Below are 57,671 nucleotides of genomic sequence, written 5' to 3'. Positions count from 1 at the left end.
TCGTGCTGGCCTGCGCTTTGCTGCTGAATGGGCCGAGCTGAATACGCCATACCGCGCCGTTTTGCGTGACGCGGCCCGGGACGGAAAATTGCTGACTCAGACGCTGCTGGTACTGCTGCGCGCGGGCCTGGTCGCTGACGGCGCCGACCTGTACGACGAAATCGCCGCTGGCGCTGGCCGCTGCGGCAGGCGCTACGGCAGCGGTGGCGGCCACGGCGGGCGCAACGCTGCCTTGTACTGAACCCGGGGCGGTCACCGGCGCGCTCTGAACGACAGGCTCGCTGCCTTCCAGCACGCCATTATTCAGCGGCGTCGGGGCGCCGAGGAAACCGCCGCTGTTGACCGGCGCGCCGGTGGCGTCTTCCGGCTTCAGCGTTGAATTACTGATGGCGTGCACGTCAGTTTGCGCGGGTTGACTCATTGCCGCGCCGCTGTCGCCGTCAAGATTCGGGCGGGCGGGCAGCGCGTAGGTCTGTTTGGCTACGGTGGTACAGGCCATACCCGGACCGGAAAGCGAGCCGTCCGGTGCGACGACGATCGGGTCGATGCGCACTTTGGTATTGTTCGAGGTATTCAGACGATCGGCTGAGGCGCGGGACAGTGAAATCACGCGATCGTTACCGTAAGGCCCGCGATCGTTGATGCGCACGACGATCATGCGGCCGTTCGCCAGGTTGGTGATCCGCGCGTAGCTTGGGATCGGCAGCGTAGGATGGGCCGCGGTAAGCTGCGTGGGATCGAACGCTTCTCCCGATGCGGTCAGATTGCTGTTAGGCTCGGCGTCGTAGATGGCTGCGAAGCCTGCCTGGGTGTAGTTAGACGGATCCTGGACGATTTTGTAGCTTTTGCCGTCGCGTTCATAATCCTGATTCGCCGTGGCGTTAGGCGTTTCGTACTGCGGGTCGGCGCCGCTAATCTCCACCGTTGGGCCATTGCAAACGGCCGGCTGTGGAGTGCTGACCGTTTTCTGTTGAACGTCTTCACTCGAACATGCCGCCAGCAGCCCTGCTGCTATGCAGATCCCCAGCCATTGCTTACGCATCGCGAACCCCTTACACGCTTTTCGACAACATTTTTCTGTGAGTATGGATCGACATGACGATACCAAACCCGGCCATCAATACGATTAGGGCAGAGCCCCCGTAGCTGACCAGCGGCAAAGGTACCCCCACCACCGGTAAAATACCACTTACCATACCAATATTTACGAAGACATAAACGAATAAAATCAACATTAAACCACCGGCCATCACCCGGCCAAAGGTGGTTTGCGCCTGGGCGGCAATCCACAACCCGCGCATAATCAGCAGAATATAGAGCGCCAGCAGAATCAGCACGCCGATCAGCCCCAGCTCTTCCGCCAGGACGGCAAAGATAAAGTCGGTATGGCGCTCAGGCAGAAACTCCAGCTGCGACTGGGTTCCGTGTAGCCAGCCTTTTCCACGCAGTCCGCCGGAGCCGATGGCGATTTTTGACTGAATAATGTGGTAACCCGCGCCGAGCGGATCGGTTTCCGGGTCGAGCAGCATCATTACGCGCTGGCGCTGATAATCATGCATCAGGAAGAACCAGAGGATGGGAATAAAGGCGGCGACCAGCACCACGGCAATACCAATCAGACGCCAGCTCAGGCCAGACAGAAAGAGGACAAACAGACCGGACAGGGCGACCAGAATCGAGGTCCCGAGGTCAGGCTGCGCGGCGACCAGCAGCGTAGGCAGGAAAATCAGCACCAGCGCGATAGCGGTATTTTTCAGCGATGGCGGGCAAACGTCGCGGTTGATAAAGCGCGCCACCATCAGCGGTACGGCTATTTTGGCGATTTCCGACGGCTGGAAACGGACGATGCCGAGATCCAGCCAGCGCTGCGCCCCTTTGGAGATGGCGCCGAAGGCGTCAACCGCCACCAGCAGGATAATACAAAAGATATAGAGATAGGGCGCCCAGCCTTCATAGACCCGCGGCGGGATTTGCGCCATGACGATCATGATAACAATCCCCATGGCGATCTGGCCGATTTTGCGCTCCATCATGCCCATGTCCTGACCGCTGGCGCTCCAGATCACCAGCGCGCTGTAGGTCAGCAGCGCCAGCAGGATAAGCAGCATGGTGGGGTCGAGGTGGATTTTATCCCATAGCGATTTTTTATTCGGATTATCAGTCATTATTGATCCTCCCCAGCCGTTACCGCCGGGTTTTCACTCGGCAGATTGGTGTTATTATCACCCAGCATTATATGATCGAGAATCTGACGCATAATGGTACCGACTGCCGGACCTGCGCCGCCGTTCTCAAGAATAATCGCCACGGCAACCTGGGGGTTGTTGTAAGGGGCAAACGCCGTCATCAGTTTATGGTCACGCAGGCGTTCAGCGATTCTGTGCGCGTTATAGGTTTCATTGGCTTTCAGGCCGAAGACCTGAGCGGTACCCGATTTGGCCGCAATTTTATACGGCGCGCTGGCGAAGTATTTATGCGCGGTACCGTTGCCGCGGTTGGCTACGCCAAACATCCCGTCTTTGGCGATTTCCCAAAAACCGGAGTGAATATCGCCGACCGGCGGTTCATGCGGCTGAACCCACGGCACAGGTTTGCCGTCCTCCACCGTGCTCTGCAGCAGGTGCGGTACTTTAACCACGCCGTCGTTAATCAGGATCATCAGCGCCTTGTTCATCTGGATAGGCGTCGCTGTCCAGTAGCCCTGTCCGATGCCGACCGGGATAGTATCGCCCTGGTACCACGGTTTCTTGAAGCGCTTGAGCTTCCATTCGCGGGTCGGCATATTGCCGGAGCGCTCTTCCGCCAGGTCAACGCCGGTATAGTGGCCATAGCCGAATTTGCCCATCCACTCCGACAGGCGATCGATGCCCATGTCGTAGGCGACCTGGTAGAAGTAGGTGTCGGCCGACTCCTCCAGCGCTTTGGTGACGTTCAGATGGCCGTGGCCCCACTTTTTCCAGTCGCGGTAGCGTTTATCCGAGCCGGGAAGCTGCCACCAGCCGGGGTCAAACAGGCTGGTGTTGCGGGTAATAACCCCGGCGCTGAGCGCCGAGACGGCCACGTATGGCTTAACCGTCGACGCCGGTGGGTAAACGCCCTGAGTCGCGCGGTTAACCAGCGGCGTATTGGGATCGTTGAGGAGTCCGGAGTAGTCTTTGCTGGAAATACCGTCAACGAACAGGTTGGGATCGTAGCTTGGCGTCGAGACCAGCGCGAGGATTGCGCCAGTGCGCGGGTCGGTGACTACGACCGCCGCGCGGCTGCCGGCCAGCAGCGTTTCAATGTACTGCTGTAGCTTCAGGTCGAGCGTTAAATAGATATCGCGCCCGGCCTGCGGCGGGACCTCTTTCAGCTGGCGAATCACGCGGCCACGGTTGTTCACTTCAACCTCTTCATAGCCGGTTTGCCCGTGCAGGACATCTTCGTAATAGCGCTCGATGCCCAGCTTGCCGATATCGTGCGTGGAGGCGTAGTTAGCCAGCTTCCCCTCTTTATCCAGGCGATCGACGTCTTTATCGTTAATTTTAGAGACGTAGCCGATAACGTGGGTCAGGGCGGAGTTATAGGGATAGTAGCGGCGCTTATAGCCTTTGACTTCCACGCCGGGAAAACGGTACTGGTTCACTGCGAAACGGGCGACCTGCACTTCGCTGAGGTTAACTTTCACCGGAATAGAGGTAAAGCGGTGCGAGCGGGCGCGCTCTTTTTTAAAGTTCGCCACATCGTCATCGGTGAGGTCGATAACATCGCGCAGCGCATCCAGCGTTTGCTGAACGTTGTCGACCTTCTCCGGCATCATCTCCAGCTGGTAAATCGTACGGTTGAGCGCCAGCGGCGTGCCGTTGCGATCGTAGATAATGCCGCGGCTCGGCGGAATCGGGACCAGCTTGATGCGGTTTTCGTTTGAACGCGTTTGATAGTCGGTGTAACGCACAATTTGCACGTTATAAAGGTTGGCGATCAGTACGCCGGTAAGCAGCAAAATCCCCAAAAAAGCGACCAGCGCCCGGCGCACGAACAGCGAGGATTCAGCCGTATAGTCGCGGAAAGAATTCTGTAATTTCATTCGCTGCTTAGTCTACCCTGGTCATCATTACTCACGGTGGTAAGGGTGGTTGGTGGTAATGCTCCACGCCCGATACAGACTCTCGGCCACCAGTACGCGGACCAGCGGGTGAGGTAGGGTGAGCGTTGAGAGCGACCAACTTTGTTCCGCCGCCGCTTTGCAGGCGGGTGAAAGGCCTTCCGGGCCGCCGATAAGCAGGCTAACGTCGCGGCCATCCTGTTTCCAGCGTTCCAGTTCGCGCGCCAGCTGCGGCGTATCCCAAGGTTTCCCCGGAATATCCAGGGTGACGATGCGGTTTTTGCCTGCAGCCGCCAGCATCATTTCACCTTCTTTTTCGAGAATGCGCTTGATGTCGGCGTTTTTGCCGCGTTTACCGGCGGGAATTTCCACCAGTTCGAACGGCATATCCTTTGGAAAACGGCGCAGATATTCGCTAAAGCCGGTCTGAACCCAGTCCGGCATTTTGGTGCCAACGGCTACCAGGTGCAGCTTCACGCGCTAACTCCAGAGTTTTTCCAGCTCGTACAGACGACGGCTCTCTTCCTGCATAACGTGAACCATAACGTCGCCGAGATCGACCACGATCCAGTCCGCGGCGGCTTCGCCTTCAACGCCCAGCGGCAGCATCCCGGCGGCGCGAGACTCCTGCACAACGTGGTCGGCAATGGACATAACATGGCGCGTGGAAGTGCCTGTGCAGATAACCATGCAATCTGTAATGCTGGATTTGCCATGAACGTCAATGGCTACGATGTCCTGACCTTTCAGGTCATCAATTTTGTCGATAACAAAATCCTGGAGTGCTTTACCCTGCAAGAGTTCCCCCTGGGTGTGTGAAGAGTGATAACAATAAACAGCCTGACAGTATACCCGAACTGTTGGCAAAGTCGGGATAAATGTCGATAAACGGGCGGTGAAGGCGGCTATCATCCCATCCATCGCCGATGATTGCATCGCCATTTTTGTAAAACAATTTCTGCAAAGTTCAAATGGCGGATGCAGCCTGGCTGCGGAGAATAACAGCCTGCTTTGCACTGTCAATGGTCTGCGCGCAATTCTTCTTCCGCCAGCCAAACGGCCCGGCTATTTAGTACGCGCAGCGTGGTGAAATCAGGCTGGAGATCGACAAGGCTCCACACGCCATGCTCGATGGGGAAGTGCCACATCGCCGAATCCGGCATGTTCAGAAGTTGCGCGACTAAGAGGCTAAGCACGCCCTGATGACCGACGATAAGCAGATGGTCAAGTTCCCGAAACTGAGAGAGGGTGACGGTAAAGCCGCGGACGCGTTCGGCAAACGCCTGGAAGCCCTCCCCGTTGGTGGGCGCCGCGTGCTGCCAGTCGGCGCACCATGCGGCGTAGTTTTCGGCATCTTCCTGCTGTAAATCGCGGTGGTGGCGCATTTCCCAGTCGCCGAAGAACATTTCATTGAGCGCGGCAAAGGACTGGCGGGGGACGTCACGGTCGCCCAGCAGGAGGCTGGCCGTGCGCTGGGTGCGCTCAAGCTCACTGCAAAACGCGCGCTGAAACGGAACGGCCCGCAGCCGCTTTCCCAGCGTTTGCGCTTGTTTGATTCCGCGCTCGGTTAACGCAGTGGGCGCATGCCCGCTATAGAGGCCCGCGACGTTGGCCTCGGTTTCGCCATGACGAACTAACCATAACTTCATGATGACCCTCTCGAAAGGAGTCTATGAGACTCTCCTTGTGGCAAGGCTAGCAGTAGAGCTTCTGCTCATGGATATAGTCGAGTACGGTTTCCGGCAGCATGTCCGCGCAGGATTCGCCGGATTCAAGACGCTGGCGAATCAGGGTGGCTGAGATATCAAACCACGGCGTTTCGGCCAGGTAGATAACCCCCGCCGGGCTGCTATGCATCCGCTCTACGTCATGAGTGAGATGTTTGTCCAGCCACTGCTGCTCCTGCTCGCACGCCATGGTCAGCGGATAGCCCGGGCGCCGGCAAACGATCAGATGCACGTTATCAAGAATGCTTTCATAGTCGTGCCAGGTGGTAAAGGTGAGCAGCGAATCCTGGCCAATAATAAACGCCAGCGACCGTTTTGGCCCTTGCTCCTGGCGCCACTCGCGCAGGGTTTGCGCGGAGTATGACGGCGTGTCGCGCTTGAGTTCGCGATCGTCGAGGATAAACAGCGGCTTATCCGCGATGGCCAGCTCCAGCATATGCCTGCGTTGGTCGCTGGTGGCTTCGGGCTGCGGGCGGTGCGGCGGCACGTTGTTGGGCACGATGGTGACTTGATTAAGGCCAATCTGGTTGGCCAGAATTTCCACCGGTTTAAGGTGACCATAATGCACCGGATCGAAGGTGCCGCCGTACATTGCCAATAACTGAGTCATATCAACCATCAATAAAAACGTCTGCCAGCGCTTTATGGCAGAGCAATAAAGAGAGACTTTCCAGCTCGGGCCATACGGAGTGCCCGTAATCCTGCTTGAAGGTGAGTTCGGCACGGGTCAGCAACGTGACGGCCTGGCGCAGCTGGTCGGCGCTGAGGCGGGCCAGCGCATCGCTAACCAGCTGGCGGCGGTTCTGCCACACGCGATGTTTGTCAAACAGCGAACGCAGCGGCGTATGGGCCGACTGCCGCTTCAGGTTGACCAGCAGCAGCAGCTCGCGCTGTAGGGTGCGCAGCAGGATAGCGGGCTCGCTGCCTTCCAGACGCAGCTGTTGCAGAACGTGGAGTACGCGCTTACTTTTCCCGGCCAGCAGCGCATCAACCCAGTGATAGGGGGTGAAATGCGCGGCATCATTCACCGCCTGCTCAACCCGCGGCAGCGTCAGTTTACCGTCCGGCCACAGCAGCGACAGACGCTCCAGAGCCTGCGCCAGCGCCAGAAGATTACCTTCATAGCAGTAGCACAGCAGCTGACTGGCCTCGTCATCAAGCTGCAGATTATTCTGCTTTGCGCGGGCGGCGAGCCAGCGCGGCAGCTGGGCATATTCCGGCGTCTGGCAGCTTACCTGCACCGCCCGGCTGGTCAGCGCCGTCATCCATGCGGCGTTCTCCTGCGCTTTCGTCAGCTTATTACCGCGAACGATGAGCAATAAATCGTCATGCAGCATGCCGACAAGCGTCGCGAGCTGTTCGTTAATTGCCGCATTAGGGCCATTATCGGGCAGGATGAGCAGCAGCGTCTGGCGGCTGGAAAACAGGCTCATGGCCTGACTTAACGAGAACAGGGCAGGCCAGTCGGTACTGGCATCAACGGTGGCGGTGTGATGTTCGATAAAGCCCTGGGCGGCCGCGGCTTCGCGGATGGCGTCCTGGCTTTCCTGCAACAGCAGCGGATCGTTGCCAAGCAGCAGATAGGCCGCGCGCAGCCCTTCAGTGAGCTGCGCGCGGAGCTGTTCCGGGTACAACCGAATCATCAGTTACCCAGCGTGGTGGAGACGCGATTGCCGGAGGTTGAAGCGGCTGGGGTCGTCGTGACCGGCTTCTCATCCTCTTTGGTGGCTTCGACATCCGCAACGTGTACGCTCGGCAGCTTACGGATCAGCTGCTCCGCGGCTTTGTCGTACATTTCCTGAACGATCATGTCCTGCTCGGCATCTTTCGCTAACGCCGCCTGCGGGTTATCGAAGAACGAGCGGTAGACTTTGGTCGTGATGGGATAGATATCATGGCCTGGGATCAGGACGCTGGCATTTACCGTCATCACCATCTGATATTCCGCAGTACGGCCGTCCTGGAAAATAGATGCTGTATCTTTCTGAATGGACGATGTCTCCAGACGCAGGGAAGGAATATCCTTGCGCAGGGTACTGCTATCGACCAGTTCAACGCCGTTCAGACGCAGCTGATTACGGACAGCACGACTTAATGGTCCATTGGGATCGCCCGACTGGAAGATCATGGTTTTCATTGCGGTCGGAACCTGCGTAGTGCTACGCAGGTGCCAGCCGCAACCGGCGGTGATTAACACCGCCAAAGATAACAACAATGTTGCCAGATATCGCACGCTTCCTCCTGCGCTTAGCCAACGACCAGATTGAGCAGTTTACCCGGAACGTAGATCACTTTACGTACGGTCACACCGTCGAGATATTTCGCGACCAGATGCTCCTGACCCGCGCGCTCACGAACCTGCTCTTCAGTTGCATCCACCGCAACGGTAATTTTACCACGAACTTTACCATTTACCTGGACCACGACCAGAGTCGTGTCTTCAACCATTGCGCTTTCATCAGCGACCGGCCACGGCGTGTTGTCAATATCGCCTTCGCCGCCCAGCTCCTGCCACAGGGTAAAGCTGGCGTGCGGGGTGAACGGATTGAGCATGCGAACCACGGCCAGCAGGGCCTCACGCATCAGCGCGCGATCCTGATCGTTTTCCTGCGGCGCTTTCGCCAGCTTGTTCATCAGCTCCATAATCGCCGCAATCGCGGTGTTGAAGGTCTGACGACGGCCGATGTCATCGGTCACTTTCGCGATGGTTTTGTGCACGTCGCGGCGCAGCGCTTTTTGATCTTCGCTGAGGCTGGCAACGTCCAGCGCAGGGGCTTCACCCAGGGTAGTGTGTTCGTAAACCAGTTTCCAGACGCGTTTCAGGAAGCGGTTCGCACCTTCCACGCCGGATTCCTGCCACTCCAGCGTCATGTCGGCCGGAGAAGCGAACATCATAAACAGACGCACGGTGTCCGCGCCGTAGCGTTCCACCATCTCCTGCGGGTCGATGCCGTTGTTTTTCGACTTGGACATCTTGCTCATGCCGGTATAGACCAGCTCGCGACCCTGCGGATCGAAGGCTTTAACGATACGTCCTTTCTCGTCGCGCTCGGTGGTCGCCTCTTTCGGAGAGACCCAGTTACGCTCGCCGTTTTCGCCAACATAGTAGAAGGCATCTGCCAGCACCATGCCCTGGCAAAGCAGCTGTTTAGCCGGTTCGTCAGAGTTCACCATGCCCGCGTCGCGCATCAGCTTGTGGAAGAAGCGGAAATAGAGCAGGTGCATAATGGCGTGTTCGATACCGCCGATATAGATATCGACCGGCAGCCAGTAGTTGGCCGCTTCGGGGTCGAGCATACCCTGGTCATACTGCGGGCAGGTGTAGCGCGCGTAGTACCAGGAAGACTCCATAAAGGTGTCAAACGTATCGGTTTCGCGCAGTGCCGGCTGGCCGTTAACGGTGGTTTTCGCCCACTCAGGATCGGCTTTGATTGGGCTGGTGATGCCGTCCATCACAACGTCTTCCGGCAGAATAACCGGCAGCTGATCTTCCGGCGTCGGCATCACGGTACCGTCTTCAAGGGTCACCATTGGGATCGGCGCACCCCAGTAGCGCTGACGGGAAACGCCCCAGTCGCGCAGACGGTAGTTCACTTTACGTTCGCCGACGCCAAGAGACGCGAGCTTATCCGCGATGGCATTAAAGCCAGCTTCGTGATCCAGACCGTCGAATTCGCCGGAGTTGAACAGCACGCCTTTTTCGGTCAGCGCCTGTTCGGAGAGATCGGGTTCGGAGCCATCAGCGGCCAGGATGACCGGCTTGATGTTGAGACCGTACTTGCTGGCAAACTCGTAGTCGCGCTGATCGTGACCCGGAACGGCCATCACCGCGCCGGTGCCGTACTCCATCAGCACAAAGTTTGCCGCCCATACCGGGATCGCTTCGCCGGTCAGCGGGTGAATCGCTTTGTAGCCAGTATCGACGCCTTTTTTCTCCATGGTTGCCATTTCGGCTTCGGCAACTTTGGTATTACGGCATTCGTCGATAAACGTCGCCAGCGCGGAGTTATTGGCTGCTGCCTGCTGCGCCAGCGGGTGACCCGCAGCGACGGCCAGGTAGGTACAGCCCATAAAGGTGTCCGGGCGGGTGGTATAAACGGTCAGCTTGTCGGCGTAGTCGTTAACGTCGAAGGAGATTTCGACGCCTTCGGAGCGGCCAATCCAGTTGCGCTGCATGGTTTTAACGGTATCAGGCCAGTGATCCAGGTTATCCAGATCGTTCAGCAGCTCGTCAGCGTAGGCGGTGATTTTGATAAACCACTGCGGGATCTCTTTACGCTCAACTTTTGTGTCGCAGCGCCAGCAGCAGCCGTCGATAACCTGTTCATTCGCCAGAACGGTCTGATCGTTCGGGCACCAGTTTACCGCGGAGGTTTTTTTATAGACCAGCCCCTTTTTATACAGCTCGGTGAAGAACTTCTGCTCCCAGCGGTAGTATTCCGGGGTGCAGGTTGCCACTTCACGGCTCCAGTCATAGCCGAAGCCCAGCTTTTTCAGCTGGTTTTTCATGTAGGCGATATTGTCGTAGGTCCACGGGGCCGGAGCGGTGTTGTTTTTCACCGCGGCGCCTTCCGCAGGCAGACCAAACGCATCCCAGCCGATAGGCTGCAGAACATTTTTGCCCAACATACGCTGGTAACGGGAAATCACGTCGCCGATGGTATAGTTGCGCACGTGGCCCATGTGTAGTCGACCAGAAGGATAGGGAAGCATCGACAGGCAGTAATACTTCTCTTTGCTCTCGTCTTCGGTAACTTCAAAGGTACGCTTCTCGTCCCAGTGTTGCTGGACTTTTGATTCTATCTCTTCCGGGCGGTATTGCTCTTGCATGGCAGCCAGTGGTCCTGTTTTCAATACAGCTACAAAATGTAGCCAATGGATGTGTTATTTCAGATCGGCATAGCATAGCCCAAACGCCAACGTCAAAACAGCCTTTCACACACTTACAGAGATGAAAGCGGTGGAGAATATTTCGCGACTCTGTGGCTTGGCTGGCAGAGCAATCCGCAGATAACGTCTATCATAAGAAGAAGTTAACCACACCGGAGGCGAAAAGATGAACAAGGTTGCTCAATTCTACCGAGAGCTGGTGTCGACGCTCAGCGAGCGGTTACGCAATGGAGAACGCGATATTGATGCGCTGGTGGAGCAGGCCAGGGTCAAGATTAGCCAGTCCGGCGAGTTAACGCAGAGCGAAATCGAGAATGTTATCCGCGCTGTCAGACGCGATCTGGAAGAGTTCGCGCTCAGTTATGAAGAGAGTCAGGATGAGCTGACTGATAGCGTCTTTATGCGGGTGATCAAAGAGAGCCTGTGGCAGGAGCTGGCGGATATTACCGATAAAACTCAGCTTGAGTGGCGCGAGGTGTTCCAGGATCTCAGCCACCACGGCGTCTATCACAGCGGCGAAGTCGTGGGGCTCGGCAATCTGGTGTGTGAGAAGTGCCATTACCATCTGCCGGTTTATACGCCGGATGTGCTACCGCGTTGTCCAAAATGCGGGCACGATCAGTTCCAGCGCCGGCCATTCGAGCCGTAAATACGTGAGAGATATTTGCGGAGCCTTTACACTGGCGTTAAGCCAGCCCGAGGGCCAATATAAAGCGCGTTAATATATTGGCCTTCCTTTTAAAGGGCAGGCTAACCCTTCATCTGTATGCGTAAAAATGCTGGTGCCGAAGCACCAGCATTAACTTTCTTTTAAAAAAAGACGCGCATTTTCAATGATAACTTCATGTTAATTGATGGTGTTAATGGTCGCGCTCTTAAACTGCTGAGTGCCGCCCATTTCACTGGCGTATTTATGTGAGGAATTTAAAACCAGATTAGTCGTGGAAATCGTGCCTTTGCCACAGGTTGCCCACCCCAGGAAACCGCAGCGGTATCCTCCGTTAACTACTTTATTAACTGACATGGTTAAAGTGCCGCCAGCTCCTATGTGAGAACGGTTAGTAATATTACCGTGATTCCGTGTATCCAGCGTCATATTTGATGAGCTTAAAATTTCGCCTTCATTATAAAGCTCATGATAGGTTTTAACGCCAACATTATCCTGACCAACAATAGCCCCATAGTTGTGGGTGACATAGTTATCAATAGCTATCGTATCGGCCCCCATATAACCTTCATTTTTAAGCCAGTAGCTTTTTGTCGTCAGCGTATCAGTCGCTTCCATAAAGCTACCTTTGGTTAACGCCAGAGTACCATCGGTTTTTACGGTCACGTTGCCGCCGGAGGTGGTACCAGAATTGGTAATTTCCCCGGATGTTATCTGGTCATTTATTTTCGCCTGAACCAGCAGAGTATCGTAGCCAAAAATATTGCCAGTGACTTTAAGCGTGTCTCCTCCGAAGGTGACCGTTGTATTTTTACCTCTGGTCGAGCCTCCGTTTTCAATGTTACCGGCGGCGGTGACTGTCAACTGATTATCTGAAAGTAAATTGGAACCATATGTCGTTTTCAGGTTACCGTTAGTCATTACGCTCAATGTGGAGGCCGCTTTGAATTTACCCGTGTTTTCGATATTTCCGGATGCGTTGACTAATAAATTTCCTGTGCTGGAAATGGTTCCACTATTGCTTATCGAACTGAGGCTATTCAGTAAGGCGATATTATTCGAGGATATATTTCCCGTATTTTTAAAATTGCCTGCAGAGAGTACCTGAGTCATCATACCATTACTGGCGATAGAGCCTTCGTTGGTGAGTGAGCCAAAGCTGGTCAAAGAGAGGCTGGTGTTAGCAACAATAGCGCCTTTATTTCGAACGCCAAAACCTAAATTATTGCCAACCATAGTAATACTATTGGCTTTGATGCCGCCAAGATTACTAATGTCGATACTATATTCAGGGTAAACATACTGCCGTGCCGTTGCCGCTTTGCCCGCTGAGGTTATCGCGCCAGAGCCGTTATCAAAGGTGAAGTTTCCTGCGGCCACTATCGCGTTCGTAGCATTAACCGTACCGTTAATGGCTATCGCATCGGCGAGCAGAACCGCATAGCTATTACTGGCATCCATTCCATTCTTGTCGATGGACAGTTTACCGCCGGTAACGTCATAACTGGCGATAGCGCCAGTATCAGAGAATGTTACCTTTCCTGTCGTTAAAATCGCCTTATTAGTGTTGATGAAACTACATCCTGAGCAGGAAATACCATTGGGGTTAGCAATAACCACATCAGCTCGCTGACCCGCAACTTCAATAAATCCATTCAGTGAGCTTGCACGGTTTGAGGTAACTTCGTTAAGAATAACAGAAGCACTACCATTAGTCAGATTGTTATTTTTAGCGATATTCCCCAACGTCGCATGGGAGAGATCGCTGGGGCTATTGTTCAGAACAACACCCTTACTATCAACATTAAACTCACGATACATATTATGTGAGACGCCGGCGGCATTGGGTTTTTCAATATCAATGACTTTGGCGCCTGATAAATGGGTGTAAGTTGTCGGATCGGCATAAACAAAGCTTGAGCTCAATGCTGCTGCTAGCGCAACATAGGTTAAATTGAATTTAAACATTTAATAGAGTCCTTTAGAAATAAATGAGGTTAACTGATGCGTTGAAAAACTAATTTTAATACCTCCATTGTAATGAAAATCCCAGGTTTGCAGGGTCTGTATGAAAACCGTTTGGCTTTATCAGTGGGGTTCCGATGAATAAATCATACTGAGTTGAAATTATGCTTCCGCGTATTCCCACCGTGGCGCCAGACATGACTTTGCCATTTCCGTACTGCTCTGTTCCTGTAATGCGTCCAACGTCTATGCCTAAGTACAGCTGTCGTTCCGGGGCGGGCATATCCCAGATGAAATCATTGCGCCAGTACCAGCCTTGATTTCCTGAAAGGGTTCTTTCACCGTCAAAACCTCGTACCGTCCAACGATTGCCTATATTAAATTGATTGTCTGCGGATAAGATATCGGGGCTAATTTGTATATTAATATGCGGAGCATAGCTGAATTTATCCCCCGTTGATTCAAACTTCATTAAGGCTTGAAGGTCGGCATGAATAATGCGCGAAAGCTTACTGTACAGACCGGCTTTTTCCTCCGGAGTTGGCATTGAACTGAGCCAGGGAAGGCTACGCTGTACGCCCAGGCTGGCATCTACGATTGTATGGGTAAAATATCGCTGATGATGTGCCGTAATATCCCAGGCAGGATTCTGTTTGCGCATAACGCTCAATTCGCTGCCACCAAAATAGTAATGTGAGGTGCTTTTTGATATTCGCGCATCAATAGTTGTTTTTTGCTGACGGGTGTGCGAAATTAGACGCGTTAAGGTTGCGCTGGCGTAATCATTTTTGCTTTTATATTCGATGGTAGAGTATCTGCCATTGAACTGCTGGCGATATTCACTTTGTGAACCGTAAAGACTGAATGACCAAAATCCAAAGGGAATAGAATAATAGAGACTTTTATTCTGGTTGCCATCGTTATGTTGATTAAACTCGACATCCCCCCCCATGGATAAATAGAGAATGTCATTTAGCGTCGTCAGGTCATAAAGATAAAGCGCGCCACCGGCCTGGTAACGCCCGCTGCTACGGCTTCCTGCATCATCCAGCCATGCGCCCACTTGCCAGTTTCGTGCGAGATGCCGGGAGATCTGGATATCGCTTTCCGCATTTTTCTTACCCGGCATGATTTTCATCTGCGCCGATGAGCCGGGTAAACGCTGCAGGTTAGCCATCCCCTGTTCCAGTTCGGTTAGCTTCAGAATATCCCCTGTTTTAGCCGGTATGGCATTCCACAGGCTGGTTGTCGCGCTATTGTCGGAAGCCCAGCTAATATTACCGATATAGCCATAGCTCAACGTGATGCTCAGAATGCCATCATTCAGGGATTGTGAAGGTACATCAATAAGCGAAGTTATATATCCCCGGGCAATAAGTTCATTTTGCAAGGTTGTGGTGAGTAGACGTATGCCTTCAATGCCCAGACACTTTTTTTCTGCCTGGATAGCAATATTACCTAGCAGACTGTGGGTCAGCTTGTGGTCAGCGGAAATAATTTCGACATGGTCGATATATCGGCAGGTTGCTTCAGGGGGAAAGGCGAGTTTATATTTTTGCGATCCTGTACCTGATGGCGAGTATTCCTGCTGTGCTGGCGCCATTGCGCTTTGCCGCGCCTTATCCTGTTCCACCTGATTGGTATTACTAAGCGATACATTCGCCAATGTCGATGCGGTTAACAGAATATAAAGAGAAAGGGAGGTTATGAGACTTTTATTATTCACGAAGCAATATCCATTTGTTTCACTCGTCCGTTATAGCCTTGTCAAGAATGTTTAGCGTTAACTGAGTAGGGTTAACGAAGCCGGGTTCTCAATCTTAAGAATCTTAATTTTCTAAAATCAAAAAAATCCGCTGCCGGCGCTCAGCGTTGTTGTCAAATTCGCGCCATGTTATCTATGACAGATTATGTAATCCACGATGTAAAGAGTGAATTTTTGTTGAATTGAGCGTTTCAGGTCGTGAATTATTTGGCGTGAGGCTGGATATATTTATGACGCGTATTTGAGAGCGGCAAAGCTATTGCCATAACTATGGAGAGAGACAGGAGCGGGAAGAGATAAAAGGCGTGTACGGTACCGTACACGCCGGAAGATTAGTGCAGAATTTTGGCGAGGAAGTCTTTGGCGCGTTCAGATTGCGGGTTAGCAAAAAACGCTTCTTTATCGGCGTCTTCGACAATTTTTCCTTCATCCATAAAGATAACCCGGTTGGCTACCTTACGCGCAAAGCCCATTTCATGGGTGACCACCATCATGGTCATCCCTTCATTTGCCAGTTCAACCATAACGTCCAGCACTTCGTTAATCATCTCCGGATCCAGCGCGGAAGTGGGTTCATCAAACAGCATGGCGATAGGATCCATACACAGCGCGCGGGCGATGGCCACGCGCTGCTGTTGGCCGCCCGAGAGCTGGGCGGGGAATTTTTCGGCATGAGCGGAAAGCCCCACGCGTTCCAGCAGCTTAAGCCCTTTCGCCCGGGAGGCGGCTTTGTCGCGATTGAGCACCTTGACCTGCGCCAGGGTGAGGTTCTCGATAATCGATAAATGCGGGAACAGCTCAAAGTGCTGGAATACCATCCCGACGCGCGAACGCAGTTTGGCCAGGTTGGTCTTTTTATCGTTGACGGTGGTGCCGTCGACGATGATTTGACCTTGCTGAATGGGCTCCAGGCCGTTTACGGTTTTAATCAGCGTTGATTTACCCGAACCCGAAGGCCCGCAGACCACCACCACTTCGCCTTTTTTCACTTCCGTGGAGCAATCGGTCAGCACCTGAAAGTGACCATACCATTTTGAAACATTTTTCAGGGTAATCATTATACAGTCCTTTTCTTCAACCAGCTGACCAACAGCGATGCGCTGAGACTAAACACAAAATATACGGCGCCTGCGAACAGGATCATCTCTACCTGGGTTCCATCACGCTCGCCGATAGTTGAGGCGGTGCGGAAAAAGTCGGCCAGGCTCAGAACATAAACCAGCGAGGTATCCTGGAACAGGACGATGCCCTGCGTCAGCAGCAGCGGTACCATGGCGCGGAAGGCCTGCGGCAGAATCACCAGCTTCATGGATTGCCAGTGGGTCATGCCCAGCGCCAGCGCGGCGCTGGACTGGCCGCGCGAGATACTCTGAATGCCGGCACGGATAATTTCCGAGTAATAGGCCGCTTCAAACATGGAGAAGGCGATCATCGCTGAAATCAGGCGGATATCGGTTTTCGGCGACAGGCCAAGCACGTTCTGCAGGAACCCGGGAACAATCAGATAAAACCACAGCAGTACCATCACCAGCGGAATGGAGCGGAAAACGTTAACGTAGGTTTTGGCGAACCACGCCAGCGGCAGGAAGCTCGACAGGCGCATCACGGCCAGGATCGTCCCCCACACAATTCCGACAACAATCGCGGTCACGGTAATTTTTAAGGTAATCACCAGCCCTGCCAGCAGGTATGGCATGGAAGGAATAATGGAGCTCCAGTCAAAATCGTACATTATTTACCCCCCATATTGCCCGGCAGGCGGACTTTACGTTCGACCACGTACATGATCAGCATAATAACGGCGTTGATAAACACGTAGGCGAGGGTGATAGCGGTAAACGATTCCCAGGCATGGGCCGAGTAGTCCAGCAGCTTACCCGCCTGGGCGGCCATATCGGCAAGACCAATGGTGGAAGCGATGGCCGAGTTTTTCACCAGGTTCATCATTTCAGAGGTCATTGGCGGCACGATAACGCGATAGGCGTTGGGCAGCAGAACGTAACGGTAGGTTTGCGGGAGCGTTAGCCCCATCGCCAGCCCGGCGTTTTTCTGGCCGCGCGGCAGGGATTGAATACCGGAACGAACCTGCTCGCAGACGCGCGCGGCGGTAAACAATCCCAGACACAGCATCGAAGAAACGAAAAACTGAATATTCGGATCCAGCTCGGACTTAAACCACATGCCGATGTTTTCCGGCAGCAGTTCAGGCACCACCAGATACCAGGTGAAAAATTGAACGATAAGCGGAACGTTACGAAAAAGTTCAACGTAGCAGGTACCGATAGTCGACAGCAGACGGTTCGGGACCGTACGGAGAATACCGAAGAGCGAACCTACAAAGAATGCGATAATCCAGGCCGTTACCGACAGGGTGACGGTGATCTGAAAACCACTCCACAGCCAGCCTAAATAGGTGGTGTTGCCGAACGGGGCCTGTTGCAGGAATATTCCCCAGTTCCAGTCTATTGACATAAATGACTCCTGGAAAAAAAAGGGTAGCAGCGCTACCCTCGAAGATTGTTGCTCAGCCTGTTTCGGTATTCGCGGCCGCTGGGGAACGACCAGCCGCCGTATAGTCTGTCCGCGCCGTAGCAACAATCGGGAGGGCAGGATTCCCCGCCCTTTGTTTTTTTAATTAGTTAAGAGCTTTATCGTTAGGTGATTTGAACAGCGCTTTCATCTCGTCAGAGAGTTCAAAGTTCATATTCAGGTTCTTTGGCGGAATAGGATTTTTAAACCACTTATCGAACCATTTTTCGGCTTCACCGGAGGTCTGAACCTGGGCGACCGTCTCATCGACCAGCGTTTTGAACTGCGGGTCATCTTTACGCAGCATGCAGCCGTAGGCTTCCTGAGACTGAGCGGTACCGACAATCTCCCAGTTATCCGGTTTTTTCGCTTTCGCACGTTCGCCCGCCAGCAGCGCGTCATCCATCATAAAGGCCACCGCGCGACCGCTTTCCAGAGTACGGAAAGAGTCACCGTGATCTTTTGCGCTGATAATACGCATATTCATTTTTTTCTCGTCGTTCAGCTTGTGCAGCAGAATTTCGGAGGTGGTGCCGGAGGTGACGACGACGGCTTTATCCTTCAGGTCCGGGAAATCTTTAATCGCGCCGCCTTTTTTCACCAGCAGACGGGTACCGACGACGAAAATCGTATCGGAGAAGGCCGCCTGTTTCTGGCGTTCAAGGTTGTTGGTGGTGGAGCCGCATTCGAAATCATACGTGCCGTTTTGCAGCAGCGGAATACGGTTTTGTGAGGTGACAGGGATCAGTTTGACCTGCAGATCCGGTTTGTTCAGCTTCTTCTTGATGGCATCAACGATCGCATTCGAGTAGTCCTGAGAGTAGCCAACGACCTGCTGCTTGTTGTCATAGTAAGAGAACGGAACGGATGATTCACGGTGACCAACGACGATAACGCCGTTTTTGGCAATTTTATCCAGAGTGCTCTGGCCTGCGGTGGATGCCGCATCTTCTGCATGCGCCACCCCAGCGGTGAGGCCCATGACCAGCATTGCTGCGGCCAGTTTACGTAATTGCATATCCGACTCCTTATCCTCAGCGCCGTCAGACGCTATTGATACCCATTGTGAATGTGTGTGCTTTTTTATCGCTGCCGTCTTTGCGTGCAGTATTTGTATGTGTTTGTTAGCATTTAGTTTGGCTTAATGTAAAGATTTTGCTCTTATATTGTTGATTTTTGCGAAGCGCACCGCACCATTTAAAGGCAAAAATCCCCCATTGCACCAAAATAGCGCCGCCTGACGATCGATGGTGGTGCAACCGGGTTGTACCCCCGAGGATCGCGTTGCTACATGTATTTATTAAGCAATGGTCGTGCCAGAATGGATAAGAAGGGGAGATGACCGCGGCGACGAGTGCCGCCGCGGGAGAAGCAATTATTGACGGCGCTGGCGCAGGCTCATCAGCAGCGCAGCAAAGCCAAACAGGGCGGTTAACGCCCACAGCGGCCAGTTCCCCGTACGCGCGTACGGCGTCAGTCCTGCCGTTGGGGTCACTTTGGTGGTTAATACGGCGCGGGTGAACTGCGGGATCATCTCCTGTATTTCACCGCGTGGGCCGATGACCGCGGTAATGCCGTTATTGGTGCTGCGCAGCAGCGGACGGGCCAGCTCCAGCGCGCGCATTCGCGCCATCTGGAAGTGCTGCCACGGGCCGATAGATTTGCCGAACCATGCGTCATTCGAAATGGTTAACAGAAAATCCGTATCCGGGCGGAAGTTATCCCGCACCTGCTCGCCAAGAATGATCTCGTAGCAGATAGCCGCCGTCAGACGCATATTATGCGCCACCAGCTGCGGCTGCACGTACGGCCCGCGGCTGAAAGAGGACATTGGCAGGTCGAAGAACGGCGCCAGCGGACGCAGAATCGATTCCAGCGGCACAAACTCACCAAACGGCACCAGATGATTCTTGTTGTAGCGATTCTTTGAGTCGTAGCTGTATGGGTTATCTTTGCCCAGCGTAATAATGGTGTTGTACGTATCGTAGCGATTGCGCGCGTTCAGACGCGCATCGACGATGCCGGTGATCAGCGAGCTATTTTTCGACCGCATCAGGTCGTCCATCATGCTGAGGAAGCGCTGCTGGTTAATTTCCAGATCCGGAATCGCGGACTCCGGCCAGACGATCAGCTGCGATTTACCCATATGCGGCTGGGTGAGATCCAGATAGATTTTCAGGGTGTTGAGTAGCTGATTCTGGTCCCATTTCATCGCCTGGGGGATATCGCCCTGTACCAGCGAAACCGTGGTCGCGCGCGCCGGCAGCGGTTGATACCACTGAATGTAGCGAAGCGGGAAGGGCAGGGCGAACAGCACGACGGCGGCAATCAGCGGCTTCCAGTTACGCTGCGCGATAGCCAATACCAGCAGGCCGCTGACGAGCATCAGCAGGAAGTTAATCGCCTCAACGCCCATCACGGGCGCCAGGCCTTTGAGCGGGCCGTCAATCTGACTGTAGCCGAACTGTAGCCACGGGAAGCCGGTGAGCACCCAGCCGCGCAGAAATTCGCTGATTTGCCACACCACCGGTGCGGCGATAGCCACGCGTATCCAGCTGGTTTTCGGCCACAGGCGCGAAAGAATGCCGGCAAATAATCCGGTATAGAGCGACAGATAGGCCGCCAGCAGAACCACCAGGAAAACGTTGACCGGACCGGGCATACCGCCGAACTGCGCGATGCTCACGTAGACCCAGTTAATACCGGAGCCGAACAGCCCTAATCCCCAGAAATAGCCAATCGCGGCGCTTTGCAGGGGACGTCGGTTGAGGGTTAAACCCTGCAGGCCAATTAACGAAATAAGGGCTGCGGGCCAGAAGTCATAAGGTGAAAAAGCCAGCGTTCCGCTGGCTCCGAATAACAGCGCCAGCAGCAAACGTACGCGCTGGCGTTCAATAAGAGAGGCAAATACCATTTAGGTTAATCGTCCCGTTGGATTAGTCTTCCAGCTTCGGCTGCGGGGCATCATCAGGAAGCTTTACATGTACCTGAATAATACGTCGACTGTCAGCCATTGCGACCTTGAATTGGTAACCATCAATGTCGATAGACTCGCCGCGGGCAGGCAGATGACCAAACGCCTGCATGACCAGACCGCCGATGGTGTCGACCTCTTCATCGCTGAAGTGGGTGCCATACGCTTCGTTGAAATCTTCGATTGAGGCCAGCGCGCGCACCGTCCACGTGTGGCGGCTCAGCTGACGGAAATCGATATCTTCTTCTTCGTCGTATTCGTCTTCTATTTCACCGACGATGAGCTCAAGGATGTCTTCAATGGTCACCAGACCTGAGACGCCGCCAAACTCATCGATAACGATAGCCATATGATAACGTTGGGAGCGAAACTCCTTCAGCATGCGGTCAACCCGCTTGCTCTCGGGCACGACAACCGCCGGACGCAACACTTTTTCCATGCTGAAGGCTTCGGCATCGCTGCGCATAAACGGCAGCAGATCTTTGGCCATCAGAATCCCTTCGATGTGATCTTTATCTTCGCTGATCACCGGGAAACGCGAGTGGGCCGATTCGATGATCACATCGAGGCACTCGTCCAGCGTCTGGTTGCGTTTCAGGGTAATCATCTGCGAGCGGGGGATCATGATGTCGCGGACGCGCTGGTCGGCGATATCCATTACCCCTTCGAGCATATCGCGCGTATCTTCGTCGATAAGGTCGTTTTGCCCGGAATCACGGATCAGCGCCAGCAGTTCGTCACGATTCTTGGGTTCACCGTGAAAGAGCTGGCTGAGTAACAGGGAGAAGAATCCCTTTTTGCTGTTTACTGTGTCGCTACTGTGTGAATTGTCGTCGCTCATGGCGTCGTATGGGTTCTCATGTTAGTTAAATAGTCGCTCGTCACGCGTATACTCAGCGCCCGGCATAGCGGCCAGTCGCCGGCAAAGCCGGCAACGGGTTATTCCTTCTCGGCAATGTACGGATCCTCATAGCCCAGAGCAAGCATTATCTCTGTTTCGAGGGATTCCATCTCTTCCGCTTCTTCATCAATGATGTGGTCATAGCCCAAAAGATGCAGGCTACCGTGGACCACCATATGCGCCCAGTGCGCTTCCAGCGGTTTACCTTGCTCTTTCGCTTCCTGTTCAACCACCTGACGGCAGATGACCAGGTCGCCAAGCAGCGGCATTTCGATACCCGGCGGGGCTTCGAACGGGAAAGAGAGCACGTTAGTCGGTTTGTCCTTCCCGCGATAGGTCAGGTTCAGCTCGTGGCTTTCCGCTTCATCAACCAGGCGAATCGTCAGCTCCGACTCTTCCTGAAACTGCGGGATAACGCTATCGACCCAGCGCTGAAACAGGGCTTCATCCGGCATTCCGCTGTTATCTTCGCAAGCCAGCTGTAAATCGAGAATGACCTGACTCATTTATGCTCCTGTTCCTGGGCTTCGCGTTTGCGCTCGGCGGCCAGTTCTGCTTTACGTTTCTGGTCTGCTTCTTCCCAGGCTTCATAGGCGTTAACGATGCGGGCGACCACCGGGTGGCGCACGACGTCTTCGCTATGGAAGAAGTTGAAGCTGATCTCATCGACTTCTGCCAGCACTTCAATCGCGTGGCGCAGGCCCGATTTGGTGCTGCGCGGCAGGTCAATCTGCGTGACGTCGCCGGTAATGACCGCCTTAGAGTTAAAGCCGATACGGGTCAGGAACATTTTCATCTGTTCAATGGTCGTGTTCTGGCTTTCGTCGAGAATGATAAACGCATCGTTCAGCGTACGGCCGCGCATATAGGCCAGCGGCGCGACTTCAATCACGTTGCGCTCAATCAACTTTTCGACTTTCTCGAAGCCGAGCATCTCGAACAGCGCGTCGTAAAGGGGCCGCAGGTACGGGTCAACTTTCTGGCTCAAATCGCCGGGCAGGAAGCCCAGTTTTTCGCCGGCCTCAACCGCCGGACGGGTCAGAAGAATACGGCGGATCTCCTGGCGCTCCAGCGCGTCTACCGCGGCGGCGACCGCCAGGTAGGTTTTCCCGGTCCCGGCAGGGCCGACGCCGAAGGTAATGTCGTGGTCGAGAATATTGGCGATGTACTGCGCCTGATTCGGCGTACGCGGCTTAATCACGCCGCGCTTGGTTTTGATATTGATGGCCTTACCGTAGTCCGGCACGCTTTCGGCGCTCTGCTCCAGCACGCGGGCTTCTTTGATCGCCAGATGAATTTGTTCCGGTTCAATATCCTGAATTTCGCCGCGCATCGGCGCGGTATCGACGTACAGACTGCGCAGGATATCCGCCGCAGCGGTGACGCAAATCGGCCGACCGGTCAGTTTAAAGTGGTTGTCTCGACGGTTAATCTCGATGCCGAGGCGGCGTTCCAGCTGTTTAATGTTGTCATCAAACGGGCCGCACAGGCTCAGCAGACGGGCGTTGTCCGCGGGCTCAAGGGTGATTTCGCGAGTGTCTGTATTCAAGCTGTTCCTCTTATACATAGATAGCCGGAAGGTAGCCGGTCAGGAAATTATTCACGTCATCGGAATATGGCGCAAGCATCGCTATAGATATTGGGTTCAGGAGAGGAAATACAAGGCCTGCCGGAGCCGGCAGGCCTGAACGGATTATGGCTGGTAGATACCGACGCCAAGATCGTTTTCTTTACGGGTGCGGGCAATCACCGACTCCGGGGTTTCCGCGATGCGCAGACCCATTTCGTCCTCGGTGCGCACCACTTTACCGCGCAGGGAGTTTGTCCAGACGTCGGTGATCTCGACATCGACAAACTTGCCGATCATCTCAGGCGAGCCTTCGAAGTTCACCACGCGGTTATTTTCGGTGCGGCCAGACAGCTCCATGATGCTCTTACGTGAGGTGCCTTCCACCAGAATGCGCTGCACGGTGCCGAGCATACGGCGGCTCCAGGCCATCGCCTGCTGGTTGATGCGCTCCTGGAGAATATACAGACGCTGCTTCTTGTCCTCTTCCGGAACGTCGTCAACCATATCGGCCGCCGGCGTTCCCGGACGCGCGGAGAAGATGAAGCTGTAGCTCATATCGAAATTCACATCGGCAATCAGCTTCATGGTCTGCTCGAAATCCTGGGTGGTTTCGCCAGGGAAGCCGACGATGAAGTCGGAGCTGATCTGAATATCCGGACGCGCCGCGCGCAGTTTGCGGATAATCGCTTTATATTCCAGCGCCGTGTGGGTTCGGCCCATCAGGTTCAGCACGCGGTCGGAGCCGCTCTGTACCGGCAGGTGCAGGAAGCTGACCAGCTCCGGCGTATCGCGGTAAACCTCAATGATATCGTCGGTGAACTCGATGGGATGGCTGGTGGTAAAGCGGATCCGGTCGATACCGTCGATCGCCGCAACCAGACGCAGGAGATCGGCAAAGCTACCGGTGGTGCCGTCATAGTTTTCCCCGCGCCAGGCGTTTACGTTCTGCCCGAGCAGGTTGACTTCACGCACGCCCTGAGCCGCAAGCTGGGCGATTTCAAACAGGATATCGTCGCTTGGGCGGCTCACTTCCTCACCGCGGGTGTATGGCACCACGCAGTAGGTGCAGTACTTGTTGCAGCCTTCCATGATGGAAACAAAAGCGCTTGGGCCTTCGGCGCGCGGTTCCGGCAGGCGGTCGAATTTTTCGATTTCCGGGAAGCTGATATCGACGACCGGGCTGCGGTTGCCTCGTACCGAGTTGATCATTTCCGGCAGACGGTGCAGGGTCTGCGGCCCAAAAATAATATCGACGTAGTGGGCGCGCTGGCGAATATGGTCGCCTTCCTGAGAGGCCACGCAGCCGCCAACGCCGATGATCAGGTTGGGATTCTTCTCTTTCAGCAGCTTCCAGCGTCCTAGCTGATGGAATACTTTTTCCTGAGCCTTCTCACGGATTGAGCAGGTATTGAGCAGCAGCACATCCGCTTCTTCCGCCACTTCAGTGAGTTGATACCCGTGGGTGGCATCCAGCAGATCGGCCATCTTTGATGAATCGTATTCGTTCATCTGACAGCCCCAGGTTTTAATATGGAGTTTTTTTGTCATCGACTTGCTCATGCTTAATTAGGTATACCCAAAGTCAGCGTCTTCACCGGATGTTGCTCTGCAATGTGAAGGGTGACGGATATAAAGCCAGGATTGCAGGGCGCGTATTGTAATGCTTTGACCGCGCCCTGACCAGTACGACCGTAATCACCACAAGCCGAATAAAAATCCGGTAAACTGAGGGGATTCGGGTTTAAGGATAATAGCCATGACAATTCATGCAACAGATGTCGTTATCGTCGGCGGCGGGATGGTTGGCGGCGCCCTCGCGCTTGGCCTGGCGCAGCTGGGCTTTACGGTGACGGTCATTGAAAAAAACGCGCCACCGGTTTTTGATGCGTCTTCACCGCCTGACGTGCGTATTTCGGCAATCAGCGCGTCATCGGTAGGGCTGCTGAGAGGCCTCGGCGTCTGGGACAGCGTGCGGTCCATGCGCGCCCATGCGTACCGCCAGCTAGAAACCTGGGAGTGGGAAAGCGCCCATGTTGTCTTCAATGCCGCGGAGCTGAAGCTGCCGGAACTGGGCTATATGGTGGAGAATAACGTCCTGCAGCGAGCCCTGTGGCAGGCGCTGGAAGCCCATGAGCGCATATCGCTGCAGGTGGGGACATCGCTCCAGGAGATGCGTCGGGAAGAAACGTACGCCTCCTTAACGCTGACCGACGGCAGCCAGCTTGATGCGCGGCTGGTGGTGGGCGCGGACGGCGCCAGTTCGCAGGTGCGTCAGCTGGCCGGAATCGGCATCCACGCGTGGCAGTATCAGCAATCCTGTATGTTGATCAGCGTACAGTGTGCGGACGATCCCGGCGACAGCACCTGGCAGCAGTTCACTCCGGCGGGGCCGCGCGCGTTTTTACCGCTGTTCGATCATTGGGCCTCGCTGGTGTGGTACGACGCGCCGGCGCGGATCCGCCAGCTGCAGGGCATGAGCATGGCTCAGCTACAGCAGGAAATTACTCGCCACTTCCCGTCGCGGCTGGGAGAGATTACGCCGCTGAGCGCGGGCGCCTTCTCGCTCACCCGCCGCCACGCATTGCAGTATGTTAAGCCGGGGCTGGCGCTGGTGGGCGATGCTGCGCACACCATTCATCCGCTGGCGGGGCAGGGGGTTAACCTCGGCTATCGCGATGTCGATGTGCTGCTCGATATTCTTGGCAGAGCAAAAGCCCACGGCGAAGAGTGGGCCAGCCTGCCGGTACTTAAGCGCTACCAGACGCGCCGTCAGGCGGACAACTTTATTATGCAGTCTGGGATGGATCTGTTTTACGCCGGGTTTAGCAACGATCTGCCCCCGGTGCGTATGCTGAGAAACATTGGGCTGATGGCGGCCGAGCGCGCCGGCGGACTGAAGCGTCAGGCGTTGAAATACGCGTTGGGGCTATAATCCGCATTCAAAATAATCGCGCAAACAGCGTGTCTTTACCCTCTTTTTTGGGCAAGAATCCCTGATACCAGATACTGCCGCCAGAGGTTGTCAGGGATTCGCACTGCCACTGATTCGTGGCGAGCAAATAGAAGGAATAGGCGCTTTTACCTGACATATAGAGCAGGAACAGCAGCGCCAGCAGCGCAAGGATGGCAGTTACCGCGTCGCCTTCGGAAGACAGAACGTCACAGGCAAGGATGGCGATACATGCTGCCTGAAGAATCATCTTGCTCGCAAAGCAGCGAAGAAAAAATTGCCGCGTTCTTTCTGTTGACCAAAAACAGGGATTCTTAATGACGTCTCTCTGCTCCTTAGCCGGGAAGCCATGAATGTAGGTTATCCAGCGGGTATCCTCGGTGAGCGTTAGCGCGAGGCCCGTTTCGTTGAGCCGATGCAGGCGCATGGATATGCCGACGGGAAAAAACAAACCAACCACGATGCTGTAGGTTAGTAAGGCTGAAATCCCGAACAGGCAGAAAGCGAAGCCGATCAGAAAAAAGAGCAAGGTTATGGTGCGGGTAAAGAGAGGAAAAACCTGATAGTTCATCGTAAATCCTTTTACTCATTGACTCTGTAATTTATCAGAGCTGAGAACGAGGTACACTTCAGGTCAGCTTTTTTCGGAATTCATAAAGCAAAAAGCCCGCCGAAGCGAGCTTTTTGCTTTTTGTTGGCTGGGGTACGAGGATTCGAACCTCGGAATGCCGGAATCAGAATCCGGTGCCTTACCGCTTGGCGATACCCCAATTTTACGTTGACCATTTCGTACCGGGGTCAAACCGGTGGCTTAGCGCCTGGAGATACTCCAACGGGTGAGCGCACAGCGTGGGCGACTTTTAAAATTGGCTGGGGTACGAGGATTCGAACCTCGGAATGCTGGTATCAGAAACCAGAGCCTTACCGCTTGGCGATACCCCAACAATTCTTTTGGATTTATCGAACTGAATCAATAATTCCTTTGTATGGTGGCTACGACGGGATTCGAACCTGTGACCCCATCATTATGAGTGATGTGCTCTAACCAGCTGAGCTACGTAGCCAAAATCTTACTCTATTTTCGATGGCTGGGGTACCTGGATTCGAACCAGGGAATGCCGGTATCAAAAACCGGTGCCTTACCGCTTGGCGATACCCCAATACCGTCGCGGTGAACCGCAAACATCGAAAATATGGCTGGGGTACCTGGATTCGAACCAGGGAATGCCGGTATCAAAAACCGGTGCCTTACCGCTTGGCGATACCCCAACAAAAATATTTTACCGCAACGCGAACGAGTAAATGGTGCGGGAGGCGAGACTTGAACTCGCACACCTTGCGGCGCCAGAACCTAAATCTGGTGCGTCTACCAATTTCGCCACTCCCGCAAAAAAGATGGTGGCTACGACGGGATTTGAACCTGTGACCCCATCATTATGAGTGATGTGCTCTAACCAGCTGAGCTACGTAGCCATCTTTTTGCGCGTTACCTTATCGGCGTTGCGGGGCGCATTATGCGTATTGAGCCTTGAAGCGTCAACCCCTTTTTCATCGAAAATGGACTGAACGTAACTGTTTGGTTAGGTTGCGAACAGCGTGGTGCAATAATCGGCAATTATTGGTTATTTATCGTTTTTAACGGCTTAAATAAGGCACAAAACAAAAACGGACCCCGAAGAGTCCGTTTTGAAAACAGCGTCGGTTAGTAGGCCGACTGGTGTACGCCAACCGCGCGTCCCGACGGATCGTTCATTTTTTTGAAAGATTCGTCCCACTCAATCGCTTTTGCTGAAGAGCATGCGACGGAAGGGCCGCCAGGAACGCATTCGGCCGCGCTCGGTACCGGGAACAGCTCTTCGAAAATCTCACGGTACAGATACGCTTCTTTCGAGGAAGGCGTGTTGTACGGGAAGCGGAAGCTGGCGGTTTCCAGCTGCCGATCGGAAATCTGTTCAGCGGCCACTTCTTTTAAGGTATCGATCCAGCTGTAACCAACGCCATCAGAGAACTGTTCTTTCTGGCGCCAGGCGACGCTCGCCGGCAGGTAAGATTCAAAACATTCACGCAGGACATGTTTTTCCATTTTACCGTTGCCGCACATTTTATCCTGCGGGTTAATACGCATTGCCACGTCGAGGAATTTCTTATCCAGGAACGGGACGCGCGCTTCAACGCCCCAGGCGGACATCGCTTTGTTGGCGCGAGCGCAGTCAAACATATGCAGCGCCTGCAGTTTGCGCACGGTCTCTTCGTGCAGCTCTTTGGCGTTGGGCGCTTTATGGAAATAGAGGTAGCCGCCAAATACTTCGTCAGAACCTTCGCCGGACAGCACCATTTTGATGCCCATGGCTTTGATTTTACGCGACATCAGATACATTGGCGTTGACGCGCGAATCGTCGTCACGTCGTAGGTTTCAATGTGATAGATAACATCGCGAATCGCGTCCAGGCCTTCCTGTACCGTAAAGTGGATCTCGTGGTGTACGGTACCCAGATGGTTAGCCACTTCCTGCGCTGCTTTCAGATCGGGGGCGCCCTCCAGGCCGACGGCGAAGGAGTGCAGCTGCGGCCACCAGGCTTCTGATTTTTCCTGATCTTCGACGCGGCGCGCGGCATATTTTTTGGTGATGGCGGAAATCACCGATGAATCCAGGCCTCCGGAGAGCAGTACGCCGTACGGAACATCGGACATCAGGTGGCTTTTCACCGATTCTTCCAGCGCCTGACGCAGTTCGTTTTTGTCCGTGACGTTGTCTTTGACCGCGTCGTAGTCGAACCAGTCGCGCTGGTAGTACTCGCGGATTTCGCCATCTTTGCTCCACAGGTAGCTGCCTGCCGGGAACTCTTTAATCGTGCGGCAAACCGGAACCAGCGCTTTCATTTCAGAGGCAACGTAGAAGTTGCCGTGTTCGTCGTGACCCATATACAGCGGGATGATGCCGATGTGGTCGCGACCAATCAGATACGCGTCTTTTTCGCTGTCGTAGAGAGCGAAAGCAAACATCCCCTGCAAATCGTCGAGGAAGTCCGGGCCTTTTTCCTGATATAGCGCGAGGATAACTTCGCAGTCGGAACCGGTCTGGAACGCATAGCGGTCGCCGTATTCCGCGCGCAGCGCCTGGTGGTTGTAGATTTCACCGTTGACGGCGAGAGCGTGAGTTTTAGCGGCGTTATACAGCGGCTGCGCGCCGGCGTTGACGTCGACGATTGACAGGCGTTCATGCGCCAGGATGGCTTTATCACAGGCATAGACGCCGGACCAGTCCGGACCACGGTGGCGCATCAGTCGGGAAAGCTCCAGTGCCTTTTTACGCAGCTCACCCGCGTCAGTTTTAATATCCAGTACGCCAAAAATCGAACACATAGCCTTCTCCGTTACCCTGTCTTGTTTGATGTTGTGCAGACTTCGTCTTATTGCGAAGCCTCAGTGCATGCTTTAGAAAATGCCGCAAAGGCGCGGAGGGCGCAAGGGGTTTACGGCAGTAAAAGGAAATAATGCAATTGTGATTGTCGAATAGTGAAAAAAGAGTACGTTTTGAGCGCTTTTGTTGCTGAATATTTAGTGATGGCGCTTTTTTTTTAGATAAAAGCGTTCAGGAGAGGCTTAGAAATAAGAAACCACGTCGCAGGACGTGGTTTTATTTAGAAGATATCGATTTCCGCAACGGAGGGATAAATCCAGGAAGGGCGGAACGGCATGCTGTCGATATCATCGAGCGTGGCAACCCCGGAAAGTACCAGAATGGTTTCCAGACCGGCCTGGAAGCCTGCCAGAATATCCGTTCGCAGGTTATCGCCGACGATCACCGTCTGTTCCGAATGCGCCTGCATTTTATTGAGCGCGGAGCGGATAATCCACGGGCTCGGTTTCCCCACGTAGAACGGCTTACGACCGGAGATTTTTTCTATACCGGCGCACAGCGCCCCGCAGGCCGGGTAGTAGCCGCGACCGTGGGTATCCGGGTTAGTGGCGATAAAGCGCGCGCCGTTGGCGACAAAAAAAGCGGCCTTATGCATCATCTCCCAGTTAAAGGAGCGCGTCTCACCGACGATAACAAAATCCGGATTGACGTCGGTGATGGTAAAGCCGGCTTTGTACAGTTCGTGAATCAGCGCGCCTTCCCCGACCACATAGGCTTTTTTGCCTTCCTGGCGACGCAGAAAATCCGCCGTGGCCATTGCTGAGGTATAAAAGGCGGTATCAGGAACATCGATTCCCGCCGTCGCAAAGCGGTTTGCCAGATCCTGACCGGTTTGAGAAGGGTAGTTGGTCAGCATCACCAGCGGCATCTCTTTCTCGAGTATGCGTTTGATGAATTCAGCGGCGCCCGGCACGGCCACATTGTCGTGCATCAGCACGCCGTCAATATCACAAATTACGTTTTGAATGGTCATGAACTGTCCGACATCGTTGGAGAAAGGCGAAACTATAAAGCGGCTTTAGCTTTCCAGCAAACGCTGGAGCAGAGTCCCGTTGAGCATCGCACGCTTTACCAGGGCAAAAGCGCCAATGGCTGAGCGATGATCGAGCGTGGATCGCACTACCGGCAGGTTTTTGCGAAACGCCTTCAGCGCCTGGGTATTAATACAGCCTTCGATTGCCGGCAGAAGGACTTTTTCCGCTTCCACGATCTCCCCGGCAATCACCACTTTTTGCGGATTAAACAGGTTAATGGCGATAGCGATGGTTTTACCCAGATGGCGGCCAACGTGCTCGATCACCTCACAGGCCAGCGCATCGCCTTTATTCGCGGCTTTGCAGATCGTTTTGATCGAACAGTCATCGAGGGAGATTTTGCTCTGATAACCCTGTTCCAGCAGATGACGAACTCGATGTTCAATAGCGGCATTGGCGGCGACGGTTTCCAGACAGCCGAAGTTACCGCAGTGGCAACGCTCGCCTAACGGGTCGACCTGGATATGGCCGATTTCCCCGACGTTACCGTTACGGCCAATAAAAATCCGCCCGTTGGAGATGATCCCTGCGCCGGTTCCGCGGTGTACGCGCACCAGAATGGAGTCTTCACAGTCGTGGCTCGCACCAAAATAGTGCTCCGCCAGCGCGAGGCTACGAATATCGTGGCCGACGTAGCAGGTAACTTTAAAGCGTTTTTCCAGCGCTTCAACCAGCCCCCAGTTTTCCACCTGAATGTGCGGCATATAGCGAATGACGCCGCTTTCCGGATCGACCAGCCCCGGCAGGATCACCGAAATGGCGATCAGCTCGCGGATTTTACGCTGACAGCTTTCCATAAAGGTGGCGATGATGTTAAGCAGGGCGTGTTCCAGCGTTTCCTGAGTTCTTTCCGGCAGCGGGTAGTGCTCTTCTTCAAGAGTCTTGCTGCTTAAATCATAGAGGGTCAGGGTGGCGTCGTAGCGGCCAAGGCGTACGCCGATGGCGTGGAAGCCGCGGGTTTCGGCAACAATGGAGATGGCGCGGCGGCCCCCGGTGGAGGCCTGCTGATCGACTTCTTTGATCAGTCCGCGTTCAATAAGCTGACGCGTAATTTTGGTTACGCTGGCAGGGGCAAGCTGGCTTTGTTCCGCAATCTGGATACGCGAGATGGGGCCGTGCTGATCGATGAGCCGATAGACGGCCGCGCTGTTCAGCTGTTTTACGAGATCGACGTTACCAATTTGAGCCTGTCCGCCTGCTGTCATACTTTTACTTACTCAGTGACGACCTCGTTACCATTAACGATGGTCTTGGTGATTTTATAATCACGGGTGAATGCGGTCAGGTTAGCGACCATCCCCGGGGCAATGCTGCCTAACTGTTTGTCTACGCCAATGGCGCGGGAAGGGTAGAGCGTCGCCATACGCAACACTTCATCCAGCGCGATGCCGCAATGCTCAACGAGGTTACGCACCCCTTCAATCATGGTCAATGAAGAGCCGCTGAGGGTACCGTTCTCATCTACGCACAGGCCGTTCCGGTAGTATATTGTTTTACCGGCAAAAATGAACTGCTCAATATTGGCACCCGCCGGCGCCGTCGCGTCGGTAACCAGACACAGCTTGTCGCCTTTCAAGCGTTTAGCGAGGCGCACGTTAGCGAAATCGACGTGCATACCATCGACGATGATGCCGCAGTAGACATCCGGCTCGTCGAAAATCGCGCCAGCCAGGCCCGGCTCACGGCCGGTAATATACGGCATGGCGTTAAACAGATGGGTAGCAAAGGTAATCCCGGCGCGGAAACCGATTTTCGCTTCTTTAAGCGTCGCGTTGGAGTGACCGGCGGAGACGATGATGCCGGCGGCCACCAGTTTGCGGATAACCTCCGGTTCCACCCGTTCCGGCGCAAGCGTGATTTTGGTTATCACGTCCGCGTTTTCGCACAGGAAATCCACCAGCGCGGCATCCGGTTTGCGTACGTAGTCCGGGTTGTGGGTGCCTTTTTTAACAATATTCAGCCACGGGCCTTCAAGATGCAGACCCAGCGCCTGGTTAGGATGTTTTTGCAGGTATTCGCGCATCACGCGTACGCCCTGTTTCATCAGGTCGTCGCTGGAGGTGATCAGCGTGGGCAGATAGCTGGTGCAGCCGGAGCGTTCATTGGCCTTCTGCATAATCTCCAGCGTTTCAACGGTGACCGCGTCCGCCGTGTCGTTGAACTGCACGCCGCCGCAGCCGTTAAGCTGGACGTCGATAAAACCGGGGGCAAGGATCGCGCCATCAACCGAGCGCTGTTCGATCCCGGTGGGCAGTTCAGTCTGAGGACAGATACGTTCGATAAGGCCATTGGCGATAACAATCGCATGGTCATCCAGAATTTCATGACCGGTATAAATCCGGCCTTGGGTTAATGCATACATTACGACCCCCGGTTGTCAAAAATGGTTGTCCCGCGGGGGCAGCCGCGGGACGAGACTACATTACAGACCTTTGATATTTTCGGCTTCTAACTCGTTGAAATATTTCAGTGTCTTAACTTTTAGTTCCATGGTGGACGGCTCATCGCAGACCACCACCGCTTTCGGGTGCAGCTGCAGACAGGTAATGGTCCACATATGGTTTACGTTGCCTTCCACCGCCGCCTGCAGCGCCAGCGCTTTCTGATGACCCAGCACCAGAATCATCACTTCCTCCGCGTCCAGCAGCGTGCCCACGCCAACGGTCAGCGCGTACTTAGGCACCTGGTCAACGTCACCGTCGAAGAAACGGGAATTCGCTACGCGAGTATCATGGGTCAGGGTTTTGATGCGTGTGCGTGAAGCCAAAGAAGAGGCTGGTTCGTTAAAAGCGATGTGGCCATCGTTACCCACGCCGCCCATAAACAGGTGGATTTTACCGTAAGAACGAATTTTTTCTTCATAGCGACGGCATTCTGCATCAATATCCGGCGCGTTACCATTCAGCAGGTTAATATTTTCCGCCGGGATATCAACGTGATCAAAGAAGTTGCGATGCATAAAGCTATGATAGCTTTCCGGATGCTCTTTCGGCAGCCCAACGTACTCATCCATGTTGAAGGTGACAACATGCTTAAAGCTAACCTGGCCTGCTTTGTGCATCTCAACCAGGGCTTTATAAGCGGTCAGAGGCGTACCGCCGGTAGGCAGGCCCAGGACAAACGGACGGTCCGCAGTCGGTTTGAACGCATTGATGCGGTTAACGATATGCCGGGCAGCCCATTTACCGACTTGTTCAGCTGTTACCAGGGGGATCAGTCTCATTGTTCACCTCTATAGTTAAATTAGAACCTGGCGGATTGGCGCCAGCATACTATTAAGAGTAAGAGTATCGCAGCAACTGCGCCGAGCGGGGTCAATCCGTGTTGATTTTTTGAATGATAAAATAAGTTTTCGTTGTTAGCCAGTCAAAGGCGGAGGTGAATACGATATTTGGTGACTATTGTCACAAAAAATACCCATTTAATTTGCGAGACGAATTAATTTTTCAGACACTTTGCAGGTAAGTTAAAAATTTAACCAGGTTACACAATAATAAAGTGGCTTTAATGAGCCTTATCGGGGTCTCATAGGGGGAATAAGATGAATATTTTAGGTTTTTTTCAGCGACTCGGTAGGGCGTTACAGCTCCCTATCGCAGTGCTGCCGGTCGCGGCGCTGCTGCTGCGATTCGGTCAACCGGATCTGCTTAACATTTCGTTTATCGCCCAGGCGGGCGGGGCAATCTTTGACAACCTGGCGCTGATTTTCGCTATCGGCGTCGCATCCAGCTGGTCGAAAGACAGCGCCGGTGCCGCAGCGCTGGCGGGGGCGGTAGGTTACTTCGTGTTGACGAAAGCGATGGTCACCATCAACCCGGCCATCAACATGGGCGTCCTGGCGGGTATCATTACCGGTCTGGTTGGCGGTGCCGTCTATAACCGCTGGTCGGGTATCAAACTGCCTGACTTCCTGAGCTTCTTCGGCGGCAAACGCTTTGTACCTATCGCAACCGGCTTCTTCTGCCTGGTGCTGGCAGCCATCTTCGGCTACGTCTGGCCGCCGGTGCAGAACGCCATCCATGCAGGTGGTGAATGGATTGTGGGCGCGGGCGCGCTCGGCTCCGGTATCTTTGGTTTCATCAACCGTCTGCTGATCCCGACGGGTCTGCATCAGGTGCTGAACACCATCGCCTGGTTCCAGATTGGTGAATTCACCAACGCTGCTGGCGCCGTGTTCCACGGTGATATCAACCGCTTCTATGCGGGTGACGGCACCGCGGGGATGTTCATGTCCGGCTTCTTCCCGATCATGATGTTCGGTCTGCCGGGTGCGGCGCTGGCGATGTATTTCGCGGCCCCGAAAGAGCGTCGTCCGATGGTCGGTGGTATGCTGCTGTCGGTTGCCATCACCGCGTTCCTGACCGGTGTGACTGAGCCGCTGGAATTCCTGTTCATGTTCCTGGCGCCGCTGCTGTATCTCCTGCACGCCATCCTGACCGGTATCAGCCTGTTCGTTGCCACGGCGCTGGGTATCCACGCGGGCTTCTCTTTCTCCGCAGGCGCCATCGACTATGTGCTGATGTACAGCCTGCCGGCAGCCAGTAAAAACGTCTGGATGCTGATTGTGATGGGCGTTGTGTTCTTTGTTATCTACTTCCTGTTGTTCAGCGCGGTAATCCGCATGTTCAATCTGAAAACGCCGGGTCGTGAAGATAAAGTGGATGACGTGGTCACTGAAGAGGCCAACAGCAATACCGAAGAAGGTTTAACCCAGTTGGCGACCAACTACATCGCGGCGGTCGGCGGTACGGATAACCTGAAAGCGATTGATGCCTGTATTACCCGTCTGCGTCTGACCGTGGCGGACTCTGCGCTGGTTAACGACGCGGCCTGTAAGCGCCTCGGCGCTTCCGGTGTGGTTAAACTGAACAAGCAGACCATCCAGGTTATCGTGGGTGCGAAAGCCGAATCCGTCGGCGATGAAATGAAGAAAGTGGTTGCCCGTGGCCCGGTTGCCGCGGCGGCTGCAGCGTCTCACAGCGCACCCGTAGCCGCTCAGGCTGCTAAACCGCAGGCTGTTGCTAACGCGAAAACCGTCGAAGCGCTGGTTTCGCCGATTACCGGCGACATTGTAGCGCTGGAGCAGGTACCGGATGAAGCGTTCGCCAGCAAAGCCGTCGGCGACGGCGTGGCGGTGAAACCGACCGATAAGATTGTTGTTGCGCCGGCGGCTGGCACCGTGGTGAAGATTTTCAACACCAACCATGCTTTCTGTCTGGAAACTGAAAACGGTGCGGAAATCGTCGTCCATATGGGTATCGATACCGTCGCGCTTAACGGCCAGGGCTTTAAACGTCTGGTGGAAGAGGGCGCGGAAGTGAAAGCGGGTCAGCCGATTCTGGAACTGGATCTTGAGTTCCTGAACGCTAACGCGCGCTCGATGATTAGCCCGGTCGTATGCAGCAATAGCGACGACTACAGCGCGCTGGTTATCCAGGCAACCGGTAAAGTGGTTGCTGGCCAGACGCCGCTGTACGAAATTAAAGGCAAATAAGACTCCTGAGTGGCGTTTATGCCTCAGCGGCGCAGCGAAACCTGCGCCGCTTTTTTTTACCGCAAACACCCCCATAATCTCCTTCCGATCGCTATTTTGCGTAACTAATAGTTGTCTCTACGCCCTGCTTGTAAGATCATGTGCCGTTATACGTTGTTTACGCTTTGAGGAACCCACGATGAGTGAGGCAGAAGCCCGCCCGACTAACTTTATTCGTCAGATCATTGATGAAGATCTGGCTACTGGTAAGCACACCACCGTTCATACCCGTTTTCCACCGGAACCGAACGGCTATCTGCACATTGGCCACGCGAAGTCTATTTGCCTGAACTTTGGTATCGCTCAGGATTACCAGGGCCAATGCAACCTGCGTTTCGATGACACCAACCCGGTGAAGGAAGATATCGAATACGTTGAGTCGATTAAAAACGACGTGCAGTGGTTAGGTTTCCACTGGTCCGGGGATGTTTGCTACTCGTCTGATTATTTCGATCAGCTGCACCAGTATGCGGTTGAACTGATCAATAAAGGTCTGGCCTACGTTGACGAACTGTCAGCGGAAGAGATCCGTGAGTACCGCGGCACGCTGAAAGAGCCGGGTAAAAATAGCCCGTACCGCGATCGCAGCGTGGAAGAGAACCTGGCGCTGTTTGAAAAAATGCGCAGCGGTGGATTTGCCGAAGGTAAAGCCTGCCTGCGCGCGAAAATCGACATGGCCTCTCCGTTTATCGTGATGCGCGATCCGGTGCTGTACCGCATTAAGTTTGCCGACCATCACCAGACCGGAAGCAAGTGGTGCATCTACCCGATGTACGACTTTACCCACTGCATCAGCGATGCGCTGGAAGGGATTACCCACTCGCTGTGTACTCTCGAGTTCCAGGATAACCGCCGCCTGTACGATTGGGTGCTGGATAACATCAGCATCCCCGTGCATCCGCGCCAGTATGAATTCTCGCGCCTCAACCTCGAATACACCGTGATGTCCAAGCGTAAGCTGAATCAGCTGGTGACCGAGAAGCACGTTGAGGGCTGGGATGACCCGCGTATGCCGACCATTTCCGGTCTGCGCCGTCGCGGCTATACCGCTGAATCCATCCGCGAGTTCTGCAAACGCATCGGCGTGACCAAGCAGGACAACACCATCGAAATCGCTTCGCTGGAATCCTGCATCCGTGAAGATCTGAACGAAAACGCCCCGCGCGCGATGGCCGTTATCGACCCGGTTAAGCTGGTTATCGAAAACTATCCGCAGGGCGGCAGCGAAATCGTGACCATGCCGAATCATCCGAATAAACCGGAGATGGGCAGCCGCGAGGTGCCGTTCAGCGGCGAAATCTGGATCGATCGCGCCGACTTCCGCGAAGAAGCGAACAAGCAGTACAAGCGTCTGGTGCTGGGCAAAGAAGTTCGCCTGCGTAACGCTTACGTGATCAAAGCGGAGCGCGTGGAGAAAGATGCGGAAGGCAACATCACCACTATCTTCTGCACCTACGATGCCGATACCCTGAGCAAAGATCCGGCCGACGGCCGCAAGGTGAAGGGAGTGATTCACTGGGTGAGCGCGGCGCACGCGCTGCCGGTAGAAATCCGCCTGTACGATCGCCTGTTCAGCGTACCGAACCCGGGCGCGGCGGAGGACTTCCTCTCGGTGATGAATCCGGAGTCGCTGGTGATCAAGCAGGGTTTTGCCGAGCCGAGCATGGCGCAGGCGCAGCCGGAAAAAGCGTATCAGTTCGAGCGCGAAGGTTATTTCTGCCTGGATAGCCGCTATGCAACCGCAACCCAGCTGGTGTTTAACCGCACCGTCGGTCTGCGCGACACATGGGCGAAAGTCGGCGCGTAGCTACCCGCCGTTATTGAGAACGCCGCTTACTGCGGCGTTTTTTTTATTCAGAATCAGAGAATTAAATCCTCATATTTTTGCGATGCGAATTAATCTTGTTTACAGATTGTAATAACCGCTTTTTTTAACCCTTTCCATCTATTGCATATAAATATGTAATCGCTTTCATTTCCCCTAATTTTCTCTTTTTTTGCAAGCACTTCACCCGAAAAAAGTGTGACATCTACGACTGAAACAAAAAGACATAAATTATGTGCGCTTTGTCATAATCTTCATCTTTGGTCGGCGAAAGAGATTGATAATTCGCGTCACGAAAAATAGTCTATACCCAGTGGTTATGCGAATTTTTACCGCACCACTTTTTAAGCAGTCTTATTTTATTTTTTTGCGCGTTGCCTTTGGTAACCGCACTTTAAAACGTCAAAGAGGATATGCATATGCGTACGTTTAGTGGCAAACGTAGTACGCTGGCGCTGGCTATTGCCGGTGTCACAGCCCTGTCAGGATTTGCAATGGTGCCGGATGCAAAAGCAGAAGGGTTCATTGATGATTCAACGTTAACCGGCGGCATCTATTACTGGCAGCGTGAGCGCGACCGTAAAGATGTGACCGACGGCGATAAATATAAAACTAACCTGTCGCACTCCACCTGGAACGCCAACCTCGACTTCCAGTCCGGCTATGCCGCCGATATGTTCGGTATTGACGTTGCTGCCTTTACCGCCATCGAAATGGGCGAAAGCAGCGAGAGCGGTCACCCGAACGAAATCGCTTTCTCCTCGCGCAATAAAACCTACGATGAAGACTATTCCGGCGATAAGAGCGGGATCAGCCTGTATAAAGCAGCCGCAAAATTTAAATTTGGCCCAACCTGGGCGCGCGCGGGCTATATTCAGCCAACCGGCCAGACGCTGCTGGCGCCGCACTGGAGCTTTATGCCGGGTACCTATCAGGGGGCTGAAGCCGGTGCGAACTTTGACTACGGCGATGCGGGCGCGCTGAGTTTCTCCTATATGTGGACGAACGAATATAAAGCGCCGTGGCACATTGAGATGGATGAGTTCTACCAGAACGACAAGAAAACCAAGGTGGATTACCTTCACTCTCTTGGCGCCAAATATGATTTTAAAAACGACCTTGTGCTGGAAGCGGCGTTTGGTCAGGCACAGGGTTATATCGACCAGTATTTTGCCAAGGCCAGCTATAAGTTTGATGTTGCAGGCACGCCGTTAACCACCAGCTATCAGTTCTACGGCACCCGCGATAAGGTCAGCAACGGCGGGGTTAACGATATCTATGACGGCACCGCGTGGCTGCAGGCATTGACCTTTGGCTATAAGGTTGCCGACGTTCTGGACCTGCGTCTGGAAGGAACCTGGGTTAAAGCTGATGGTCAGCAGGGCTACTTCCTGCAGCGTATGACGCCAACTTACGCATCGTCTAACGGGCGACTGGATATCTGGTGGGATAACCGTTCGGACTTCAACGCCAACGGTGAAAAAGCGGTGTTCTTCGGCGCGATGTATGACATGAAGAACTGGAACATGCCGGGCTGGGCCTTCGGCGCCTCCTACGTTTATGCCTGGGATGCGAAGCCGGGGAGAATGTCCTCGCCTGATGCGTACTACAACCCGGATAAACGCCTGGAAGAGTCCGCCTATAGCCTGGATGCCATGTACACCGTTCAGGAAGGACGCGCTAAGGGCACGCTGTTCAAACTCCACTTTACGCAATACGACAACCACTCCGATATCCCAAGCTGGAGCGGTGGTTACGGCAACATCTTCCAGGATGAGCGCGACGTGAAGTTCATGGTTATCGCTCCGTTCACCATTTTCTGATGCCACTGCGGCGGGGGAAACCCGCCGCAATTTCCCGAGGTTCATGATGAAAAAGTTAATACTTGTCGCCATTATGGCAGCAGGTCTGGTTGCCTGTACCCAGTCGCCAGCGCCTAAGGAAGACTCAAAGTTAAAAGATGCCTACAGCGCCTGCATTAATACCGCAGAGGGCAATCCGGATAAAGTTGAAGCCTGTCAGAGCGTACTGAACGTGCTGAAGCAGGAGAAACAGCATCAGCAGTTCGCGACCCAGGAAAGCGTGCGGGTGCTGGATTATCAGCAGTGTATCCAGGCGCGCAAAACCGGGAACGATCAGGCTGTAGAGGCGCGCTGCGACCAGATCTGGAAAGAGATCCACAGCAACAATACGCCGCGTTAAGCCAGACGGCGGCAAGCAAACGGGCGGAGCGTCAACTCCGCCCGTTGCTATTTTAGCGGGGTATTTCTGCCGGCTGGTAGCCGCGGCCCAGGCGTACGAAGAGCATCGCGGTAGCGGCCAGGCCGCATAGCGCGGCGCACATCAGCCACCAGCCCGGCGAGCTTTTGTCGCCCGTTATCTCGACCAGCGCGGTGGAAATGGCTGGCGTCAGGCCGCCGAAGATCGCGGTGGCGAGGCTAAAGGCCAGTGAAAAGCCCACGGTGCGGACGTAGACCGGCATCACTTCCGTCAGGGCGGCCACCATCGCGCCGTTATACATCCCAAAGAAGAACGAGAACCAGAGCAGGACCAGCGTCATGCGGGTGAAATCCGGCGCGGCGGTGAGCCAGTGCATGACCGGCCAGGTAGTGAGCAGCGCCAGCAGGGTTATGCCCATCAGCACCGGCCGACGGCCTATTCTGTCAGAAATTGTCCCGCCAATCGGTAACCAGATAAAGTTAGAGATGCCGACCAGCATGGTCACCAGCAGACTGTCGCGGGCGCTCAGATGCAGAACGGCTCTACCGTAGGTCGGCGTATAGACGGTAATAAAATAAAAGGTGGTGGTGGTCATCGCCACCAGCAAGGTCCCCGCCGTGATGATGCGCCAGTTTTTGGCAATCGTGCTCAGGATCTCCCGCGTGTCAGGGCGATGCTTGCGCTGCAGGAAGGCTTCGGTTTCCTGCAACGAACGCCGCAGCACAAAAATCAGCGGAATAATCATACAGCCAATAAAGAAGGGAATACGCCAGCCCCATTCGGCAATCTCATCGTGGCCGAGCGTTTCATTCAGCGCGTAGCCAATCAGCGCCGCGACGACGATAGCCACCTGCTGGCTGGCGGATTGCCAGCTGGTATAGAACCCTTTTTTCCCCGGCGTGGCGATTTCCGACAGATAGACCGACACGCCGCCGAGCTCGACGCCCGCCGAGAATCCCTGCAGCAGGCGACCCACTAATACCAGAACGGGGGCGAGAACGCCGATGGTTTGATAGCCGGGAACCAGCGCTATCAGCAGCGTCCCGCAGCCCATAATCGCCAGCGTCACCATCAGCCCTTTACGCCGCCCGATTCTGTCAATATAGGCCCCCAGCACTATCGCGCCGATGGGGCGCATCAGAAAGCCCGAACCAAACACGGCGAAGGTCAGCATTAACGCCGCAAACTCGCTCTCCGCCGGAAAGAACGTTCTGGCGATATAGGTGGCGTAAAAGCCAAACAGAAAAAAGTCGAATTGTTCGAGAAAATTACCGCTGGTCACGCGGAGAATGGCGCCAAAGGTACCGGCGCGCGATGAGGGTTGCGTCATAGGGGTTGCTCTCCATTGTCTTTATCTTGTTTTTATAGAGGTAAGAGGAGCGGACTAGTCGCCTGCGACTGCCGCCTGTTTTCCGCGTCGTTTCTCAATCGCCCACTTGAGTAACGCCGCACAGCGATAAAATCCGTGGGCGAATTTTCCGTATGGCAGGGTCAAAAACAGCGCCATGACCACGCCGAGGTGAATGGCAAGCAGAATGCCCATCCACGAGGTGTCTCGTCCCGCCAGCAGGGCGAGGCCGGTGAAGCTGGTCAGCAGCAGCAGCAGAATAAAGCCGCGATCCATCGGTTTTTGCCGCGGGTCGCCGTGCAGCGGCGAGCGGCGCAGGTTCAGCCATAGCAAACCCGCCGGGCCCACCAGCAGGCCGATGCCGCCGAGCGTGCCCAGCACAACCGGTACGCTGAAGAACGGGTAGGGGGCCTCCCAGCCGGCGATATAGTGATACCCCGTGGCCACCACGGTGGCGGCGAAACAGAGCAGAAACCCGTAGAAGGTAAAGTGATGGAAACGGCGGCGCAGCAGGGTAAACGCGTCATCGGCCTCGTTGCAGCCCTTACCGTGCCCGCCGTCGAGATACTTCAGCGTGAGCGCATTATGCGAGGCTTTAGCGATGTCGATGGCCTGAGGCTGACCCGGCGAGATCTCGCGCCAGAAGCGGATCACCCCGGCCATCAGTAACCCCATGGCCAGTATGAAGACCGTGCCAAACATCCACGCCAGCAGGTTATGGGGAAAAATCTGGTAGAAATCGCCGGCCAGCGGCGGATGAAGCAGGGAGCCTTTGAGCCCCATCGCCAGCAGCAGAAAGAGGATCAGCCCGCCGACCAGCGCCAGTACCGTGGTTACGCCGGCCCGACGATACAGGCTGCCGAAAGCCGAGGGCTGAGCATAGTGTTGATAGGTCTCCAGGCGCACTTCCGCCATCGCCTTCGGGACATTAATGGCAAACTCGTGCGGCGGCGCGTACTGGCAGGCATGCAGGCAGGCGCTGCAGTTATGGCACAGGTTGGCCAGGTAGTTTATATCCGCTTTGCCAAAAGCCAGACGCTGGGTCATGGCCGGAAACACGGCGCAAAACCCTTCGCAATAGCGGCAGGCGTTACAGACCTGCATCACCCGTTCAACTTCCGCTTCCGACTCGGTGATGATTTGCGCGTCAATGATCAGCTTTTCAAGCGATTTCATGGTGTGTCTCCTGCTGCGCCGCGCGGGCGGCCTGCTGGCCGGCAATGCGGCCGAATGTCGTACCGATGGACATGCCCACGCCGGCGGTATACCCCTTGCCCAGCACGTTGCCGGCCATCATTTCGCCGGCGACGAACAGGTTGCGGCTCGGCTTGCCCGCAAAATGGACGGCGGCGCGTTCATTAACGTACAGCCCAAGGTAGGTAAAGGTGATCCCCGGCCGTAGGGCATAGCCGTAGTAGGGCGGGGTATCGATGGGCCGCGCCCAGTGGGTTTTCGGCGGCGTCAGGCCGGATGTCGCGCAGTTATCAAGGCGGGTATGATCGAACTGGCCCGGCGTACAGGCGGCATTGTAGCGGGCGATGGTTTGCGCCAGGTGTTCCGCGTCCAGCCCCAGCTGGCGAGCCAGCTCTTCAATGGTATTGGCCTGGGCGCCGGGGAAAACGGGCGGCATAAAGTGGCCGATCGCGTTGCTGTCGATGATCGAGTAGCCGATTTGCCCCGGCTGGTGGGCGACCAGCCTGCCCCAGATGGCATAGCGTTTGGGCCAGAAATCTTCCCCTTCATCATAAAAGCGCCCGGCGTCGCGGTTGACGACCACCCCCAGCGACACGCAGTCCACGCGCGTGCAGATCCCGCCATCGTAGAGCGGCGCCCTGGCGTCAATGGCGACGCAGTGGGATTGCGAGGGGTCGCCAATAATGTCAGCCCCGGCGTCAATCATAAACTTGAGCAGCACGCCCTGATTGAAGCGGGTGCCGCGGATGAGAAAGTTATCGGCTGGCCATTCACCGCGCTCATTCTGTCCCCATGCTTCACGCAGCCACTCGCGGTTAGATTCAAATCCGCCGGCGGCGAGGACGCAGGTTTTGGCGACGATCCTCTCTTCGCCCGCCAGCGCGGCGATGAATTCGCCGTTATCTAATTCGAGCGCCTGTACCGGCGTGTTGTAGCGGATCTTTACGCCCATCTGCTCCGCGCTGCGGTAATAGGCATTTATAAGAGCCTTGCCGCCGCCCATAAAAAAGGCGTTGGTGCGGGCCACGTGCAGGGCGCCGGAGAGCGGCGGCTGAAAGTTAACCCCGTGCTGGCGCATCCAGTCCCGGCACTGCGATGAGGTGCGGATCACCAGGCGCGCCAGCGCTTCGTTGGTGTTGCCCTCGGTGACGCGCAGCAGGTCCTGCCAGTACTCTTCTTCCGGATAGCTGTCGACCAAAACATCCTGCGGAGCATCGTGCATACAGCGAAGATTCCGCGTGTGCTGAGAGTTGCCGCCTCGCCATTCCCGCGGCGCGGCCTCCAGCAGCAGCACGGACGCGCCAGCTTCCCGGGCGGTTAAGGCGGCGCATAGCGCGGCATTGCCGCCGCCAATGACCAGTACATCCACCATTTATGGCTCCATTACGCTTTGCTTGATTGTTAAATTTGTAATGGAAATGTATGCGTTACGGCCGGCTGGACGCTATGGCGTATTGCTAAAGGGGGGTTTAGTTTGCGTAAAGGCTGGCGCCGGGCCAGCGACCCGACTCAACCAGCTGACGCATGACTTTCGCCAGTATTACGCGGGCCGCAAGGCCTGCCGGAGTCAGTTCATCATCGGAAAGGCTGACGAGAAAATTAGGTCGACTAAGTATCGGATTGTCGACGCCGATCACTCTCAGGGACTCGCTGTCGAGATGGGAAATTGCCGCCCCCGGCTGCAAAGTGGCGCCGAGCCCGTCGCGGACGGCGCGCATCAGCAGGGCCAGGCCGTCGATTTCAGCTACCACATCGACGCTCAGGGCATGCTCCTGGCAGATCGCCTCCAGCCTGCCGCGCAGTCCATGCCCCAGGCTTGGCATTATCAGCGGGATAGCGGCCAGCTGGCCAGGCGAGATGCTCGCTTCGTGAAGGGGAGAGAGCACGTCATGGGTGCCAATCAGAAACAGACGCTCTTCGAGAATAGGCCTGGCGCTCCAGCGCAGGAGCTTCTCCTTCTGGAACACGATAGCCAGGTCAAGCTGGCGGGTGTTGATCATGCGTTCCAGGTTACCGGAGAGGCTCTCGACTAAATGCAGGCGGACGTCGGCATAGCTTTCGCGCATCGCGTGAATAAAAGGCACCCCGAGGACGGAGGCGGTGCTGGGGGCCATACCGACGCTGACGTGGCCGGAAAGGCGCGCCTCGCGCGCGGCGAGAACCGCATCATCGGCGTGACGCAGCGCGAGCTGCGCCTGGGAGTAGAAGGCGAGGCCGGCGCTGGTCGGCATTACGCCGCGAGACGTCCGCTGCAGCAGGCGAATGGCGAGTTCGTTCTCCAGACGCGCCATCTGTTGGCTAAGCGCGGAGACGCCGATATCCAGGTCAAGCGCGGCGCGGCCCATACTGCCGGTTTCAATAATGCGCACAAAATAGCGTAGCTGGCGAAGCTCCATGTCGACTCTCCGTACACGTCAGGATGCACTGACAGTAAACGTATTGCAGCGCGAGAGAAAGAGGCGGCAGATTCCGGGCAAAAAAAAGCCAACCTTCAGGTTGGCTTTTGGCGGTATACGATGCGGTGATTATTTCTCTGCCGCGTCGTGGGCATGTTCATCTTCGCGGCAGTCGCCTTCTGCGCAGTGGCCGTACAGGTACAGGCTGTGGTTAGTCAGGCGAATACCGTGCCTTGCGGCAATTTCACGCTGGCGCGCTTCGATGGAATCATCGCTAAATTCGATCACTTTGCCGCAGTCGAGGCAAATCAGGTGATCGTGATGATGCTGCTGCGTCAGTTCAAAAACGGATTTACCGCCTTCGAAATTATGACGGGTGACGATGCCGGCGTCGTCGAACTGGTTCAGTACGCGGTAGACGGTAGCCAGGCCAATCTCTTCACCCATATCAATCAGGCGTTTGTATAAGTCTTCCGCACTGACATGATGGTTATCCGGTCCTTGCAGCACTTCCAGGATTTTTAATCTCGGAAGCGTCACTTTCAGGCCAGCTTTCTTTAATGCGGTATTGTTGTCAGTCATGCGGAATCTGTCCTGTTGCTAAACGATCTACTTCCATCAGCGGAAGTAATACAGAGAATCACCCGATGTAATGCGTCTCATTATAGAACTGCCATGGTGAAATGAAAACTGCAAGCATCGGGCCTTGTATGCTGTCAAAAACGAGGCACTCGCTACAAAGTGCTTCACGCGACCCCGTTAAATCAGAGGACATTGTACAGATATGTGATTAAAAGTTAAAAACTTGTAGCTATAACTTTGATTGCTTTTATCTATCAATTCGGCGAAACCTGAGGATTACGCCGTTCAGACTCAGGCATTCTTGATTTCTTCGAGGTGCAGCTCTTCAGAAATCTGTTTTACCCATTTTTCCACGCGTTCGTTAGTCAGCTCAGGCTGACGGTCTTCGTCAATGGCCAGGCCAACAAAGTGATCGTCATCGGCCAGGCCTTTAGAGGCTTCAAAATGGTAGCCGGCGGTCGGCCAATGGCCAACGATAGTTGCGCCGCGCGGTTCGATGATATCGCGGATAGTCCCCAGCGCATCACAGAAGTATTCAGCATAGTCCTCCTGATCGCCACAGCCAAACAGAGCCACCAGTTTGCCATTGAAATCGATCTCTTCCAGCGTCGGGAAAAAATCGTCCCAGTCGCACTGGGCTTCGCCGTAGTACCAGGTGGGAATGCCGAGCAGCAGGATATCGTGAGCTTCCAGATCCTCTTTGCTGCTTTTGGCAATGTCGTGAACATCAGCAACGTCTTTACCAAGCTGCTTTTGGATCATTTTTGCAATATTTTCGGTGTTGCCGGTGTCGCTGCCAAAAAAGATGCCGATGATTGCCATGAGTAAAATAACCTCTTGAAACTTAATGATGTGGTAGTGGCGTAATGCCCGCAGATAGGGGCAATGATAGCAGAACTGAGAAGGGCGCGGAAACAGCAATCACGCCCAACTGCACACTCTGCTACACGAAAGCTTATTTTTTGAGGGTTTTAGGCTTTATCCTGGCCGCGCAGGGCTGCCAGCTGGTTCATCAGCATCTCTTCGATGAGATCGCTGCGGTTCATGTTACGGGCTTCGGCCAGCTCATTAAGCGCATCGACAGCATCGGCATTGAGCTTTAGCTCCACGCGCTTCAGACCGCGACTCTTATCGCGTTTAAGCTGATTGCGTTTGTTGATGCGCAGCTGTTCATCGCGCGAAAGCGGATTCGTTTTCGGTCTACCCGGCCGACGCTCAGTTGCGAACAAATCTAATGTCGTACGGTCCGTTTGTTCTTTTGCCATGATTCAGAGTGACTTCGGGGGAAACAAGCTATCGGGCATAGCCGACGCAGACAGCGCGCCATAATACATCAGGCGACGGGCTGCGCCAACGGCCGCGGGCATTAAGCCGCGCGGTCGAGTATATTTTAGGCAGTTACGCGGCGATAGAGGTCAAATAACGACGGATCGCGCGGATAACGGCCTCCGGTTTTTCTGCATGCACCCAGTGCCCGGCGCCGGCGATAACGTGCGCGCGCGCCTGGGGAAACTGAGCTAATAAAGTCTCGCGGTAGGCATCGGTGACGTAGGGGGAGTTGCCGCCCGGGATAAACAGCGCCGGATGCGGCCAGGGCGGAACGGTTTGCCAGCCGACGATATTATCGTACTGCTCCCACAGCACCGGTACGTTAAACCGCCACTGGCCGTCCACGAAAGATTTTAACAGAAACTGAATCACGCCCTCTTCGTTAAGGTGCTGGCGCATGACCGTCGCCGCCTGCTGACGCGTAGCGGCCCCCGCGTCGGTGACGGCATTGATGGCGGCGAAGATTTCATCATGGCGGCGGACGTGATAATCCACCGGGGCGATATCAATGGCGACCAGGCCCGCGATGCGCTCCGGGGCCAGCGCGCTCAGCGCCATCACCGCTTTACCGCCCATTGAGTGACCAATAAAGGTGGCTTTCTCAATCTGTGATTCATTGAGAATATCAAGCAGATCCTGGGCCATCGCGGGATAGGTCATGTCAGGCGAGCGTGGCGAAAGGCCGTGGTTTCGCATGTCGACCTGGATAATATCGCGATCGAGAACCAGATCGCGGGCGAGGATCCCAAGATTATCCAGGCTGCCAAAAAGGCCGTGGACCAGGACGATAGGGGGATTATTGTGCGGATTCTGTGCAGATTGCGCTCGGCTATTTAATTTCATGGCAAAGTTCTTTTTTTCGCTCCGTCGGGTTAGGGTATTATGTTGGACATTCTGCCATCCGGCTGCAAGACCCGGAAGATATCCGAGTTTTACCGCCATCCTGGTTTGACGCTATCCGCGGTTGGGATTTGTCCCTATAATCCCGACAACTTGTATTCAGAAAAAGATATCGCACTGGATTAAGATGAAAACAATTGAAGTTGATGATGAACTCTATAGCTATATTGCCAGCCACACCAAGCATATTGGCGAGAGCGCATCCGACATTTTACGGCGCATGTTGAAGTTTTCCGCCGTTTCCCAGCCTGTCGCACCGGTAGCGAAAGCCGCTCCGGCCCCTGCGCCAACGACTGTCGTTGAAGTGAAACCCGCCAATCCTCTGAAAGATAAAGTTCGCGCTATGCGTGAGCTGCTGTTATCTGATGAGTACGCTGAACAAAAGCGCGCGGTAAACCGTTTCATGCTGGTTCTGACCACCCTCTACGCCTTAGACAGCAAAGCGTTTGCCGAGGCGACCGAGTCCCTGCACGGGCGCACCCGCGTTTATTTCGCTGAGGATGAACGCACGCTGCAGAAAAACGGTAATCAGACGAAACCTAAGCAGGTACCGGGAACGCCGTGGTGGGTCATTACAAATACCAATACCGGTCGCAAATGCAGCATGATCGAACATATCATGCAGTCAATGCAGTTCCCTGCGGAATTGATCGAAAAGGTTTGCGGTACGATCTAGTTAGTTAACTTTGCACCAGAAGGATCAGGCAATGGCAATCGATAAGCGCGCGGGTCAACCTGCGCAACAGAGTGATTTGATTAACGTCGCCCAACTGACTGCCCAGTACTATGTGCTGAAGCCGGAAGTTGGCAACGCGGAACATGCAGTGAAGTTTGGCACCTCCGGTCACCGCGGCAGCGCGGCGCGCCACAACTTCAACGAGCAGCATATTCTGGCGATTGCTCAGGCAATTGCTGAAGATCGCGCGAAGAACGGGATCACCGGCCCATGCTATGTTGGTAAGGACACACACGCACTCTCCGAACCGGCTTTCATTTCCGTACTGGAAGTGCTGGCGGCGAACGGCGTTGACGTCATCGTTCAGGAAAACAACGGCTTCACCCCGACGCCGGCGATTTCCAATGCGATTCTGGTGCACAACAAGAAGGGCGGCCCGCTGGCTGACGGTATTGTTATCACGCCGTCCCACAACCCGCCGGAAGACGGTGGTATCAAGTACAACCCGCCTAACGGCGGCCCGGCGGATACCAACGTGACTAAGGTGGTAGAGAATCGCGCCAACGAACTGCTGGCTGCCGGTCTGCAGGGCGTGAAGCGTATTTCTCTTGATGCGGCGCTGGCCTCCGGCCACGTCACAGAGCAGGATCTGGTGCAGCCGTTTATTGAAGGGCTGGCGGATATCGTCGATATGGCGGCGATCCAGAAAGCCGGACTGACGCTGGGCGTCGATCCGCTGGGCGGCTCCGGTATCGAATACTGGAAGCGTATCGCTGAGCATTACAATCTCAACCTGACCATCGTTAACGACCACGTCGATCAGACCTTCCGCTTTATGCACCTCGATAAAGACGGCGCAATCCGCATGGACTGCTCCTCCGAGTGCGCGATGGCGGGCCTGCTGGCGCTGCGCGACAAGTTTGACCTGGCCTTCGCCAATGACCCGGATTACGACCGTCACGGTATCGTCACGCCGGCCGGGTTAATGAACCCGAACCACTACCTGGCGGTGGCGATTAACTACCTGTTCCAGCATCGCCCGCAGTGGGGCAAAGATGTGGCTGTCGGTAAAACCCTGGTCTCCTCGGCGATGATTGACCGCGTAGTCAACGATCTGGGGCGCAAACTGGTGGAAGTACCGGTTGGCTTTAAGTGGTTCGTTGACGGCCTGTTTGACGGCAGCTTCGGCTTCGGCGGCGAAGAGAGCGCGGGGGCGTCGTTCCTGCGCTTTGACGGCACGCCGTGGTCGACCGACAAAGACGGCATCATCATGTGCCTGCTGGCGGCGGAAATCACCGCAGTCACCGGCAAAAACCCGCAGCAGCACTACGACGAGCTGGCAGAGCGCTTTGGTGCGCCAAGCTACAACCGTCTGCAGGCTTCCGCGACGTCTGCCCAGAAAGCGGCGCTGTCTAAGCTCTCCCCGGAAATGGTGAGCGCCAGCACCCTGGCAGGCGATCCGATTACCGCGCGTCTGACCGCGGCGCCGGGCAACGGGGCGGCGATTGGCGGTCTGAAGGTGATGACCGACAACGGCTGGTTCGCCGCGCGTCCGTCAGGTACCGAAGATGCCTATAAAATCTACTGCGAAAGCTTCCTCGGCGCTGAACATCGTCAGCAGATTGAGAAAGAAGCGGTAGAGATTGTCAGCGAAGTGTTGAAAAACGCGTAATTGACCGCACGATAAACAGGCCCTTTTCAGGGCCTGTTTTTTTCGCAGGGATAGCGATGAATCGGGAACGAAAAAACGTTTTTTGGTTTTGGGGTGGGATGGATCTCTTTTATCTCTTGCAGTTTATTGGCTGGAACATCTACCACCGGCGAGTACCGCTTTACGACGATATCCTCTCATTTTTACCGCTGCTGCAAACCTGGGGCTCCGCGGCCGCCTGGCTGTTTACCCTTCATTTTATTCTGACTATCAGCATTCCCGCATCGATGATTCTCTTCTGGCGCCAGAGCCGCTATGCGCCGTGGCTGGCCTATGCGCAGACGCCGCTGCGTCTGGCCTTTATGCTCCCGTCGCTTTCGCTGGTGGTCTGGCTGGCGCAGGCGGTGGCGTTGAAAAGCGCGGCCTTCTTTATTGCTCTGCTGCTGGTCTCAGAGGCGGCAAAAGTCGTGACACTATGGCGATGCCGCAAGGTTTGACGTTATGTGTTATCCAGACGGCACAGGCCTGGCGGATATTACGCTGACTGAATCGGGCATAAACGGGTATTATTGCTTTGACCGGGTTTGCCCGTTTTAGCGAATATACGGCTAAAGCAAACGAACAATTACGGCTAATTCTGCGATTTTAATCACAAATTTATTTCATCCAAAATGAAAGTTGCCTGATATATATGATCAACTTCAAACTAAAAAAAGCTAAAAACTTGTTTTGATTTTGTATGATTTATGTCACTTACTGATATGGACGATTTTGTTATATTTATGTCATTAAATCCTGAATGCTTTCTTGAGAACGTCTATGTTACAAGTTAAACGTCATTCATTAATTGTGGAATATGTCGTAGAAAAAGGATGCGCCAGAGTTAATGAGCTCTCACAGATATTCGGTGTATCTCCAGAAACCATTCGCCGGGATTTAACCGCGCTGGCGAGAAATAAAAAAATAGTTCGCAGCTTTGGCGGTGCAATGATTTCTGAAAATAACGCATCATTTTTAGCTGCCGATACGCCGACAAATCACGGGAACTTTGTGGATAAAGCCGAGGCCTTTATTAAGCGCACCAAAGAGCAGCCGGAACGTAAGATGCGTATTGCTAAAGGCGCGCTGCAGTTTATTCATGAGCATGAGTGCATTATCATGGATAATAGCAGCTCCTGCTGGTTTTTAGCGCGCCAGCTGCCTGACATCGAGCTGACCGTGATTACCAATTCTTTGAATATTATTCAAACCTTAGCCTGTCGTAAGAAAATAAGAATAGTCAGCGTTGGGGGGGAATATTCTGAGCGCCACGGTGATTTTCACGGTCCGGTCGCCGAGTTCATTATCAACAACTTTAAGGTCAATAAGCTGTTTTTTTCTTGCCAGGGTCTCGACGCCGGGCTGGAAATAAAAGACAGCAATGAAGTCAACGTCCGGCTGAAGCAGGAGATGCTGAAAGTTGCCGATCAAAAAATCCTGATGGTCGATAGCAGTAAGTTTGAACGCTATTCACTCTATAAAATATGCGATCTGGCGGATATTGATGTGTTGATCACTAACGAATTACCAGCTGATACCTATCGCCAGCACCAGGTACATATTGTCGAGACTAAATAGCCGCTCTGCCAGATATTCTACCGGCATTATTATTGAATAGCCCTTGTGCCCGATGGAGGGGTATTGCGCCAGCAATACCATCCCTCTTCATTATTTATCCGAAAAAGAGGTTTACGATGGAACAATTACCTGAAGATATGAAAGCGGTTGTCTGCCATGGTCCCCAGGATTATCGCTTTGAGAAAATTCCCCGCCCGGTCGCCAAAGAAAAGGAAGTGGTCATTAAGGTTGACGGGTGTGGAATCTGCGCCGGCGACTGCAAGGCCCAGGACGGCGCGCCGATGTTCTGGGGCGATAATCCGTGGGTGAAAACGCCGGTGGTGCCCGGCCATGAGTTTTACGGTCGGGTTGCCGAATTAGGCCCGGGCTCCGCTGAAAAATATCAATTAAAAATTGGCGATCGCATCCTGGCTGAACAGATTGTCCCCTGCCATGAGTGCCGTTTCTGTAAAACCGGCAAATACTGGATGTGCGAAACCCATGATATTTACGGTTTCCAGAAGGATGTCGCCGATGGCGGTATGGCTGAATATATGCGTTTTTCCGAACGGGCGATTATTCACAAAATTCCTGAATCATTAAGTGAAGAAGATGCCGCGCTGATCGAACCTATGGCCTGCGCAATCCACACGGTACGCCGCGGTGATATCGAACTGGATGATGTGGTTGTTATCGCCGGCGCCGGGCCGCTGGGGCTGTGTATGGTGCAGGTCGCTCATCTGAAAACGCCGAAGAAACTGGTGGTCATCGACACGATGGACGACCGCCTGGCGCTGGCGAAAGCGTTTGGCGCCGACGTGGTCATCAATGCGGCGCAAGAGGACGCCATCGCTATCGTAAAATCCATGACCGATGGTTACGGCTGCGATGTGTATATCGAAGCGACGGGCGCCCCTATCGGCGTGACCCAGGGTCTGGAGATGATTCGTAAGCTGGGACGCTTCGTTGAGTTCAGCGTGTTTGGTAAAGAAACGACCGCCGACTGGTCGATTATTGGCGACCGTAAAGAGCTGGATATCCGCGGCGCGCATCTGGGGCCTTACAGCTATGAAATCGCCATCGATCTCTTTGCGCGCGGTCTGCTGACCGCCAAAGGCGTGGTGACGCATTTCTATTCTATTGATGAGTGGAAAGCCGCTTTTGAGATGGCTAAATCGCTCGATTCGATTAAGGTCGTCATTAAGCCATAAATTTTTTAACTAGTTAAGTTCGTCATTTTTAATTATTACGCAAATGACCGCTGATGGCTGTTCATTAAATACTGGATTTCAATCATGGGGATAACTGAGAACAATATCAGTGGCTTCTGGCTATCTGCCAGCGGCGTATTTATTGCTCAGTATATCAGGCAGCATCCGTACCATGAAAACGCTGATAAATAAATTTTATTTCTCAGCGCATTACTCAATAAGGAGATAGTGAATGCCTGTAAAATTTAAGACTAAAGCAATACTCTCAGGACTTCTTGCGATGAGCATGGTTGCCTGCGTTAATGCCAAACCTTTGACTATCGGTATGTCGTTCCAGGAATTGAATAACGAATATTTCGTCACCATGAAAGAGTCGCTTGAGCAGTCGGCAAAAGATATTAACGCCACCGTCTATACAGCGGATGCGGCGCATGATGTCTCCAAGCAGATTAGCGACGTTGAGGATATGCTGCAAAAGAAAATAGATATTTTGCTGATTAACCCGGCTGATAGCGTCGGTGCGGAAACCGCCGTGCTGGCCGCTAAAAAAGCCGGCGTGGTGGTGGTGGCGATAGATGCTCAGGCTAATGGCCCGATCGATTCTTTTGTCGGCTCAAAAAACTATGATGCGGGCTTTATTGCCGGGGAACACTTAGCCAAAGCGCTAGGTGATAAAGGCAACGTAGCGATTCTCGACGGGATTCCGGTGGTACCTATTCTGGAGCGCGTGCGCGGCTTTGAAGATGCGATGAAAAAGCATCCCAATATTAAAGTGATTACCAAACTGAATGGTAAACAAGAGCGCGATACCTCCATGAGCGTGACGGAAAATATGCTGCAATCCAACCCGACGCTCAACGGTATTTTTAGCGTGAATGATGTTGGCTCACTCGGCGCTCTGGCGGCGATTCAGGCATCAGGGCGCGATGTGAAGCTGGTGAGCGTTGATGGTTCTCCGGAAGCGGTCGCTGAAATTGCTAAAGGTAATACGCCGTTTATTGCCACCGCCGCTCAGTTCCCGCGCGATCAGCTGCGTATTGGTTTAGGCATTGCCCTGGCCAAACATTGGGGGGCGAATATTCCTAAAGAGATCCCTGTTGATGTGAAGCTTATCGATAAAACCAACGCCAAAGATTTCCACTGGTAATCGCATTATTACGCCATAGCGGCTCTCGCTTATTCAGGTGAGCCGTGCCGGATTCTTATTAAAGTATGGCTCGCTATTTTATCGAGCCATTATGGAGCGATGTTTATGCCCAGCTTACTGGAAGTCAAAAACGTCAGTAAAAGCTTCCCCGGGGTCAAGGCGCTGGATAATGTCAATATCACCCTAGGCCGAGGGGAGGTGCATGCTTTATTAGGTGAAAACGGCGCGGGTAAATCGACGTTAATGAAAATCCTTTGCGGGATATATCAACCTGACGCCGGTAATATTTTTATTGACGGTAAGCAGCAGCATTTTCATAACTATCGTGACGCGATTGCCTGCGGCGTAGGGATTATCTTTCAGGAGTTTTCTCTTATTCCCTATCTGAACGCTTATGAGAATATTTTCCTTAATCGCGAAAAGGTAAATCGTTTTGGCCTGCTAGATCGTAAAGCGATGCGCCGCGAGGCGTTACGCATTTTTAAAGATCTTGGCGTGACCCTCGATCCCGATGAGCAAATTTGCCATCTCAGCGTCGCCGAACAGCAGTTTGTGGAAATTGCCAAAGCGCTGTCGCTGGATGCGCGAATTCTCATTCTGGATGAACCCACCGCGACCTTAACCCCGAGCGAGGCGGAGCATCTTTTCCGCGTGATGCGCGATTTAAAGGCCAAAGGCGTCGGGATGTTCTTTATCTCACACCATCTTGAGGAGATATATGAGATCTGCGACAGCCTGAGCATTCTCCGCGACGGCAAATATATCGGGTCGGCAAAGGTCGACAATATCGATATCGCCGAGATGATCCAGATGATGGTCGGCCGTGAGGTGGAGAATATCTATCCCGAGCGGCGGACGCTGGCGCATGATGAGATACTGCTGGAGGCCGAAATTCAGCTTACCGAGAGTAGCCAGCTCAATCGACTGACGCTGCGCAAAGGGGAGATCCTGGGCCTCGCCGGGCTGGTGGGGTCGGGCCGTTCCGAAGCGATCCTGGCCCTGACCGGCGCGGATAAATGCTTCAAAAAGCGCGTCCGCCTGGCCGGAAAAGAGGTGACGATAAAATCCACCGACCGGGCTCTGCGTTTGGGCATTGGTCTGTTGCCGGAAAGCCGCAAAACGCAGGGACTGGTGCTGCCTTTTTCGGTCAAAGATAATATCTGGCTTAACAAACACGCCTGCCAGTTCTCGCTTATCCGCGATAACGAAGAGCGCCTGACCGCCGAGCGTTTAATTAATCACGTTGGCGTGAAAACGCCGGATGCCGGGACCGCGGTGGGGACGTTGAGCGGCGGTAACCAGCAGAAAGTCGTTATTTCCCGTTGGTTAAATCATGATGTCAATATTCTTATTTTTGACGAACCGACTCGCGGTATTGATGTCGGAGCGAAATCAGAAATCTATCAGATTATGCGCGACCTCACCGCCCAGGGTATTTCAATAATTATGATTTCATCTGAGCTACCAGAGGTGATTGGCGTTAGCGACCGGGTAATGGTTTTTCGCGACGGTAATATTGTTGCCGAACTCGAGAACGACCAAATCAATTCCACTGTGATTATGCTGCACGCTGCCGGTAATATTATTTAGGGAGTATTAAATGAGTAATGAAAACGTGTCATTAGCGCCCGCCGCATCTCCTGATAAAAATAAAAAGATGCTCCATGGTTTATTAAAAATGCCCGCGTTCCTGCCGTTTGTTGGTCTGGTACTCCTGTTCTCCTGTATGGCTATTTTTAATGACTACTTTTTAACGGTCGATAACTTATCGACCGTCGCTCGTCAGGTCTCGATTAATGCCATCATTGCCATCGGGATGACCTTTGCCATTCTGACCGGCGGGATCGACCTCTCCGTCGGCGCGGTCATGGCCCTGGCCGGTACCCTGATGGCGGGATTAATGAAGTACTATGGTTTAGATCCGTGGTTAGCCATTCTTATCGGCCTGTGCTCCGGCGTCGCCTTTGGCGCGCTGAACGGCTTTTTAACCGCCTACGGTAAAATGCCGCCGATTATCGTGACCCTCGGGGCAATGATTATTGCGAAGGGGTTGGCGCTGATCTATACCGGCGGCTACCCCATCTCCGGCTTACCGGATTCATTCGCTTTTTGGGGCCGTGAATATCTGTTCGGTATTCAGGTGCCTATTATTCTGATGGTGGTTTTATATCTCATCTTTTATATCGTCCTGAATCATATGCCGTTTGGTCGCTATGTTTATTCCCTCGGTGGCAATGAAGAAGCGGCGCGCCTGAGCGGTCTGCGGGTGAAATATTATAAATTGCTGGTTTACGTGATCAGCGGTTTTACCGCCAGTTTTGCCGGTCTTATTTTCACCTCGCGGGTGATGAGCGGCCAGCCGAATGCCGGCGTCGGATTTGAACTGGATGCCATTGCCGCCGTGGTGCTCGGCGGGGCATCCATTGCCGGCGGCCGCGGAATGATTATCGGCACCCTGATTGGCGCCATGATGCTCGGCGTACTGAATAATGGTTTAAACCTTCTGGGGATCTCACCTTACGTTCAGTACGTGGTGAAAGGGCTTATTATTTGGGGCGCCACCTTTATTAGCTCAGCCAGACGTTAACTTATTTTAAATATGAGGCGAAGGGATATGAATTTTATCGGGGTTGATATCGGTGGTACGGTCACCAAAGCCGGTATATATAATGAGTTAGGGCAAGAGATTCACGTGGCGTCGCAATATGCGCAGGTATTATCCGAACAGCCGGGCTTTACCGAGCGGAACATGCATGAGCTATGGGACACCGTTTGCAGCGTGATAAAAAAAGCGCTGTATGAAAGCCAGGTGCCGCCGCTAAGCATCGGCGGGATCGGTTTCTCCTCGCACGGCAAAGGGCTCTACGCGATTGACAAAAAAGGCGAGCCGGTGCGCAACGGGATTATCTCATCCGATACCCGGGCGCTGGCGTTTGTCAAAAAATGGTATCGCGAAGGTATAGACAAGCTGGCATACCCAAAAGGATTGCAGCAGCTGTGGACCGGACATCCGGTGTCGCTACTGGCGTGGCTGAAAGCGCATGAACCGGCCAATTACGACAGGATCGACGCCGTTTTAATGGTGCACGACTACGTTCGTTTCCGCCTGACCGGCGAGGCGACGGCGGAGATCACCAATATTTCCGGCAGCAATTTTTATAACCAGTTTACCTCCCGCTATGACCGCGACATGATGGCGCTGTTTGGCATTGAGGAAGTGGCGGATAAAACCGCGCCGGTGGTGAACTCGACGGACTGCGTGGGCCACATTACCCTGCAGGCCTCGCTGGATTGCGGTTTGTGCCCGGGGACGCCGGTTTTCGGCGGCTTTTTCGACGTGGTGGCCTCCGCCGTCTCCTCGGGGATTGACCGGGCGGATACCCTGAGCGCGGTAGCCGGCACCTGGAGTATCGCCACCTCGGTGACGGATAGCATTATTGCCAGCGACTTTCCCTACATCTGGGGGAAATACTGCATTCCGGGCAAATACTTCGTTCACGAGGGCAGCCCCACTTCGGCGAGCAATCTCTCCTGGTTTGTGAAGCAGTTTTTCCCTGACGATGATCGCTGCTACGACCATTTCGA

Annotated in this window: 50 protein-coding genes and 7 tRNA genes (2 of these 57 only partly in view); 15 read left to right on the top strand and 42 right to left on the bottom strand. The window is 54.3% G+C overall.

Annotation, left to right across the window (positions count from 1 at the left end):
• From rlpA to leuS, 10 genes are all read right to left on the bottom strand, one after another.
• A protein-coding gene (gene rlpA / locus CDA56_RS17630) for an endolytic peptidoglycan transglycosylase RlpA (protein ID WP_103814114.1) crosses the window boundary here: on the bottom strand, nt 1–1,042 show its 5' portion. Its footprint begins 59 nt before the window's first position; only the first 1,042 of its 1,101 coding nucleotides appear in the window; the start codon lies at nt 1,040–1,042; the stop codon falls past the left edge of the window.
• Nucleotides 1,043–1,052: 10 nt separating this feature from the next.
• Nucleotides 1,053–2,165 (bottom strand): peptidoglycan glycosyltransferase MrdB, encoded by a 1,113-nt coding sequence (gene mrdB / locus CDA56_RS17625; protein ID WP_004100156.1) that lies wholly within the window; start codon nt 2,163–2,165, stop codon nt 1,053–1,055.
• Complete coding sequence (gene mrdA / locus CDA56_RS17620; protein WP_004130417.1) at nt 2,165–4,066, bottom strand: peptidoglycan DD-transpeptidase MrdA; 1,902 nt, start codon at nt 4,064–4,066, stop codon at nt 2,165–2,167. Before mrdA ends, mrdB begins: the two co-directional genes overlap by 1 nt.
• Before the next feature lie 27 nt (nt 4,067–4,093).
• Nucleotides 4,094–4,561, bottom strand: coding sequence for a 23S rRNA (pseudouridine(1915)-N(3))-methyltransferase RlmH (gene rlmH, locus CDA56_RS17615; protein WP_004100160.1), 468 nt, complete (start codon nt 4,559–4,561; stop codon nt 4,094–4,096).
• A gap of 3 nt (nt 4,562–4,564) precedes the next feature.
• Entirely contained in the window at nt 4,565–4,882 is a 318-nt protein-coding gene (gene rsfS, locus CDA56_RS17610) for a ribosome silencing factor (RefSeq protein WP_004100162.1), read from the bottom strand.
• A gap of 221 nt (nt 4,883–5,103) precedes the next feature.
• On the bottom strand, nt 5,104–5,733 hold the full coding sequence (locus tag CDA56_RS17600; RefSeq protein WP_102803487.1) for an adenosylcobalamin/alpha-ribazole phosphatase: 630 nt from the start codon (nt 5,731–5,733) through the stop codon (nt 5,104–5,106).
• A 46-nt stretch (nt 5,734–5,779) separates the two neighbouring features.
• Nucleotides 5,780–6,430, bottom strand: coding sequence for a nicotinate-nucleotide adenylyltransferase (gene nadD, locus CDA56_RS17595; protein WP_049084011.1), 651 nt, complete (start codon nt 6,428–6,430; stop codon nt 5,780–5,782).
• Nucleotides 6,423–7,454, bottom strand: coding sequence for a DNA polymerase III subunit delta (holA, locus tag CDA56_RS17590; protein WP_103814116.1), 1,032 nt, complete (start codon nt 7,452–7,454; stop codon nt 6,423–6,425). Before holA ends, nadD begins: the two co-directional genes overlap by 8 nt.
• Nucleotides 7,454–8,044, bottom strand: a complete 591-nt coding sequence (gene lptE, locus CDA56_RS17585) for an LPS assembly lipoprotein LptE (protein WP_004130425.1) — start codon at nt 8,042–8,044, stop codon at nt 7,454–7,456. Before lptE ends, holA begins: the two co-directional genes overlap by 1 nt.
• A gap of 14 nt (nt 8,045–8,058) precedes the next feature.
• The gene (gene leuS, locus CDA56_RS17580) at nt 8,059–10,641 is read right to left on the bottom strand and encodes a leucine--tRNA ligase (protein WP_025106396.1); all 2,583 of its coding nucleotides are present in this window, start codon (nt 10,639–10,641) and stop codon (nt 8,059–8,061) included.
• Between the two features lie 226 nt (nt 10,642–10,867).
• On the opposite strand from leuS, the gene CDA56_RS17575 reads away from it, so the two are divergent.
• Nucleotides 10,868–11,350 (top strand): zinc ribbon-containing protein, encoded by a 483-nt coding sequence (locus tag CDA56_RS17575; protein ID WP_014228404.1) that lies wholly within the window; start codon nt 10,868–10,870, stop codon nt 11,348–11,350.
• Nucleotides 11,351–11,548: 198 nt separating this feature from the next.
• Here the strand turns inward: CDA56_RS17575 and CDA56_RS17570 are convergent, their stop codons facing one another.
• The 11 genes from CDA56_RS17570 to miaB all read right to left on the bottom strand — a co-directional run bounded on the left by CDA56_RS17570 (nt 11,549) and on the right by miaB (nt 24,620).
• Nucleotides 11,549–13,336: a filamentous hemagglutinin N-terminal domain-containing protein gene (locus CDA56_RS17570; RefSeq protein WP_049084013.1), complete on the bottom strand. Its 1,788-nt coding sequence runs from the start codon at nt 13,334–13,336 to the stop codon at nt 11,549–11,551.
• Nucleotides 13,337–13,391: 55 nt separating this feature from the next.
• The gene (locus tag CDA56_RS17565; RefSeq protein WP_102803486.1) at nt 13,392–15,059 is read right to left on the bottom strand and encodes a ShlB/FhaC/HecB family hemolysin secretion/activation protein; all 1,668 of its coding nucleotides are present in this window, start codon (nt 15,057–15,059) and stop codon (nt 13,392–13,394) included.
• 371 nt (nt 15,060–15,430) lie between these two features.
• Complete coding sequence (locus CDA56_RS17560; protein WP_004848813.1) at nt 15,431–16,156, bottom strand: amino acid ABC transporter ATP-binding protein; 726 nt, start codon at nt 16,154–16,156, stop codon at nt 15,431–15,433.
• Nucleotides 16,156–16,830 carry a glutamate/aspartate ABC transporter permease GltK gene (gene gltK / locus CDA56_RS17555; protein ID WP_004848815.1) on the bottom strand — a complete coding sequence of 225 codons (675 nt, stop codon included), beginning with the start codon at nt 16,828–16,830 and terminating at the stop codon, nt 16,156–16,158. The genes CDA56_RS17560 and gltK overlap by 1 nt, the downstream gene beginning before the upstream one ends.
• Entirely contained in the window at nt 16,830–17,570 is a 741-nt protein-coding gene (locus CDA56_RS17550) for an amino acid ABC transporter permease (RefSeq protein WP_014837812.1), read from the bottom strand. The genes gltK and CDA56_RS17550 overlap by 1 nt, the downstream gene beginning before the upstream one ends.
• Before the next feature lie 163 nt (nt 17,571–17,733).
• The gene (locus CDA56_RS17545; RefSeq protein ID WP_004848819.1) at nt 17,734–18,645 is read right to left on the bottom strand and encodes an amino acid ABC transporter substrate-binding protein; all 912 of its coding nucleotides are present in this window, start codon (nt 18,643–18,645) and stop codon (nt 17,734–17,736) included.
• A gap of 357 nt (nt 18,646–19,002) precedes the next feature.
• Complete coding sequence (lnt, locus tag CDA56_RS17540; RefSeq protein ID WP_102803485.1) at nt 19,003–20,541, bottom strand: apolipoprotein N-acyltransferase; 1,539 nt, start codon at nt 20,539–20,541, stop codon at nt 19,003–19,005.
• Nucleotides 20,542–20,563: 22 nt separating this feature from the next.
• Nucleotides 20,564–21,442: a CNNM family magnesium/cobalt transport protein CorC gene (gene corC / locus CDA56_RS17535; RefSeq protein ID WP_004130445.1), complete on the bottom strand. Its 879-nt coding sequence runs from the start codon at nt 21,440–21,442 to the stop codon at nt 20,564–20,566.
• Between the two features lie 98 nt (nt 21,443–21,540).
• Nucleotides 21,541–22,008: an rRNA maturation RNase YbeY gene (gene ybeY, locus CDA56_RS17530; RefSeq protein WP_004130446.1), complete on the bottom strand. Its 468-nt coding sequence runs from the start codon at nt 22,006–22,008 to the stop codon at nt 21,541–21,543.
• The gene (locus CDA56_RS17525; protein ID WP_004134159.1) at nt 22,005–23,051 is read right to left on the bottom strand and encodes a PhoH family protein; all 1,047 of its coding nucleotides are present in this window, start codon (nt 23,049–23,051) and stop codon (nt 22,005–22,007) included. The genes ybeY and CDA56_RS17525 overlap by 4 nt, the downstream gene beginning before the upstream one ends.
• A gap of 144 nt (nt 23,052–23,195) precedes the next feature.
• Entirely contained in the window at nt 23,196–24,620 is a 1,425-nt protein-coding gene (gene miaB / locus CDA56_RS17520; RefSeq protein ID WP_004111391.1) for a tRNA (N6-isopentenyl adenosine(37)-C2)-methylthiotransferase MiaB, read from the bottom strand.
• 208 nt (nt 24,621–24,828) lie between these two features.
• Between miaB and ubiF the strand changes: the two genes are divergently transcribed.
• The gene (gene ubiF / locus CDA56_RS17515; protein WP_102803484.1) at nt 24,829–26,004 is read left to right on the top strand and encodes a 3-demethoxyubiquinol 3-hydroxylase; all 1,176 of its coding nucleotides are present in this window, start codon (nt 24,829–24,831) and stop codon (nt 26,002–26,004) included.
• Between the two features lie 7 nt (nt 26,005–26,011).
• Here ubiF and CDA56_RS17510 read toward each other — a convergent pair whose 3' ends face one another.
• The 13 genes from CDA56_RS17510 to nagB form a co-directional block, all read right to left on the bottom strand.
• Nucleotides 26,012–26,593 carry a hypothetical protein gene (locus tag CDA56_RS17510; RefSeq protein ID WP_025106391.1) on the bottom strand — a complete coding sequence of 194 codons (582 nt, stop codon included), beginning with the start codon at nt 26,591–26,593 and terminating at the stop codon, nt 26,012–26,014.
• Between the two features lie 124 nt (nt 26,594–26,717).
• Nucleotides 26,718–26,792: transfer RNA gene (locus CDA56_RS17505), tRNA-Gln, on the bottom strand.
• A gap of 97 nt (nt 26,793–26,889) precedes the next feature.
• Nucleotides 26,890–26,964, bottom strand: a tRNA-Gln gene (locus tag CDA56_RS17500).
• A gap of 45 nt (nt 26,965–27,009) precedes the next feature.
• Nucleotides 27,010–27,086 (bottom strand) — tRNA-Met (locus tag CDA56_RS17495).
• A 21-nt stretch (nt 27,087–27,107) separates the two neighbouring features.
• Nucleotides 27,108–27,182: transfer RNA gene (locus CDA56_RS17490), tRNA-Gln, on the bottom strand.
• A 34-nt stretch (nt 27,183–27,216) separates the two neighbouring features.
• A tRNA-Gln gene (locus CDA56_RS17485) sits at nt 27,217–27,291 on the bottom strand.
• 34 nt (nt 27,292–27,325) lie between these two features.
• Nucleotides 27,326–27,410 (bottom strand) — tRNA-Leu (locus tag CDA56_RS17480).
• Between the two features lie 8 nt (nt 27,411–27,418).
• A tRNA-Met gene (locus CDA56_RS17475) sits at nt 27,419–27,495 on the bottom strand.
• A 229-nt stretch (nt 27,496–27,724) separates the two neighbouring features.
• Complete coding sequence (gene asnB, locus CDA56_RS17470; protein ID WP_025106390.1) at nt 27,725–29,386, bottom strand: asparagine synthase B; 1,662 nt, start codon at nt 29,384–29,386, stop codon at nt 27,725–27,727.
• Nucleotides 29,387–29,664: 278 nt separating this feature from the next.
• Entirely contained in the window at nt 29,665–30,417 is a 753-nt protein-coding gene (locus CDA56_RS17465) for an HAD-IIA family hydrolase (protein ID WP_004100215.1), read from the bottom strand.
• Between the two features lie 45 nt (nt 30,418–30,462).
• A complete protein-coding gene (gene nagC, locus CDA56_RS17460) occupies nt 30,463–31,683 on the bottom strand; it encodes a DNA-binding transcriptional regulator NagC (protein ID WP_025106389.1) in 1,221 nt (406 codons plus the stop codon).
• A gap of 8 nt (nt 31,684–31,691) precedes the next feature.
• On the bottom strand, nt 31,692–32,840 hold the full coding sequence (gene nagA / locus CDA56_RS17455; protein ID WP_014228413.1) for an N-acetylglucosamine-6-phosphate deacetylase: 1,149 nt from the start codon (nt 32,838–32,840) through the stop codon (nt 31,692–31,694).
• 60 nt (nt 32,841–32,900) lie between these two features.
• The gene (gene nagB / locus CDA56_RS17450) at nt 32,901–33,701 is read right to left on the bottom strand and encodes a glucosamine-6-phosphate deaminase (protein WP_004130458.1); all 801 of its coding nucleotides are present in this window, start codon (nt 33,699–33,701) and stop codon (nt 32,901–32,903) included.
• A 318-nt stretch (nt 33,702–34,019) separates the two neighbouring features.
• Here nagB and nagE point away from each other — a divergent pair, with 318 nt between their 5' ends.
• From nagE to CDA56_RS17425, 4 genes are all read left to right on the top strand, one after another.
• The gene (gene nagE, locus CDA56_RS17445) at nt 34,020–35,972 is read left to right on the top strand and encodes a PTS N-acetyl glucosamine transporter subunit IIABC (protein ID WP_004848836.1); all 1,953 of its coding nucleotides are present in this window, start codon (nt 34,020–34,022) and stop codon (nt 35,970–35,972) included.
• A gap of 178 nt (nt 35,973–36,150) precedes the next feature.
• On the top strand, nt 36,151–37,818 hold the full coding sequence (gene glnS, locus CDA56_RS17440; protein ID WP_102803483.1) for a glutamine--tRNA ligase: 1,668 nt from the start codon (nt 36,151–36,153) through the stop codon (nt 37,816–37,818).
• Nucleotides 37,819–38,255: 437 nt separating this feature from the next.
• Entirely contained in the window at nt 38,256–39,659 is a 1,404-nt protein-coding gene (chiP, locus tag CDA56_RS17430) for a chitoporin ChiP (RefSeq protein WP_004130464.1), read from the top strand.
• A 46-nt stretch (nt 39,660–39,705) separates the two neighbouring features.
• On the top strand, nt 39,706–40,038 hold the full coding sequence (locus CDA56_RS17425; protein ID WP_004848843.1) for a ChiQ/YbfN family lipoprotein: 333 nt from the start codon (nt 39,706–39,708) through the stop codon (nt 40,036–40,038).
• Nucleotides 40,039–40,090: 52 nt separating this feature from the next.
• Here the strand turns inward: CDA56_RS17425 and tcuC are convergent, their stop codons facing one another.
• From tcuC to ybfF, 8 genes are all read right to left on the bottom strand, one after another.
• A complete protein-coding gene (gene tcuC, locus CDA56_RS17420; protein WP_103814118.1) occupies nt 40,091–41,386 on the bottom strand; it encodes an MFS transporter in 1,296 nt (431 codons plus the stop codon).
• A 54-nt stretch (nt 41,387–41,440) separates the two neighbouring features.
• Nucleotides 41,441–42,580: a tricarballylate utilization 4Fe-4S protein TcuB gene (tcuB, locus tag CDA56_RS17415; RefSeq protein ID WP_103814120.1), complete on the bottom strand. Its 1,140-nt coding sequence runs from the start codon at nt 42,578–42,580 to the stop codon at nt 41,441–41,443.
• Nucleotides 42,567–43,970 (bottom strand): FAD-dependent tricarballylate dehydrogenase TcuA, encoded by a 1,404-nt coding sequence (gene tcuA, locus CDA56_RS17410; protein ID WP_103814122.1) that lies wholly within the window; start codon nt 43,968–43,970, stop codon nt 42,567–42,569. Before tcuA ends, tcuB begins: the two co-directional genes overlap by 14 nt.
• Before the next feature lie 97 nt (nt 43,971–44,067).
• Complete coding sequence (gene tcuR / locus CDA56_RS17405) at nt 44,068–44,994, bottom strand: tricarballylate utilization LysR family transcriptional regulator TcuR (protein ID WP_103814124.1); 927 nt, start codon at nt 44,992–44,994, stop codon at nt 44,068–44,070.
• A gap of 129 nt (nt 44,995–45,123) precedes the next feature.
• The gene (fur, locus tag CDA56_RS17400) at nt 45,124–45,576 is read right to left on the bottom strand and encodes a ferric iron uptake transcriptional regulator (RefSeq protein ID WP_004130476.1); all 453 of its coding nucleotides are present in this window, start codon (nt 45,574–45,576) and stop codon (nt 45,124–45,126) included.
• A 291-nt stretch (nt 45,577–45,867) separates the two neighbouring features.
• On the bottom strand, nt 45,868–46,398 hold the full coding sequence (gene fldA / locus CDA56_RS17395) for a flavodoxin FldA (protein ID WP_004100234.1): 531 nt from the start codon (nt 46,396–46,398) through the stop codon (nt 45,868–45,870).
• A 149-nt stretch (nt 46,399–46,547) separates the two neighbouring features.
• Nucleotides 46,548–46,841, bottom strand: coding sequence for a LexA regulated protein (gene ybfE, locus CDA56_RS17390; RefSeq protein WP_004848855.1), 294 nt, complete (start codon nt 46,839–46,841; stop codon nt 46,548–46,550).
• A gap of 133 nt (nt 46,842–46,974) precedes the next feature.
• Nucleotides 46,975–47,748 (bottom strand): esterase, encoded by a 774-nt coding sequence (ybfF, locus tag CDA56_RS17385; RefSeq protein WP_014837821.1) that lies wholly within the window; start codon nt 47,746–47,748, stop codon nt 46,975–46,977.
• A gap of 184 nt (nt 47,749–47,932) precedes the next feature.
• Between ybfF and seqA the strand changes: the two genes are divergently transcribed.
• The 9 genes from seqA to CDA56_RS17340 all read left to right on the top strand — a co-directional run.
• On the top strand, nt 47,933–48,481 hold the full coding sequence (gene seqA, locus CDA56_RS17380; protein WP_102803478.1) for a replication initiation negative regulator SeqA: 549 nt from the start codon (nt 47,933–47,935) through the stop codon (nt 48,479–48,481).
• 31 nt (nt 48,482–48,512) lie between these two features.
• Nucleotides 48,513–50,153, top strand: coding sequence for a phosphoglucomutase (alpha-D-glucose-1,6-bisphosphate-dependent) (pgm, locus tag CDA56_RS17375; protein WP_014228422.1), 1,641 nt, complete (start codon nt 48,513–48,515; stop codon nt 50,151–50,153).
• 56 nt (nt 50,154–50,209) lie between these two features.
• Nucleotides 50,210–50,629: a hypothetical protein gene (locus CDA56_RS17370; RefSeq protein ID WP_048261214.1), complete on the top strand. Its 420-nt coding sequence runs from the start codon at nt 50,210–50,212 to the stop codon at nt 50,627–50,629.
• Between the two features lie 322 nt (nt 50,630–50,951).
• Nucleotides 50,952–51,749: a DeoR/GlpR family DNA-binding transcription regulator gene (locus tag CDA56_RS17365; RefSeq protein ID WP_004848865.1), complete on the top strand. Its 798-nt coding sequence runs from the start codon at nt 50,952–50,954 to the stop codon at nt 51,747–51,749.
• A 116-nt stretch (nt 51,750–51,865) separates the two neighbouring features.
• Complete coding sequence (locus CDA56_RS17360; RefSeq protein WP_004848867.1) at nt 51,866–52,939, top strand: erythritol/L-threitol dehydrogenase; 1,074 nt, start codon at nt 51,866–51,868, stop codon at nt 52,937–52,939.
• Nucleotides 52,940–53,219: 280 nt separating this feature from the next.
• Nucleotides 53,220–54,086, top strand: coding sequence for an ABC transporter substrate-binding protein (locus tag CDA56_RS17355; protein WP_014228426.1), 867 nt, complete (start codon nt 53,220–53,222; stop codon nt 54,084–54,086).
• Nucleotides 54,087–54,191: 105 nt separating this feature from the next.
• The gene (locus CDA56_RS17350) at nt 54,192–55,676 is read left to right on the top strand and encodes a sugar ABC transporter ATP-binding protein (RefSeq protein WP_004848870.1); all 1,485 of its coding nucleotides are present in this window, start codon (nt 54,192–54,194) and stop codon (nt 55,674–55,676) included.
• A 67-nt stretch (nt 55,677–55,743) separates the two neighbouring features.
• Nucleotides 55,744–56,673, top strand: a complete 930-nt coding sequence (locus tag CDA56_RS17345; RefSeq protein WP_046878552.1) for an ABC transporter permease — start codon at nt 55,744–55,746, stop codon at nt 56,671–56,673.
• A gap of 27 nt (nt 56,674–56,700) precedes the next feature.
• Nucleotides 56,701–57,671, top strand: the 5' portion of a protein-coding gene (locus CDA56_RS17340) for an FGGY-family carbohydrate kinase (RefSeq protein ID WP_004848873.1). 508 nt of this gene lie beyond the right edge of the window; 971 of the gene's 1,479 nt are visible here — the first part of the coding sequence; the start codon lies at nt 56,701–56,703; its stop codon lies off the right edge, out of view.

Source organism: Klebsiella michiganensis, from assembly GCF_002925905.1.
Taxonomy (GTDB): domain Bacteria; phylum Pseudomonadota; class Gammaproteobacteria; order Enterobacterales; family Enterobacteriaceae; genus Klebsiella; species Klebsiella michiganensis.
The sequence above is the reverse complement of the archived record's forward strand: the minus strand, read 5'-3'. Positions and strand labels throughout refer to the sequence as shown.

Coding starts and splice junctions, on each gene's coding strand:
- seqA (WP_102803478.1), top strand. CDS start 47,933: ATGAAAACAATTGAAGTTGATGATGAACTCTATAGCTATATTGCCAGC.
- mrdA (WP_004130417.1), bottom strand. CDS start 4,066: ATGAAATTACAGAATTCTTTCCGCGACTATACGGCTGAATCCTCGCTG.
- fldA (WP_004100234.1), bottom strand. CDS start 46,398: ATGGCAATCATCGGCATCTTTTTTGGCAGCGACACCGGCAACACCGAA.
- leuS (WP_025106396.1), bottom strand. CDS start 10,641: ATGCAAGAGCAATACCGCCCGGAAGAGATAGAATCAAAAGTCCAGCAA.
- pgm (WP_014228422.1), top strand. CDS start 48,513: ATGGCAATCGATAAGCGCGCGGGTCAACCTGCGCAACAGAGTGATTTG.
- CDA56_RS17550 (WP_014837812.1), bottom strand. CDS start 17,570: ATGTCAATAGACTGGAACTGGGGAATATTCCTGCAACAGGCCCCGTTC.
- mrdB (WP_004100156.1), bottom strand. CDS start 2,165: ATGACTGATAATCCGAATAAAAAATCGCTATGGGATAAAATCCACCTC.
- fur (WP_004130476.1), bottom strand. CDS start 45,576: ATGACTGACAACAATACCGCATTAAAGAAAGCTGGCCTGAAAGTGACG.
- ubiF (WP_102803484.1), top strand. CDS start 24,829: ATGACAATTCATGCAACAGATGTCGTTATCGTCGGCGGCGGGATGGTT.
- CDA56_RS17345 (WP_046878552.1), top strand. CDS start 55,744: ATGCTCCATGGTTTATTAAAAATGCCCGCGTTCCTGCCGTTTGTTGGT.
- nagB (WP_004130458.1), bottom strand. CDS start 33,701: ATGAGACTGATCCCCCTGGTAACAGCTGAACAAGTCGGTAAATGGGCT.
- nadD (WP_049084011.1), bottom strand. CDS start 6,430: ATGGTTGATATGACTCAGTTATTGGCAATGTACGGCGGCACCTTCGAT.
- tcuC (WP_103814118.1), bottom strand. CDS start 41,386: ATGACGCAACCCTCATCGCGCGCCGGTACCTTTGGCGCCATTCTCCGC.
- ybfF (WP_014837821.1), bottom strand. CDS start 47,748: ATGAAATTAAATAGCCGAGCGCAATCTGCACAGAATCCGCACAATAAT.
- CDA56_RS17600 (WP_102803487.1), bottom strand. CDS start 5,733: ATGAAGTTATGGTTAGTTCGTCATGGCGAAACCGAGGCCAACGTCGCG.
- CDA56_RS17425 (WP_004848843.1), top strand. CDS start 39,706: ATGAAAAAGTTAATACTTGTCGCCATTATGGCAGCAGGTCTGGTTGCC.
- tcuB (WP_103814120.1), bottom strand. CDS start 42,580: ATGAAATCGCTTGAAAAGCTGATCATTGACGCGCAAATCATCACCGAG.
- CDA56_RS17360 (WP_004848867.1), top strand. CDS start 51,866: ATGGAACAATTACCTGAAGATATGAAAGCGGTTGTCTGCCATGGTCCC.
- tcuA (WP_103814122.1), bottom strand. CDS start 43,970: ATGGTGGATGTACTGGTCATTGGCGGCGGCAATGCCGCGCTATGCGCC.
- chiP (WP_004130464.1), top strand. CDS start 38,256: ATGCGTACGTTTAGTGGCAAACGTAGTACGCTGGCGCTGGCTATTGCC.
- corC (WP_004130445.1), bottom strand. CDS start 21,442: ATGAGCGACGACAATTCACACAGTAGCGACACAGTAAACAGCAAAAAG.
- ybfE (WP_004848855.1), bottom strand. CDS start 46,841: ATGGCAAAAGAACAAACGGACCGTACGACATTAGATTTGTTCGCAACT.
- CDA56_RS17370 (WP_048261214.1), top strand. CDS start 50,210: ATGAATCGGGAACGAAAAAACGTTTTTTGGTTTTGGGGTGGGATGGAT.
- holA (WP_103814116.1), bottom strand. CDS start 7,454: ATGATTCGGTTGTACCCGGAACAGCTCCGCGCGCAGCTCACTGAAGGG.
- nagE (WP_004848836.1), top strand. CDS start 34,020: ATGAATATTTTAGGTTTTTTTCAGCGACTCGGTAGGGCGTTACAGCTC.
- tcuR (WP_103814124.1), bottom strand. CDS start 44,994: ATGGAGCTTCGCCAGCTACGCTATTTTGTGCGCATTATTGAAACCGGC.
- CDA56_RS17365 (WP_004848865.1), top strand. CDS start 50,952: ATGTTACAAGTTAAACGTCATTCATTAATTGTGGAATATGTCGTAGAA.
- CDA56_RS17570 (WP_049084013.1), bottom strand. CDS start 13,336: ATGTTTAAATTCAATTTAACCTATGTTGCGCTAGCAGCAGCATTGAGC.
- CDA56_RS17465 (WP_004100215.1), bottom strand. CDS start 30,417: ATGACCATTCAAAACGTAATTTGTGATATTGACGGCGTGCTGATGCAC.
- ybeY (WP_004130446.1), bottom strand. CDS start 22,008: ATGAGTCAGGTCATTCTCGATTTACAGCTGGCTTGCGAAGATAACAGC.
- nagC (WP_025106389.1), bottom strand. CDS start 31,683: ATGACAGCAGGCGGACAGGCTCAAATTGGTAACGTCGATCTCGTAAAA.
- miaB (WP_004111391.1), bottom strand. CDS start 24,620: ATGACAAAAAAACTCCATATTAAAACCTGGGGCTGTCAGATGAACGAA.
- CDA56_RS17510 (WP_025106391.1), bottom strand. CDS start 26,593: ATGAACTATCAGGTTTTTCCTCTCTTTACCCGCACCATAACCTTGCTC.
- lnt (WP_102803485.1), bottom strand. CDS start 20,541: ATGGTATTTGCCTCTCTTATTGAACGCCAGCGCGTACGTTTGCTGCTG.
- nagA (WP_014228413.1), bottom strand. CDS start 32,840: ATGTATGCATTAACCCAAGGCCGGATTTATACCGGTCATGAAATTCTG.
- glnS (WP_102803483.1), top strand. CDS start 36,151: ATGAGTGAGGCAGAAGCCCGCCCGACTAACTTTATTCGTCAGATCATT.
- CDA56_RS17560 (WP_004848813.1), bottom strand. CDS start 16,156: ATGATTACCCTGAAAAATGTTTCAAAATGGTATGGTCACTTTCAGGTG.
- CDA56_RS17575 (WP_014228404.1), top strand. CDS start 10,868: ATGAACAAGGTTGCTCAATTCTACCGAGAGCTGGTGTCGACGCTCAGC.
- CDA56_RS17350 (WP_004848870.1), top strand. CDS start 54,192: ATGCCCAGCTTACTGGAAGTCAAAAACGTCAGTAAAAGCTTCCCCGGG.
- asnB (WP_025106390.1), bottom strand. CDS start 29,386: ATGTGTTCGATTTTTGGCGTACTGGATATTAAAACTGACGCGGGTGAG.
- CDA56_RS17355 (WP_014228426.1), top strand. CDS start 53,220: ATGAGCATGGTTGCCTGCGTTAATGCCAAACCTTTGACTATCGGTATG.
- gltK (WP_004848815.1), bottom strand. CDS start 16,830: ATGTACGATTTTGACTGGAGCTCCATTATTCCTTCCATGCCATACCTG.
- CDA56_RS17545 (WP_004848819.1), bottom strand. CDS start 18,645: ATGCAATTACGTAAACTGGCCGCAGCAATGCTGGTCATGGGCCTCACC.